Genomic DNA, 57,671 nt, shown 5'->3' with positions numbered 1-57,671 from the left:
ATTGATAAAAAGAGAGCGTCCATCGCATCTTGCTGTTGTTTTTGATGTAGGTAGGAGTAATATCCGTCATGAAGATTATAGCGAGTATAAAGCTAATCGCCAAGAAACTCCAGAAGCTATCATCATTGCAAAACCATATATCCATGAGATTCTAAAAGCTATGCATATCCCAATTCTTGGTGTAGAAGGCTATGAAGCTGATGATGTTATTGGGACTTTATCTTGCAAGGCAGAAAAACAAGGTTATGACGTCTTTATGGTAACGCCAGACAAGGATTTTGCTCAATTAGTAACGGACAAAGTCAAGATGTATAAGCCTGGATTAAAGGGTGGTGATATAGAAATATTAGGAGTACAAGAAGTTAAAGAAAAATATGAAGTAGATGATCCTAAACAAATCATAGATTATCTTGGGATGATGGGTGATGCTGTAGATAATATCCCTGGATTAGAAGGTGTTGGAGAAAAAACTGCCAAAAAATTCATCAAAGAATATGGCTCTATGGAAAATCTTTTAGCCCATACACATGAGTTAAAAGGTAAACTAAAAGAGAAAGTAGAAAATAGTGCAGAAAGAGGTTTGTTATCCAAAAAATTAGCTACTATTTTGTGCGATGCTCCGGTAGAATTTCACGAAAAAGAATACGACTTAGAAACACCTGATTTTGATAAAGTTAATGAGATTTTCGAAGAGTTAGAATTCCGAAGACTGTATGATAATTTATATAGAGTTTTTGCAACAGATAACAATAATAAAGTCGTTGTAGAAAAAGAGATCAGTCCAAAAGATGAACCTAAAAATGCACAAGTAACACAACTAGATTTATTTTCAAACTTTGATGAGTCAGCGCAGACTTTAACATCTAAGATTAATATCGAGCAAAACGATCATCTTTATCAATTAATTAGCGATACTAAAGCTCAAAAAATACTGGTACAGAATCTATTAAAGCAACCTTCAGTATGTTTTGATACAGAAACAACTTCCCTTAATGAGCTAGAAGCAGAGTTGATTGGGATGAGTTTTTCTTACCGAAAAGGGTTATCATATTATATCCCAATTCCTGAAAATAGAGAAGAAGCACAAGAGATTGTAGAGATATTTCGTCCCTTTTTTGAAGACGAAACCATATTAAAGATAGCGCATAATCTAAAATACGATTACAAGGTTTTAAAAAACTATAATATTGAGGTAAAAGGTAAGATATTAGACACCATGATTGCGCATTATCTTCTAAATCCTGATGGTCGTCATGGCATGGATTATTTAGCAGAAATGCACCTTAATTATATCCCAATTTCTATAGAAAGTCTTATTGGTAAAAAAGGTAAAAATCAATTAACATTAAGACAAATAGATCTTGCCACTCAGACACAATATGCTGCAGAAGACGCAGATATAACCTATCAATTATATGAATTATTTGCACCACAACTAAAAGCAGAAAACCTAGAAGAGTTATTCTACAACATAGAAATGCCATTGCTCAAAGTATTAGCTACTATGGAGTTAGAAGGTGTAAAACTAGATTCTGAATGGTTGGCAAAAGAAAGCAAAGATCTAGAAAATGACCTCAAACTTTTAGAAGAAAAAATCTTCGACTTATCGGGAGAAAATTTTAACATGAATTCTCCTAAGCAATTAGGTGAAGTCCTTTTTGAAAAATTAAAACTAGATCCCAAAGCTAAAAAAACCAAAACGGGCCAGTTTGCAACCTCAGAAGATGTATTACAAAAGCTAGCCGGCAAGCATGAGATCATTGCCTCTATATTAGAATACAGAACGCTCCAGAAGCTTAAGTCTACTTATGTTGACGCATTGCCCGAGCAGATAGATCCTATCGACAACCGTGTGCATACAACTTACGCACAGACCGTTGCAGCAACAGGACGTCTGGCAAGTGTTAATCCTAACCTGCAAAATATCCCAATCAGAACGTTGCGTGGACAACAGATTAGAGGTGCTTTTGTGGCTGATATTGGTAACAAAATTATTTCTGCCGATTATTCTCAAATAGAATTAAGATTAATTGCTGAGATTTCTGGCGAAGAAAATATGATTGAAGCCTTCCAGAATGGAGAAGATATTCACGCTGCGACAGCCGCAAAGTTGTTTAAAATTCCATTGGATGAAGTTACAAAAACTCAACGTAGTCAAGCGAAAAGTGTCAACTTCGGGATTATCTACGGACAAGGTGCTTTCGGGTTGGCAGACCAAACAGGAATGTCCAGAACTGAAGCAAAAGCCATGATTGATGCTTATTTTCAGACTTACCCAAGACTGAAAGAGTACATGAGCGAGCAAGTGGTAAAAGCCCGAGAGTTAGGTTATGTCTCTACATTATTAGGAAGAAAAAGACATCTTAATGATATCAATTCTACTAATTTTGTAGTAAAAGGTCATGCCGAACGTAATGCTGTTAACGCACCTATACAAGGAAGTGCCGCAGATATTATCAAGTTAGCTATGATTAATATCGAAGAAGAATTAAAATCTAAAAACCTTAAAACTAAAATGCTTTTGCAGGTGCATGATGAATTGGTTTTCGAAGCGCCTTTGGATGAAATAGAGATTGCAAAAGCTATGATTAAAGATAAAATGGAATCTGCTTTTGACACCAAAGTCCCATTGTTAGTAGAAGTTGGTGTTGGCGATAACTGGTTAGAAGCGCATTAATTATTAAAATATAAAACGTAATTCTAAATAAATATCGGATAAAAATAAATTATAAAACACCTTTTCGCGTAAGGGATTGACGTGGAAACCCCGCAGTGAGGCGCGAGCGTAGCGAGCGCCGATACGAGGAGTTGTAACAGAAAGCCCGACCCTCAGTTGATGCTGGATAAGCTCTGGGAACTGTGGGTTACGCCCCAAATATTAAAAACAAAGTATTTATGAAAAATATCAAATATCTAAGCTTGGTGGTAATCCTTGGGATGACACAAAGTTGTAAAACTTCTACAACTGGCGGAAAAGACTTTTCTATAAATGGAAAAGGTTTTAAGACGGCTTATAATAGTATAACAGAGGCTGATCTTAAGAAAAACCTTTACATCATTGCTTCTCCGGAGATGGAAGGTCGTGACACGGGAAGCCCAGGACAGAAAAAAGCTGGAGAATACATGATAAAACAATATGAATCTTATGGCATTTCTTACCCAAAAGCTTTAGGCTCATTTTATCAAAAAGTACCATCAGAATTTTTGAAAACCAGAAGAGGTGCTTTACCAGATTCTGAAAATATTTTAGCTTTTATAGAAGGCTCTGAAAAACCAGAAGAAATAGTTGTAATTTCTGCTCACTATGACCATATTGGGACTAAAAATGGAGTAGTATATCCTGGCGCTGATGATGATGGAAGTGGGACTGTAGGTGTTATGGAAATTGCAGAAGCTTTTCAGAAAGCTAAAAAAGCAGGTTACGGACCTAAGCGTTCTGTTTTATTTCTACATGTTACGGGCGAAGAGCACGGACTTTTAGGATCAGATTATTATAGTAAAAATCCAATCTTTCCTATGGCTAATACAGTCGTGAATCTTAATATTGATATGATTGGTAGAAGTGATAAAGAGAACCTAGGTAAGCAATATGTCTATGTTATTGGATCAGAAATGCTAAGCACCGATCTTAAAAAGATTAACGAACAAGCTAATAAAGATTCTCATAATTTAATTCTGAATTACAAATATGACGATCCTAAAGATCCAGACAGATTATATTACAGATCTGATCATTATAACTTTGCCAAAAATAATGTGCCAATAGCATTTTATTTTGATGGTATCCATGAGGATTATCATAAAGCTAGCGATACGCCGGAGAAAATAGATTATCCATTATTGCACAAAAGAACTCAGTTGGTATTTACCACCGCTTGGGAAATCGCCAATAGACCAGAGCGTATTATCGTAGATGGTAAAAATACAAGATAAATTATAGATTAAAAAAATGCTGTTCTTAACTGAACAGCATTTTTTTTGAGTAAATTCTATTTTGCAATATTAAACTCTTTTAATATTTTTATCAATTTTGGATTCTTGATATAAATATCGAAATTATGAGATTTCTGTCCTGTAAAATCCGTTTTCTCTAAGAAATTATAATGATTAACGAGATCATCATAAGTATCTACTTTATAACCTAGATCTGTAGGCTTTAACTTGTCAGAAAGAAAACCAAAATACTTTTTTAAGGTAGGATCAGAATTATTAATTGTAATATGAACCTTTTGTAATTGTGGCGTGAATTCTCTGTAAGTATCTTCTCCATCATTGAGATCTGAAGATTTAAAATCCTTTGCACCTATTGCTGGCGCGAGCATTATGCAATAAATTTTATTGTTATTCTCTTTTAATCTTTTAGAATCTTCATCAATATCTACATTGTGATTTTCCTTTCTATCTTTAATTTCGCTTTTGCTAAAAGGAGGATCGCTTAATGCACTCAGTACAACAGAAGCACCACGACTATGAGAAATAATATAAATATCTTTATTCTTTAAGCCGTTCAATAGTTTTCTTAACCCAAATTCTCCCGCCATCTGACTATTATTAGCGGCATTAAACCATATTTTTCCTGCACCAAACATTGATTTTGCAACCAAGCCATCCCAATAAAAATTAATTAATTGATCGTTATTAGTATTTGTATTTAGTAAATTCTTGATACTATTATAACTCTTAGAAGCTTGATTATAACTCGTATTAAAACCATGAACAAAAATAAAAATACGCTGTTTACTCTTAGCATTATCTGCAACTTGCTGTATTTTTTGCTTTTCCGTAGCCAATAGATTGCTTTCTTTGCCTTCATCAGTTGCTAATTTCATCAAAGAAAAAGCTTTATTATCTGCGGTTTTTGGCGGATTTCCATAATCAATTTTCCAATTATCTGGATAGAAATTACCGTTTTGATCGACAAAAGATATCGCTTTATTAGGTACAATAATTTGATTAGGATTACTATTTTGAGGCGTATTATGTATCGCTGCGCAAGACGTCATAATGAGCGAAAGACCAAATAAAAATAAAGATTTTTTCATAGAAATTACCTTTTCAAAATGTATGCCTAATTATATTTCTGGAGTCATTTTCCAATAAATTTTCTGGTTAAAATGAGCTTAAAATATCAAAAAATAATCTTAATTATAATAGAATTTAATTCTTAAAATAACGGAACAAATATATAAATAAAACCAAAAAATTCTAAATTTTAATCCCAAAATATCACTTTTTTCGCACGTTATTTTAGGCTAAATATTCTCTAATTTGACTAAAATAACACACCAATAACTGATAAAATATTAGGAGAAATTAGAATTTTTTGCTTGGGAAATAGTATAAATAATTTCAAATTTTAATCAAAAATAATGGTGTGAAAAGTTGGAAAATGATTTGGTTTGGGCAATTTTTATAACAGAAATTATCAATAGAAATTAAAGAAAAATGACTTGAAAAAAATATAAAAATCGAACTAAAAATTAGTCAAAATTTTATTTAAAAATGATGCTAATTTCAAAGAAAAAAAACAATTTTAAATGTGTCTTTTTATATAAATTTGATTTGTTTTTTTTAGTCGAAAACAAGATTTTTTCAATTGCTTTTATCAAAAAATAACCTTCATTTTTTTTGAATTAATTATGATCGATTAAATAAAAAAAAGACAAATTAAGAGTGAAAATAAAAGAAAATTTATAAAAAAATTCGTTTGATTTTTAGTAATATAATCAAACGAATTTTAATTATTTATATAAGCAAAATGATAAAAAATAAACGACAAATATTTTTGAAAACAAAAAGGAATATTTCAAAATGATCTAATTTTTGATTAAGAAATATCTTTTAATCAAGAATGAAATATAGATCTAAAATTTATAAAACTTCCTTCTTCATTATATAAAAATGCTATTAGCTTTTATCAATTTTCAAAGGTTTCGAAAGTTCCATCTTCATAGAAAAAAACGACTCTTTTAACTGATTTTTTAGGAGAAACTATAGGCGTTATAGGTGTATTTTCTAATCGCTGAGAATCGTCTGTATCAAAATTATTTGTACTTTGTTTAGGAGAAGGGAAATTTGACGTGTTATCAGAAACAGCATTATTTGCTAAATTTTCATCTACTTTTTCTTCACCAAATTTATCATTATCTATCAATGCGAATAAGTCGGGTAGTGCTCTTTTCTTAGGAAATTCTTCTGTTGCCAATTGTGTCAAATCTTCTTTTATGATTAACATTGGCTCTTCGCCAGTAATAATCCAATTCCATTCTAACTCAGGAAAAGCCTGTTTAACTTTTGTGACAAATTCTAAAGAAGGTTTATTACGTCCAGAAATTATATGAGAGATGCTAGATCGCTGTACATCAATTTCATCTGCAAATTCAGAAGGTGTCAGTTTTGAAAACTCGATTACTTTTGTAATTCTATCATTAATACTCATGTTACAAATGTAAAGATAATATTTTAATTAGGATTTACTTTTGTAAAACACTCTAAAACTTCGCTATTTACAAAAGTTAACTCTATAAAACACTGTAAAAGTGTTATTTAAACTATTATTTACATTTGTTGTGGATAACTGCAAATTATTTATCCACTAAAAATTAAAAGATATACTTGATGTTAATAACTATTTTATCTCATTTCTCAGTTTAAATCTACCTATAAAAAATGTAATTGGTTTTAATCTTAATTAATAGGCATCTATATTTAGATTTTAATTATAAAGATTAAAATAATATCACTGATAGAATAGGAGAGTATATGCAACTTATTGTATAATAACAATTATTTGTTTATTAATGGTGGTTTACGGCTATATTACAAGGTGTCTCAGTAAGTATATATCCTGGCTTAGAGTAACTAATGGTAGTTGCTTATATTGATTATAGCAAACTATTTTTCTGTGTTCAAATATGTTAATTTATCCACAAATACATTTGTAATACTATTTTCTAAAAAAGATATTAACAGTATTTTCCACAAACAATCCACGTTTAATAGATTTATCCTTAAATATTAATAATCAATACTTTACGTAATTAAAGTATATTGAAATAAACACTTCAAATAAACTTTTTCAAAACACTGATTTACAGCAATTTACATGTTGTAATTATCTATAACGTAATCCACAAAAATACTAACAGACATTGTGACATTTGTGCTTGTTTGATTATATTACAAATGTAAACCGTTTGTTTTATAAGAAAATTCTTATTTTTACAATATTAAAAAGATCAATATGCAAGGCACTTATCAATACATTAAAAATGTAAACTTCCCAGAGCGTTATATTTCACCAGAAAAATTATTTTTTTATCTACAAGAGAATTTCAGTGATCAGATTGTAGTGCTTGGTAAGTCAACTTTGGGTAGACCTATTTATAAATTTACTTTGGGTAATGGACCTATAAAAATTGCTGCTTGGTCTCAGATGCATGGCAATGAATCTACGGCAACTTTGGCTTTTATGGACTTGCTAGAATATTTTAAAAATAATAAAGAAGTCGAAGAAAAATTATTCTCAAGTATCAGCTTAGATTTTCTTATAATGCTTAATCCTGATGGCTCAGAAATCTGGACCAGAAGAAATGCTTTGGACATAGATATTAATCGAGATTTTTTGATGGAGTCTAGTGTTGAAATGAAAATTTTAAAAAAAATGCTCACTGATAAAAATTATGATTTTGCCTTAAATCTTCATGATCAGAGAACCATATTTTCTACCGATTTTGAGAATCCAGCAACGCTATCTTTTCTGGCGCCTTCTCAAGATTTAGAAAGAAGCTTAAGCGAAAACAGAAAAAAAAGTATGGCGGTTATTGCGAGTATTTTTTTGCAATTGCAACAAGTATTGCCTAATAAAATTGCTCGTTATAATGATGCATTTTATCCAACTTCCTCAGGCGACAATTTGATGAAAAATGGCATCCCAAATATTTTGTTTGAAGGCGGTTTTTTTCCTGATGATTATGACCGAGAAAAAACAAGAATTTATTATACTCATGCATTATTTTATGCCTTAAAATCTATTGCCGTTTTGAAGGGAGAAACTATTGGTTACGAAACCTATTTTCAGATTCCCGAAAACAAAGAAAGTCATTATGACATCATCTATAGAAATCTAAAACTTAATACAGATTTTGAATGTATTTTGGACGTTGCAATTCTTTACAAAGAAATTTATGATGAAGCCGAAAATAATATAAAATTAATTCCGTACGTTGTAGAAGTTGGAGATCTTGGAAAGAAAAAATCTTGGAAGGAAATTGACTGTACCGGAAAGAAATTTATTTCTAAAAATAAGTTCCCAAAACTAGATGCTGAAATTAACTTTACTGTAGAATAAATTTATATATATCAATCGCTTATTTTCCATTTAAAAAAAGTCAATCGTCAAGAAGTATCGATTGGCTTTTTTGTTTTTTTTAAAGTAGATAATCATCTTAAATTCCAGTTCTAAAATTAATCAAATTAAAATGTAAAAATATATCCAATTTAACATAATATAAATTATAGGACTTTTTATAATTTGCCCTTTTAAGCTTATAATTATACTTTCTGGTTAGTCTCAGATATAGATCCTAATAATTCTTATATCCTTTTTAATATGAAAGCTATAATAAATATAACTGCTAAGACTATTATTAAGATAAAATCAAATAATTTAGATTGTAATTCCTAAATTAATGCTAATTTGGCAGTATATAAAATTTAAAATTATCCAATACCAAAATCATGTCATATTATCCGTTAACCAACATTCCTGATTATTATTTTTTAGATGAATTATTATCTGATGAGCACAAACTTATTAGACAATCTGTTAGAGACTGGGTAGAAAGTTTTGTAATGCCTAAAATTGACGAAGCCGCTCAAAATCATCAAGACATACCTAATTTAATGAAAGAATTAGGCGCGATTGGCGCTTTGGGGCCGTACATTCCGGAAGAATATGGCGGTGCTGGATTAGACCAGATTTCTTATGGACTTATCATGCAAGAGCTAGAACGTGGTGATTCTGCCGTGAGATCTGCGGCTTCTGTACAGTCTTCTTTGGTCATGTTTCCAATTAATGAATTTGGGTCAGAAGAACAAAAGAAAAAGTATCTTCCTAAGTTAGCGACAGGAGAATATATCGGATCATTTGGTTTGACAGAGCCTAATCATGGTTCTGATCCTGGCTCTATGGAAACAACTATTAAAGATATGGGCGATCATTATCTTTTAAATGGTGCAAAAATGTGGATTACCAATGCTCCACTTTGTGATATTGCTGTAGTATGGGCAAAAAATGAACAAGGTAAAATAAGAGGTCTTATTGTTGAACGTGGCATGGAAGGCTTTACTACACCAGAAACTCATAATAAATGGTCATTAAGAGCTTCTAAAACCGGCGAATTAGTGTTTCATGATGTTAGGATTCCTAAAGAAAATATTTTCCCAACTATAGAAGGATTAAAAGGGCCTTTATCTTGTCTTAATTCTGCTAGATATGGTATTTCTTGGGGAGTTATTGGCGCAGCAATAGATTGTTATAATACAGCAGTACAATATACCAAAGAGCGCAAACAGTTTGGGAAACCGATTGCATCCTATCAGTTACAGCAAAAAAAATTAGCAGAATTCTTAACCGAAATCACAAAAGCTCAATTACTTTGCCTAAGATTAGGAGAATTGAAAAATCAGCATAAGGCCTCTCCTGCTCAAATTTCTATGGCTAAAAGAAATAATGTAAAAATGGCTATTGATATTGCACGAGAATCTCGCCAGATGTTGGGAGGCATGGGGATTATGGGAGAATTTCCTATGATGCGTCACGCAGCCAATTTAGAATCTGTGATTACTTATGAAGGTACACATGATATTCATTTATTGATTACCGGCATGGATATTACTGGCATCAACGCATTTTAAGGGATTTTTTTATAATTAAAAAACTGAAAATAAGTTAAAAGCTATGAGGATTTTAGGATTTTCATAGCTTTTTTCATGACGGAAATCCGTGATTTTTTACATTATTCGTAATTTATAAAAGCCTATAATTTTAATAAAAAAATGAATTGATTAACTCTGGTTCAAAATTACAAAACGCGCTTAAGTGCATTCTATCAAGCTTTAATGCTAGTTTTAATTGGTTAAGAAGAAAGTTTAGAAAAAGATTTTAGTATAAATTATTATTGAATTTTCATCATTATCACAATGTTAAAATATTAAATAATAATTGTTTTTTGTTATCTTTAAATCAAAACTAAAACTAACTAAAACCATGAAAAAAATCTCCACAGTTTTACTGATGGTTATCTTACCATTAGTAAATGCGCAGGTAACTTATACCTCCGCAGATTATGCTAACTCATTAGATGACATAACCTATATAATTGGCGATACATCTACATTAATTAATTTTAGTACAACAGGTTCTAATTATAATTGGGATTTTAATAGCCTTCAACAAGCTTCTACAAAACAGATTAATCTAATTGATCCTAATAATAGCGTCTATAAAAGTATCTGGTGCAATAACATGGGTTATGCATCAACTTGTAATGTAGAATTTAACAATAAAACAAACGTTGCCGAAAAATTAGCTGACTCTCCTATCCCAGCTGGCAACAATATTGTATTAGATGCAATCTACTCTCATTCTTTAAAAACAGATTCTAGCCTTGCAACTAAGATGGTTGGGATTAAGATTATGTCTAATAATTTAGTTATTCCTGCGATACTAGATTATCAACAGCCTGACATATTGTATAAATTCCCTATGAATTATAATGATACTTATACAGAGCCTTTTGCTGCAAATCTAGATCTAACACAACAAGGTATCAATTTTAAAGTCAATAGCACTGGTGATCGTTTTAATCACGTTGATGGTTGGGGAAAATTATCTATAGATAATAAAACCTATAACGATGTCTTAAGATTAAAAAGTATATCCGACCAAAGTATTACTAAAATACAAAATGGTATTACAGATCATCAATCTCTTAAAGAAATTAGCTATAAGTGGTTAAGCAAAGATTATAAATTTCCTATTATGGAAGTCAAAGGAATGGAGAAAAATGGTAAATTTACAATTACTGAAATTGCATATATTAAAAGTGATGCTGTATTAGCAACATCTAATAGCCAACTAAAAAATGTAAACATCTACCCTAACCCTTCTAACGGTAATTTTAAAACCAATATCCCGCAAAATGATATTAAATCCATTGAGGTTTATAACTCATTAGGCCAATTAGTTTCTAGATCTATGGATATTAGCAACCTACAAAAAGGAAATTATATCATAAAAATTAATACAAATACACAATCTTATCATCAAAAAGTAATTAAGAATTAAATAATTACACAATACAAAAAAAAAAGACTTTTCTGATTGAAAAGTCTTTTTTTTTGCTACCAACTAATATGTTCTTTCTCTACAAACGGAATTGAGGGATCTAGAATTTCTAAAATCAATGTTTTTATAGCCAACTCAATTTCTTTATCTTCTAAGTTAGTTACTTCTAAAAAATTAACGCCATTGTTGACTTCGGCAAAAGACCAAATGCCAGGTTGCAGAATTTTAGATTTAAAATCATGATCTTGTTGCAAGCAATATTTATAAATGCTAAGCTGTAAAGCTTGTTTATAATCCTCATTAAAAAACAAAGTTTCTATTTCTGAAGGATCTTTAACTTTAAGGTTTAATTTTTTTGGTTTAGCTGTTTTATAATCAATAATTCTTATAACATCATTCAGTCGATCAATTCTATCGATAAAACCATTAAAATTAACTGCATCTTTTTTTTCATCATCAAGATAGAAACTTGCTTTCACATTTTTTTCTAAATCTAAAATTTCGAGGACATTTCCTGCCTTTACCAAATTGAAATCGTACTCTATAATGCTTTCTATTACTCTTTTTGCGATCTGTTTGTGCACAAAATTCATCCCGCGATCATAAAACTCATTCTGATGTTTTAAAGTTTTTATAGCAAAATTTAAAGATTCATCAATCATTGATTTCAGATAATCAAAATCAGATAATTTTAAGGTTTTATTTTTGAATTTTTCATACAAAAACTGAATAGCGTAATGCACGAGATTCCCGTAATTTCTAATTGACAGCTCCTCCTCAATTTCATTAGATTCTCTAGTCTTCAAAATTTGATTAAAATAAAAGTCAATTGGATTATAAAGAAAACTCACAAGATGAGAAGCCGAAACTGATTTTTTCCAATCTTCTAATTTTTGTAAAACATCTGGCGTTTTGTCAATAGATATCAACTCTTGCGTAATTGGTTCTGATGTATTTTCTATAACAATATGCTCGATATTATGAGAACTTTCTATCTCTAACTGTGTGATAAATCTACTTTTCTCACCCGTATTAACTCCAGAACTCAGTGCATTATATAATAAATGAACATTTTGAGAATCCTGAATTAGTCGATAAAAATGATAAGCATAAATACTGTCATTTTCTAAAAATGTATTAAGCCCAAAGTTTTTTCTAACATCAAAGGGCAAATATGTATTTTGAGTATTTCCTAGAGGCAATTTACCTTCGTTAACAGATAGCATGATTAGATTCTCAAAATTGAGCAATCTGCTTTCTAGAAGCCCCATTACCTGCAATCCTGCTAAAGGTTCTCCTAAGAAATCAATGCTCTCAGAATTAACCAATTGATTAATTAACACCTCTAAAGTTTCTAATTTAACTTCAAATTGATAAGGTTGAAGCTGGTTTTTTAGAATCTTAAAGCTTTTTTCGAAGTGAGAGATATTTTCATATTGGATATCATCTTTAATATGAAATTTTAATTCATAACAGAATTTTATTAGTAATTCTAAATATGCAGTTCCTGACTGTGGCTTCTTAAATAATTGATAATAACTCAAGTCCCCCAAATGTTCTTCCATTAATTTTGAAGAAATATAAACGATGTTTCGCTCTTCAATACTTTGGATAAAATTCTGGATAATTACTACATCACTTTCTTGATTAGGAAGCTCTTCTAAAATTGGTAAAACATCTGCATAATAGTAAGTTGAAGATTTTTTTTCTAATTGTTTCTGGAGGTAAAACAACTTCTTCATGGCATTACTAAAAGCCAAATTCTTTAACGGAAATCCCATGGTAATATTGAGATTTTCTACGGATGATAAAGCATCCAAAGTTGCTGGCAATAGATTTTCGTCCAGGAGAATAACTGCCGTTTTAGAATAATCTTTAGGTTTTAAATCTTCAAAAATTTTTGGTAAAACTTTAGTTTGTACAATATTACCAGAAACTTCATAAGTTTTTATGTTTTTTGGTTGAGAAAACTGATTAACAACCCAGCTAAAATCCCTAGAATCATTGAAGTGTTTCCATTCCATATGACTTCGCAAAAACTTACCAGCCTCTTGGCGAGTATCATTAATATAGTAATCATCTGCCTGAAAATAGCACTCTGCCCTATTCCACTTTAGCAAAGATTTTACCAGAAGCTCTTCTGTAGGCGTAAAGGCATTAAAACCGCAAAATATAAATTGTTGAGAAGTCGTCTCTGCAAAATGTTCTATATGAGCTCTTGCAGCTTCGTGGATCATGCCAGATGTCGCCCAATTTTTCTCTTGGAGCTTCTGCTTAAGATCTGGTAAAAAAGAGTTCATTTTTTGCCAAAAATTGAGATTTCTCTTACGTGGATTATCATCGTCACCCAATTCTTCTCCCCAATTTTTTATGCGTTCTTCATCCAACATCCATTGCAAAATCTTGGTATCGCTGTCTGCAAATTTTAGCATATCATCCCAATCTTTTTGCAAAGTCGGAAACCATTTCAGAAATCCATTAAAATCTTCTGATCGATCTGTATGTTGATAAACCCTAAAAGAAAATAACCATAAGGCAATCCCTGAGATTGCTTGTTTTTCTGCAATAGAATTAATCATTTCTTCTATCGTAATAAAGTTAGGCAACATGCCATTATATTGCTTTTCTTTAAGTATTTTTTTGATAAAGACAACAGGTCTCTTACCTGGCAAAACGATATTTAAAGCTGATAAATCAGAATGTTTTGATAATAAATCATCTACAATATTTTGTAAAAACTGCATAAAAAAAGGCCTTATAATAAGACCTCAATATAGCTAAATTTTATGGAAAACCTACTTTACCACAATCTGTTTTTCTAACCAAACGTTTTGCCCAGCAGTATTTTTGCCTTGCCAAAATTTGAAATAATATTTACCCTTATGCTCTGGTAAAAAATTAATGATATTGAATGCTGTATAATCACCTGATCCACACGGAACATTAGTTTTATAAGCATAATTAATCACTGTTCTTGTAGAGTCTTTTGGGATATAATCCATACCATAAAAACCTTCGCAGTTTTTAGAATAACTGGAGAAGATCTTAAGGGTTTGTCTTGTAAAAACAGTCATTGTATCTTGTTGAAAATGCACACTATCTATTTTTTTATTTATGATGCTTTGGATTTCGTCATCATCATTATGAGATTTACAAGACCCAAGAATTGCTAAAAGTCCAACAACAGAAAATAAGTTAAGATAGTATTTCATTACAATATTTTTTAGTGATAAATATGACCTTTAGAAATATAAACTACTTTTTTGGTTTCAAAAAATTCACCTTCGAAATAATTTTTCAATTGGAAGATTTCACTTTTTATCCCGGCTAATTCTTCGCCTAGATCACCACCTTTAAGATACAGAACGCCGTTGTGCTTTGTATTGAATTGATCTTTCTCAAATTTTCCTTTTAACCATCTTAAGAATACAGGCATCTGCGTTACTGCGCGACTAACTATAAAATGAAATTTCTCTTTAACATCTTCTGCTCTTGCGTGGATTGCCTTGACATTAGATAAGCCTAAACCTTCTGAAACTGCCTTAACTACAGTAATTTTCTTACCTATACTATCAACTAAGGTGAATTGCGTATCTGGAAATAAAATAGCCAAAGGAATACCTGGGAAACCACCTCCTGTACCAATATCTAACACCTTAGTATCAGGCGCAAATTCCATAATCTTTGCAATTCCTAAAGAGTGCAAAATATGTTTCTCATAAAGACTTTCCATATCTTTTCTGGAGATAACATTTATCTGGGCATTCCATTCTCCATACAGTGCTTCTAGTTGAGAAAACTGTTTTTGTTGTGTTTCCGTGATGTTCGGAAAATATTTTAAAATGAGTTCTAAAGACATCTTGCGAAATTATGAAAAACATATCAAATAACATAAAATAAAAGCGCATCTAGATGACCTAAATGCGCTTTTGTTTGTAATAGATTTATTATTTTAAAATCTTCTTAGTTGTTATGCCTGATGTTGTTTGTACTTTAATAACATAAAGACCAGGATTATATGCTGCTGTACTGATCGTCAGCTCTTTGCTATTAGGTTTTTTGTTATAAACCGTTCTACCTAATGCATCATACAACTCTATATTGATTATCTTTTCATTAGATTTTATAAAAACATTATCTTTCTGTTGGTATATTTCTGTTTTATTTTTAGCAGAATCGTCGGTAGAAAGTGTTTTTTCATTTTGATAAACCATTGTAAACCTATCCTCTCCCGTCCCTTTTTCTGCGTAAAAAGTATAATCTTCTTTAGTGATTTCTATTATTTTAGAATTTAACTTATCTTTTAAATAAATTGGTTGATCATTATTGAATCTTCCTTCTTTATCACTAATCGAAATGGTATAATTTCCATTTTCTGAAAATTTTAAACCTAATTTTACAATATCCGATTCAAGCTGTGACAAGTCTCTCGCTTGGATCCCTAATTTACGATTACTTTCTTCTGTCCAAATTGCATCGTTACCAATTACTAAAAGTTCTGTATCATAATCACCATCAATTCCATTAGTAGCATCAGGTAAATAACTTACTAAAATCTCATTATTAATATCAGAAGGAGAATTAAGATTAATCCAGAATCTATCCTTAAGTGCTTTTCTGTTATTAAAAAACACACCTTGATCGGAAGTTCTCATTTCATTGGTAAAAGATAACGCTTTATTTTTACCTGTTGCTTTAGCTTGAACAATAAATCCTTGCGCAACTCTAGATGCCTCATTAGGTTTAGCTTTATTAATACCTTTAAAGGTTGCTGAGATACCACCTACTTTATTATATATTGCATAATTATTGCCTTTATAATTTGAACCTTGTTGATATAAGATACTCATATCATTATTAGTCCAGAAATACGCAAGAGGCTCTATATTATCTTTATTAACCTCAAAGAACATATCCATGTCTAGATTAGATGGATATGGATTACCTACCATATTAAATCCATGATCTGCATTGGTGTATTTTAAAGGCTGTGAAAATAAATCCCCATTATTAGGAACTCCAACAAAAGTAAACTCAGTAGAAGGAGAAGTCATAGTTAATGCAGAAGGAAAGCTATTTTTACCTCTAATAGCATAACCTCTACCAGTCTGAAATTCTGCAGTTGCATCTAACTTTATTTCATTTGGAATATTGGTTACAAAATAATTAGTGGCTTCGTTATAGACATAAAAATTAGACCAAGGTGTCCCTTGTGGATTAATTGGCTTGGTTGATGTATCATAACCATCTGAGAATTGATATAAATTCTGCCCCTTAACTGGAGAAGCCCAATAATTGTAGCCCATTTTAGGTAATCGTGTTGATCTTTTCACCGTTATTTTACCTTCGTTAGTAGTATTGCTAACTTGTATTAAATCAGCATCTGATTCAATTGTAAAATTACTACCATCTCCTTCATTAGTTATTTTATTATAAACTTTTACATTAGCGCTAGGGCTAATTGTTAAACTCCCTTCTTTTCTAACAATCAGATCAGCAGTTACAAATGCACCATTGGATTTAGTATTATAAACGCCCTTTATAATGGCAGTTTTATAAGCGTTAGGTACTCCATTATCCCAATACAGCTCAGGCATCCACGTCGTAATATAATTATCCTCTACAATCCCAGTCAATAAAGGTCCTTGTATAGTTCTTTCTATATTATTATTGTACTGAATTACAAATTGAGACCAAGTTTTATAAACATATAATCTAATGTATAGTTTCTCTGTTGACTTTAATACAAATCCATTAAAATTGAATGCTTTATTAACATAATTGATATCTGCAGAAATATCGCTTGCTAGAGTTCTTACATCTGTTTTAAAGTTGGGATCTTTGGAGTATTTAATAGTATAAACTGCAGGACTTGTCCCTCTGTAATCAAATGCAAATGAATTAAGCGTAATATTTTTTGTTTCACTTATGTTATCTACAACAAACTCTAAATATTTATTTTCATTAAGATTTTCATTTCCTCCAAGATTAGATAAATCATAAATTGGCGTTTCCCATGAGTCTTTTTTCAATACAAGCTCACTGGCTCTCAACCCTGTTTTTGCAATGGCAGAATTAAGAGGAGAACCTGTAAAATCATCATTATTCCATCTAATAAGTCCTATATTAACTTCATTAGTAACTTTTACGGTAACTTTTGTTAATCTTGACGTCCCTTGGTTATTCGTTACAGTGTAGTAAAATACATCCTCACCTACAAAATTAGCTTTGGGTATATAAATTACCTTATTATTAGAATCTACGGTTACTATACCATTTTGAGGCTGACTAGCTACTTTTAAAGTTACTTTCCCATCATAAGCATCATTTTCCAGCACATTAATAGCAACTTCATTGTTTTTTAATGTAGTAGTAACATCATCTATTGTAATAGGAGCAGTTGGCTTATCTTGACTAGTCTCTCCATTAATGTAAGGACCAATGTTTTTATCTTTAAAGTATCTAATGAAAAAGTTATTCTCTGTATTAGCTACATAAATTCTAATGTACATCTTCTTCCCATCAGGAATAATCTGCTCTGGTAACGTAGGAAAATTTATAATTTTGACATCACTCCATTCGTTATTAATATCAATAGGAGATAAAAGGATTTTTGCATCGCTAAAATTAGCATTATAGGAGTAATTAATCTTCATTCTACCCTTACCTCCTTGTAATCTGTAATTAAAACCAAATTCAGATAACTTTATTTTCTGTCCAGTTACTGGTTTTATTGCCAACTGAATATACTTGTTATTATCGAAAGTATCAAGAGATGTATTATTATAATTAGGAGTTGGCCAGCCAGCAGTAGAAAAAAATAATCCATCCCAATTAAGATTATCTATATTCATTGATGCTGTTATATTATCAGCATTAATTTTATTATTACTAATAGTAGGAGAAAAATCTGCATTGTTCCAGCTAACGAGCTTTTGAGCATTAAGATTAATTAATATAATTGTAAAAAATATAAATAATAAAATTCTTTTCATTGTGTCTAATAATGAGAGTATAAGGTAATTTTTTTTCGCGGTTGCAATATTACAACATAACAATGGATTTAATATATTAATAACAAGAATATAAATTTATTGTTAAATTAATAACAACGACAAGCATTCAGCAGTATTATAAATAAAAACTACCTAGCTAATTAACTAATAACCAACAAAACCAATAATTTATTCAGAAATAAGTAATGTTAACACAGGCTTAAATACATGATATTTATCATAATTGATATAAAACACCTTATTTATCGTCCTGTTTATCGAAATTTATTCGTAATATATGACAGCATCATCCTATTCTTAATAATCTTTATCTTTGCCAAAAAGGAAACATTAATATGGATAAATATTCGGATCGATTGAATAGATTAAGCTACTCTCAGACTTTCGTAATGAGCAATAAAGTTAGAGAAATGAAAGCCAACGGAATAGATGTTATCAGTCTTACTTTGGGAGAACCAGATTTTGACGTTCCACAGAAAATAAAACAAGCTGCTTTTGATGCAATTAATGAAAATTACAGCCACTACTCGCCCGTTCCGGGCTTCTTAGAACTAAGACAAGCCATCGCTAATAAACTGATGCGCGATAACAATTTGGGATATAAAGCAACTCAAATCTGTGTATCCAACGGTGCAAAACAATCAATAGTTAACGTTTTAGCAGCGATCATTAACGATGGAGACGAGGTAATATTGCCCGCTCCTTACTGGGTTAGCTATGACGAAATGGTAAAAATGATGGGCGGAAATTCCGTAATCGTTAAAACAAACCTAGAAAATGATTTTAAAATAACTGCCGAGCAATTAGAAAAAGCCATCACACCAAAAACTAAAGCAATTCTTTACAGTTCACCTTGTAATCCATCCGGAAGCTATTATACTTATGAAGAATTAAAAGCTATTGCTATTGTAGTCGCAAAATATCCTCAGATCACCATCATCTCTGACGAAATCTACGAGTATATTAATTATACTGGGAAGCACACATCTATTGCAGAGTTCCCTGAAGTCTATGAGCAGACCGCTGTTATCAATGGAATGAGTAAGGCTTTTGCAATGACAGGCTGGAGAATTGGTTACTCTGCTTGCCCAGAATGGCTTGCTAAAGCTTGTGACAAAGTACAAGGTCAGATGACAAGCGGTGCTAATACAGTTGCGCAACGAGCAGCTATAACCGCCTTAGAAATGCCAAAAGAAGAGCTTAATTACATGATAGAAGCCTTTCACAAAAGACGTGACCTTGTATATGATCTCATGAAGGATATTAATGGTTTCAAATGTAACTTGCCAAAAAGTGCATTTTATTTTTTCCCAGATATCTCTTATTTCATAGGGAAAACGATTAATAATACAGAAATTAAAGATGCAGACGACTTTGCAATGTGCTTACTAGAGAACGCTCACGTGGGATGTATTGGCGGTACATCTTTTGGGAATCCAGATTGCATTAGGTTTTCTTACGCAACTTCTGAAAAAGATCTTATCGAAGCCATGAGAAGGATTAAAGAATTTGTAAAAGATTTATAATCATCTTTAAGTATTGAAAAAACCTATCAAACCAAGCCTCAATTGCTTGGTTTTTTCTTGGTATAACTATCACAATCTTCATTAGTTAACCTACCTGCGTCCCAGATGGAGCGAGTTGTCTGAGCTCTTTTTATAAGAAAGGAAAAAGCAAGGCATAAAAAAGCGAGTCGCGAGAGCTGGTAAAGACGCCCAAATAAATTAGAATAAAAATAAATTCATCTTAATAGATTTTATAAATCGAAATTTGTTTTTCAATTCATAAAAACTTTTTAAATTTGTCTTATCAAAATAGATAATAAAGTATAACCTTAAAATAAAATTATTATGTCATTAGTAGGAAGACAGTTCCCAAATGTAACAATTGACGCGATGAGCGAAATGGGAGACGATCTAAGAATCAACGTTTTAGAAGAAGCAGTTAACAACAAACAAAAAGTTGTATTATTCTGGTATCCAAAAGATTTCACTTTTGTTTGCCCAACAGAATTGCACGCTTTTCAAGAATCTTTAGAAGAATTCAAAAAAAGAAACGCTATCGTAATTGGTGCTTCTTGTGATACTAACGAAGTACATTTTGCTTGGTTAAATACTCCAAAAGATAATGGTGGTATAGAAGGTGTTACATATCCAATCTTAGCTGACACACACAGACAATTGGCTAATATCTTAGGAATTGTAGATCAGGATTTCGTTTATGACGAAGAAGGAAATGAGTCTTTCACGGGTTCTAACGTAACTTACAGAGCAACTTACCTTATTGACGAAACAGGAAAAATCTTCCACGAGGCTGTTAACGATATGCCATTAGGAAGAAATGTTAATGAGTTTTTAAGATTAATTGATGCTTATTCTCACGTACAAAAACACGGTGAAGTATGTCCTGCTAACTGGGAAGAAGGAAAAGATGCTATGAAAGCTGACAGAAATTCTACTGCTGATTACTTAGCAAAACACTAATACAATCTAAATTTTGAGGTAATTAGTAATAATTAGATTTGACCTAATTACCTCATTATATAATCATCAAAATAAAACTATTATGTTTATAGAATTAACTGAAGATAACCTACAACAGATCCTTGCAGAAAACCCAAAAGTTATGGTACAATATGGTGCAACTTGGTGCGGGAATTGTAGAATAATGAAGCCTAAATTCAAGAAATTAGCTTCAGAAAACGAAGATATTCCTTTTTATTATGTAGATGCAGAAAAGTTACCAGAAAGCAGAAAACTAGCTACTGTAGATAATTTACCGACTTTTGCAGCCTTCGAAAATGGTACTTTGAAAAACCAAGTACAAACCAATCAAGCCGATAGCCTTAATACTCTTTTTGGCGAATTAAAAAATTAGAATTTAAAATTCTAGTTTCAATATTTTAAATAAATTTCTAAATATCAAATTATGAAATTACCAGTTATAAGACAGTTTTTCCAAAATCAGACACCAGAAAATCTTAATGCAACTCTAGAAGTATTAGAAAGTTTCTCAGAATTTCGTGGTGTAAAAGATGAAGAACTAGATGTTGTAGGTGAGTTAATAACCAATATCTGTGGCGCTCTAGAAGTCCACAACAACGTACAAAACGGTCAATCAGAAAAAGACGCCCTTAATGCTTTTGCACAAAAAGTATTAGGCTCAATTGATAAATAATACATCGATATTATCGTATGAAGACTGCCTTTACTTGCAGTCTTTTTTTATGTTAACATTTTATGAAACTGAAAAATATAATATTTGACTTTGGTGGTGTCATCATAGATTGGGATCCTCGCTATTTTTATCGTGATTATTTTAAAAACGAATCAGATATGAATTTTTTCTTAGGAAATATCGCCACTAACGCATGGAATGCCGAGCAAGACCGTGGTAGAAGCCTAGAAAAAGGCACTGAAAAATTAGTGAAAGAACATCCGTTTTTTGAGAAAGAAATACGAGCTTACTATGACAATTGGACAACAATGCTAAAAGGTGACATCCCACAAAATGTTGCCATATTAAGACAATTAGATGGTCTATATCCACTTTATGGACTTACTAATTGGTCATCCGAGACTTTTCCTTACGCATTAGAACACTATGATTTCTTTAAAATATTTGAAGGTAAAATTGTAGTTTCTGGTGATGAAAAACTCATTAAACCAGATCCTAAAATCTTTCAAGTTTTGCTTGATCGTTACGCTATCAAAGCTGAAGAGTCCGTTTTTATTGATGACAACTCAGACAACATAAAAACCGCTCTAGATCTAGGTTTCTCATGCATCCATATCAAAGCCAACACAGATCTCTCCAAAGAACTTAATGCGTTAGGAATTGAGTTTTAGATCTTATCTTAAATCAATATTTATCTAGAAAATTTAAAGTAAATTAGTGCTTTAATAGTTAAAGATTAAATTAAAGAAAATATGTCCAATAATACTATGAAAATCGAAATCTGGAGCGATATCATGTGTCCTTTCTGTTACATCGGAAAAAGACATTTTGAAGCCGCTTTGGCGCAGTTCGAACATAAAGATAAAGTAGAAATCGAATGGAAATCCTTCCAACTAGATCCAACAATCCCTGAAGAAGTAAAGGTAAGAACAGATATCGCCCAATATATTTCCACGAGAAAAGGTATGGCTATTGACGATGTTAAAGCAATGTTCCAAAACGTAACAGAAATGGCTAAAAATGCTGGTTTAGATTATGATTTTGATACTCAAATTGTTGCCAACTCTCTAAAAGCTCACAGAATCATCCAATTGGCAAAAGAAAAAAACCTTGGAGACCAATCTGAGGAAGTATTTTTCAAAGGATATTTCACCAACGGAAAAGACCTTGGCAATGACAGTGATTTGTTAGAACTTGGTCAAGAAATTGGATTATCAGAAGATGAAGTTAACAAGGCATTAACCCAAGATGAGTATCTTAAATATGCTAAAAAAGACATTACAGAAGCCGCAGAACTAGGTGTAGATTCTGTACCATTTTTTGTTTTTAATAGAAAATTTGCAGTAAAAGGTGCGCAACCTGCTCATCATTTTCTAGATGCCCTGAAACAATCTTATCAAGATTTTGCTAAAACATCAACTTTGACAACTTTAGAATCTAATGATGCTGCAAGTTGCGATATAGATGGTAATTGCAATTAACCAGAACGTTAACTCGATAATTTATAATAAAACTGCTTCAAAAGCTAATTTTGCCATATTGAGCTTATCGAAATGTAATTCCAAAAAAAAGTAAAAAGCTCAGGAAGTCCTGAGCTTTTTTAAGTTTAATATTTACTTTTTCTCTTGATGCGAAGTCTCTTTTTTCTTTCTTCCAGATGCGTTAAGACTTTGATGAATCAAAAATTCTATTTGTCCATTAACACTCCTGAATTCGTCAGAAGCCCATTTTTCAATAAGTTTATAAGTTTCTTCATCTATTCTTAATACAAAACTTTTCTTGCTCATTTTATTGATTTTAAAAGCATAAAAGCTTTAATTAAACTGTTTTGATTAATTGTAAAGCGTACCAGCATTCAGGATTGGCTGCGCTGCTTTCTCGCCACATAAGACAACCATGAGATTAGAAACCATCGCTGCTTTGCGCTCATCATCCAACTCTACGATATTCTCCGCTGATAGTTTTTTAAGCGCAAGATCTACCATGCCAACAGCGCCTTCTACAATCTTAGTTCTTGCCGCAACAATTGCCGTCGCCTGCTGTCTTTGTAACATCGCGCCCGCAATCTCAGAAGCATAAGCTAAATGTGAAATTCTTGCTTCCTGAATATGAATCCCAGCCGGAGAAAGACGATCTGTCAGCTCTTGTTCTAAGATTTTAGTCATTTTTTCGCCGCCTTCTCTTAGAGTGATATCTGCATGTTCGTCTTCCAGATTATCGTAAGGAAAACTCATCGCAAGATGTCTTACCGCAGCTTCACTTTGCATTTTAACATATTCATAATAGCGTTCTACATCAAAAGCCGCTTTGTAAGTATCTGCAACCTTCCAGACGATAACAGCTCCGATTTCGATGGGATTTCCCATTTTGTCATTCACCTTCAAAGTCTGACCTTGTAAATTTTCTGATCTCAAACTCATTCTCTGAGAAGAATATAAAGGATTAATGAAAAACAAACCATTATCCTTCACAGATCCCACATATTTACCAAAGAAATTAAGCACACGCGAATGATTAGGCTGAATAATCATTAATCCTTTCATAAAAAAGAATGATAAAAGTATCATTAGAACGCCTATAACAGAAAGAAATGGATTATAATCTACTGAATAGACGAATAATCCAATCCCGCCAAAGAACAGAATAATACTAATTAATAAGGCTAAATAGCCTGACATCGGTTTAAGAGTTTTTTCCATAATGTTATTTATTTTAATATTGATTTGATATCATAAAGATATAAAAAATTTAAAACAAAACATAAAAAAAAGCTATCTCAATAGATAGCTTTGAAAATTATAGTTTGATAAATCTATGTTTCGATGTTATTTTGTCTGATATTAAGATTAAGAAATAAGTACCTTGAGATAGGTTATTAAGATTGATTTGCCCTTTGTCTACTACTCCATTTTTTACTCTTTTTCCGGACATGTCAATAATTTCATATTCTATTGATTGATAAACCGACGAAATATTAATAACATCAGAAACTACTGTTGGATAAATCTTGATAATATCTTTAGTCTCTGCTATTGATAAAGATGAACAATTATCTTCTACAATTGTATTCGCAACTTCTACAATCTGATCTTTACAGTCTTTTTTTATCAACTTAAAATCTGGATTGCCTTCAAGATTAAGTATCGTAATATTATTGGTAATACCATCCATAAAATCAAGCGATGTCAACAGATTATTTTTAGCAATAACAGTCTTAAGCAATGGATTATTTTCAAATGAAATATTAGTTAACTGATTAGATTCTACAGAGAACCAATTAAGTTTAGCAAGACCTTTTATAGATACTTCTGATAGTTTGTTGGTGTTGATATTCACATTAACAAGCTCTGGATTATTACCGAAAATCAGTTCTGTTAACCCATTATTAACCAATGTCAATCGTTGTAAACTAGCAAAAGAAGACAAATCCACCTTAGTCAACAGGTTATTATTAACGTAAAGGAATCTAATCTTAGGATTCTGAGGGAAAAGAATATTTTCAAACTTGTTGTCTGTCAGCTCTAGATTAGTCAAATTAACCAAGTTAGAAGCATCAAAAGTACCTGTTAACTTGTTGTTTTTAAGATTAACAGTTGCTAGTTTTACATTACTACTAACATCTATTTTATTAAGATTAATAAGCCCAGAAAGATTAAGCTCTGTGATATTAGTAAAATACTCTACTCCTGTTGCATCGTAGATATTAGGTAAATTAGCCAATCCTCTAATATTAGTTAGTGTTTTAGCTTCATCTTGAGAGATTTCTCCGTCCTTATTGGCATCAACAGATGGATAAGCTTTAATGATTGCTTTTTTAAAATTAACATCAGGAAAATTGATGATTTGCGCTTTTACAGCAATGCTACCGATAGCAATAACGGCAAGAAATGTAGATAATTTCTTCATAAATATAAAATATTAATTAGTTTAACTCCCGAAACTATTAAGGACTAAATTGAAATTATTTAATCCTAAAAAGTATACTTTAACAGGCAGGTATCCTGGCTCACATCGTTGTGTCGTCCTTCCCAAATTATCTTCAGTGGACATTTTTAGACATTACGTTTTGTAGTTTACAGTTGCGGGTACAGCTTAGGCATATAACCTAATTCCCTTTTATTGAAACAAAATTTATTTCAAAACCTATTAGCCGTAAAGATACTGTTAAAAATCAATCTCAAAAACTTGCACAAAAAAAAGGCATATCCAATGAATATGCCTTTTTATATTAACGCTTTAACCTAATTAAGGTTGATCTTGCGTACGTTCTTCTTTCTTATTTTCTAGACTTTTATGAAGTTGTTTGTACCTCACATATGATACAATACTTAACAATAACATAAAACCTAATCCTATATAAACCCAAGCTGGAAGAGGGATTGGATCACCTTTAGCATAAGAATGTAATCCTGTCAAATAGTAATTAACTCCAAAATAAGTCATCACCATAGAACAAAATGCAAACATCGTCACCACATGGAACATATGTCTTCCTCTAAGTCCTGGCACCAATCTCATGTGCAATGCAAAAGCGTAAATCATTATTGAAATAAATGCCCAAGTTTCCTTAGGATCCCAGCTCCAATAACGTCCCCAGCTTTCATTAGCCCATACACCGCCTAAAAAGTTTCCAACTGTCAAAGCTAAAAGTCCAATGCTTAAGGACATTTCACTCACGATTGCTAATTCCTTCAACGTCGTGTCATTATGTTTTTTGAAAATTGTACGTCCAGATATGATATAAAAGAACAATGATATCACCGCAATTAACATTGACAACGAAAAGAAGCCATAACTTGACGTAATAATTGCTACGTGAACAATTAACCAATACGACTTAAGTACTGGCACTAACGGCGTAATTTGCGGATCTAAAGCCGAGCCACCATGTGCAAATCCCATCATAATTACAGCCACTAAGAAACCTGCAGCAGGAATTAATGCGTTTGAGTTTCTGTACAATGCAAAACCTGCAGAAATACCAACCCATGAGATGAAGATAATTGCCTCGTAACCGTTACTCCATGGTGCGTGACCAGAAATATACCATCTCGCTATCAATCCCAAGAAATGGAATACATAACCAACTGCTCCAATATAGATTAAAGCTTTAACGATATGATTAAGAATTTTGCTTGGTTTAAACAATTCTACAAAGGCTAAAATCAACAGTAAAGAGCCTATAATGGTATAGAAGATCAACAACTTGAAGTTGATATCAATCTTATTCATTACGACTTCTAACTCTACTTTTGCATCTGGCGGAATTACTTGTTTACCCCATTTGTGCTGATAATCTTGTATTTTTAATAGTTCTTCATCTGCTTTTTTCCAGTTACCGCTTTGTGTAGCTAGCAAAACAGTTGATAAATATGGACCTAAAACATCTTGAGCATTTTTATCCATTTCAAAATTAGCCGTCATCACAGAGTTCCATGTGTGGTTGGCATCGTTTTGTACAGGAATAGCACGAAAATATTGATAAGACATCAGCGCATTAAGAACTTGTACTTTATCGTTCAGCTTAATTATAGCTTCGTCATATTTACTTTTTTCAACAGGTTTTTTACGGAATGCCGTATTATATTCGTCTTCCAAAACAAAACGTAAATTACCATTAGCATCAGCAGGAAACAACTTTACCAAACTTGTAAAACCTTCTGGTGTTGCTTTAGTAATTTTAGCAAGATCACGTCCTACTTTACCGCTGGTTTCGATTTTTATAATATTAACCTGAGCCCAAAACATTGGGTCTATTGTTGCTGCCAAAAACCATTGGTTAGCATCTAAATGTTGAAAGCTACTTTTGCTTGTTAATTTATGCAGAATATCCAAAGCCTGCGTATTAACTGGCTGAATACGACCTTCATAACTCTGAACTAAAAGGTGCCCAAATTTCTCTGCGTGATCTTTATCAATCTGAATATTCTTTACCAAGTCATCAGCAGAGATAACACTCATTTTAGACTTTGGAGCAGCCGTTTTTTCAGTTTTAGGAATTGATGCATTATCTTTACTTCCATCGTTAACAGAATGAGTTTCGATAGTTTGAGCATTTAATCCTAAACTTAAAAATAGTAATAATATACCTGCTATTTTCGCTTTTTTCTTGCTTACATCAGTTAACATTTTATTAAGCGTCCAGAATCTTGATCCTTTCCAGAACATTGTTACAAACATCCCTAGAAATAAGAAAACGTATCCAATATAAGTGATTAAAGTCCCCCAATAATCATGGTTAACAGACAATACAGTTCCTTTTCTATCTGGATCAAAACTAGCTTGGAAAATTCTATAACCTTTATAATTAAGAACATGATTCATAAAAATCTTGTAAGGCGTCTGTTTTCCTTCGTCTACAATCTGAACATGAGATTCATAAGCGGATGGCGCAGAACTTCCTGGATAAGTTTCCATAACGAATTTATCTAATTTTAAAGCAAATGGTGTATTATAAACTTTGGGACCAAATCCTACCATAACATTCATCCCATCAATTGCAACTTGCTTGTATGCATTAGGATTTCCTTTTTCTACAGACAGATCTACCACAGCTTTGGATTTCGGACCTTGGATCTCAACGGTTAATTGATCCGGAACATTTTTATCTTTCTGCTTATCACCTTCATAAGCTTTAAGCGTTCCTTTTTTAAGACCTTCTGGGATTACTAATCGTAAATCATTAATGGTATAAAGACTTCTTAAAACTAATGGTTGAAATTTATCCTTTATAGTTGTACCAGTTGCTTGTGTTGCCATGGTCATAAACTGAGCATCAACTGGAGTTTTAATAAATAATGAGTCATTAGTCTTAACAAATTCTACCGCACCATCTATGGCTTTTCGGTTAAAACTCACCAAGGTACCATTGATATTTTGTACATCGCCTTCGCCTAGATAGATATTCTGTCTACCTCCTTGTTCACTTGTAGATACTAAATGCAGATATTCTTTACCTTTATTATCAACAACTAAGCTGTCCTTCTTACGCTGAAGATAATTGATAGCTTTTACTTCTAATTGTTTCTCATGATAATTGTACTTCGCATTCATTTTATAATGCAAAGGTGACATTAGATAAGGGATATCTGGATAGTGAAGCTCTTCTCCTTGTTGTTCAATTTTAACTTTTAGAAAAGTCTTGTCGGTAACAATTTCGTTGCTAGTAGCTCCTTCACGGATATGCATAACTCCCTCGAAACTAATGTAACGCGTAATTGCGCCACCTACGAAAATTAAAATAAAAGCCAAGTGAAACACTAAAATTGGCCACTTTTCTCGTCTAAAAAGTCTGTAACGACTAATATTCCCGATAAAATTGAGAATTAATATAACCATGACTACTTCAAACCATTTAGCTTCATAGATTAAAGCCTTAGCTGTGGCTGTGCCATAGTCATTTTCTACAAAAGTCGCTACAGCCATCGCTATAGCATATACCAAAAGCAAAGTCGCCATTGTCCTTGTAGAAATAATAATATCCGTTATTTTTTTCATAAAAAAACTTTAATATTTTAAATCCAAGTCATCTCTAATTACGCATAAGATTTAGCCTAATTTAGATGAATGCAAAAGTAATGATGTTATTTTGATTAAGTATATAAAACCAAGCTTTTATGACAATTCTCATAATCGAAAAAAGCTATTATTTAAAGGCATTTTAACCTGACAATTCATCTTACAAATCCTACAATTATCGTTTTCGGAAAATACTCGTTATAAATAATATTTTCCTTATTATTAAAACCAAAACATAATATAATTCTACAAGCTTAAAAGTTTTATTTTAAATCATTCTAAATAATATTTAAGCTAAAATATCATTTTTTTTATGATTAAATTTCTGACTTTATAATTTTGAAAATATATCAAAAACAAATACCTTTAAGCTAGAAATTTTTCTCAAAAAAAGCCTAAATTTGCATATTACTGACCTTTCTAATCGATGAAAAAAGAAAAAGAACCTACAACAATTTCTTCCAAAATTATTTCTAAGCCAAGAATTATTGCCGGAACATCTCTAATCGTATTATCTGCCGTTTTGATAATATCTTTTATATCCTATCTAAGCAATTGGAAAGCAGACCAATCCCAAGCTGGTACGATGGCGGACAAAAGTATAAAATCTTCTAACTTTGTTGGTAAGGTTGGCGATTGGTTGGGTAATCTTTTTATTTTCGAGAGCATAGGCGTTACAGCTTTTATAATCGCTTTTTTATTTTTTGTTTTTGGTACTTTGGTTTTTAAGAAAAATTATTTCAAACCATGGAAAACTATTTCCCATAGTTTATTTTTTATCTGTTGGTTACCAATTTTTTTTGGTGCTGTAACCAAAGGAAATGGCGTATTGAGCGGTGTATACGGATATCAAATTATGGATTACCTACAATCTTACATTGGTAGTTTTGGACTGTGGCTTATTTTATTTGTAAGCATTGCATTATATTTCATTTTAGAGTTTAACCTAAGACCTAGCAGCATTAAAAATCGTTTTAATAAAATAAACGATAGTACTTTTGGTAAACTGAAAGAAATGATGCCTAGTTCTGACGAGTCTGAAGACGAGGATATTTATGAAAATAATGAAGATGAAGAAGAACAATATCAAAATGAAACCCCAGAGAAAAGTAATGATAATAAAGTTAATCTAGAAGCTAAGCTTCCTAACATAAAAGTTACAGAAGAGATAAAACCTATTGTTACGCCTAATAATACAAGTTTTGAGACGGTAGAGCATGTCGTTGCTAAAGAGCCAGAAACAATTTCTTTAAAGTTGGATGAGAAGGTACCATCTCCTACTCCATCTCAGCCAATTGTTGAAACAAAAAAGGAAGATGACTTTGCTTTTAACATTGAAATTAAAACAGAAGATTCTGCCTTAGATACAGATGATAAGAAAGCTCAAAATCTTGTAAAAGAACATGGTTTATACGATCATAGGTTGGACTTAGCAAAATTCCAGATGCCAACAATTAACCTTCTTAAAGATTATGGCAATGAAGAAATTACGATTAATAAAGAAGAATTAGAAGAAAACAAAAATAAGATTGTTGGCTTACTAAAAAACTTTAATGTAGGCATTGCTGAGATTAAAGCTACAATAGGTCCAACAGTAACCTTGTACGAGATTGTACCAGAAGCTGGGATTAGAGTAGCACAAATTAAGAAGTTGCAAGATGATATTGCTCTTAACTTATCTGCTTTAGGAATTAGAATTATCGCACCTATGCCAGGAAAAGGAACTATCGGTATTGAGGTCCCAAGAAAAAATGCAACAATGGTATCTATGCGATCTGTTATTGCATCTGCTAAATTCCAGAATTCTGACATGGACTTACCAGTTGTTTTTGGTAAGACTATTTCTAATGAAATCTTTATGGCGGATCTAGCAAAAATGCCTCACTTGTTGATGGCTGGTGCTACTGGACAAGGTAAGTCGGTTGGGATTAATGCAATCCTTACGTCACTCTTATATAAGAAGCATCCAAGTGAATTAAAATTCGTGATGGTAGATCCTAAGAAAGTAGAACTGTCATTATATTCAAAAATAGAAAGACATTATTTAGCAAAACTTCCAGACGCAGAAGATGCTATCATTACAGACAACAATAAGGTTATTAATACCCTTAATTCTCTCTGTATAGAGATGGATAATCGTTATGAATTATTAAAAAACGCATTCTGCAAGAACATTAAAGAATATAATGCAAAATTCACTCAACGAAAATTAAATCCAGAAAACGGACATCGCTTTCTGCCTTATATCGTTCTGGTTGTGGATGAGTTTGCTGATCTTATTATGACAGCTGGCAAAGAAGTAGAAATCCCAATTGCAAGGTTAGCACAGCTGGCAAGAGCTATTGGTATTCACCTTATTGTTGCAACTCAGCGTCCATCAGTTAACGTAATTACGGGTATGATTAAGGCTAACTTCCCAGCGAGAGTTGCCTTCCGAGTGATCCAAAACACAGATTCTAGAACAATTTTAGATTCTACAGGAGCAGAACAATTGATTGGTCGTGGTGATATGCTTTACTTTAATGGAAACGAAATTACTCGTCTACAATGTGCTTTTGTAGATACACCAGAAGTAGAAAAACTAGCCGACTTTATTGGAGAACAAAAAGGTTATGGTGATGCTTATCTTTTACCAGAATATTCTGGGGAAGAAAGTACATCTACAGTTGGGGCATTTGATCCTAACGAAAAAGATCAATTGTTCGAAGAAGCTGCCAGAATCATAGTTTCTACGCAACAAGGTTCTACATCTATGTTGCAAAGACAATTAAAATTAGGCTACAATCGTGCTGGTAGAATTATGGATCAATTAGAAGCTTCTGGCGTAGTAGGAGGCTTTAATGGAGCTAAAGCTAGAGAAGTTCTCATTGGAGATCTGCATTATTTAGAACAATTTCTAGATAATCTAAAAAAATAAATAAAATGCTTATCAATCGATAAGCATTTTTTTAGTTTTATAAATCAATAAATGATTAATAAATTTTCCTATTATAAAGAATAATAATTATCCATAATAATTACTAAAATTCTTATTTTTGTCTTTAACAATCTTGAAAATTAAAATGTTTCCTAATAGAAAATATGTTATTTATCTAAATTGAATAAACTTTATCAAGTCAATTTGATTTTAAAATATCATATCAGTAGTAGCTAAAATCAAGATTATGAAAAAAACAAAATCTATGAAAAAAATTATTTTATTAACCAGTATTGGATTTTCTGTAACTGCGATAGCACAAATTAAAAAGCTAGACACAACACGTTCTAAAGAAAATCAAATGTTTTTAGATTTGACAAAAGAAAAAAAACAAAAATCTCTTGCAACACCATATCTTAATGAAAGTAATATTCGTTTTTATAAAAATCTAGATTCGGCTAAAGCATCTTTATATAAAATGAATGTCAAGAAAATAGCTAATCTTCCCTATTCTTCTATTAAAAATAGAAAATAATCAAATGTATTAATCGCTCCAATACAGTCTTTTCCTTTACAAAAACCTAAAGATACTTTAAAATAAATGTCTAGAATTCACCTACTCAACAAAGCAATAAAAATAGCGACCAAAGCACATAAAAAACAAACTGATAAGTATGATGTGCCTTATCTTGCTCATGTCTTCCGGGTGATGGATGCTGGTAAAACTATAGATGAAAAAATTGTTGGTGTCTTACATGATGTTGTAGAGGATCATCCAGAATATTCATTAGAATTTCTTAGAGAACAAGGCTTTCCTTCGCATATTATTTTTGCTGTAGATTGTTTATCAAAAAGGCCTGTAGAATTAGAAGATTACGATATGTTTATCAAAAGAATAGAGCAAAGCCCACTCGCTATCGCAGTGAAAATAAACGACTTACAAGACAATATGGATCTGAAACGTTTTACCAAAACCATAGAAGAACATGATCTAAAACGTCTTAACAAATATCTTAAAGCCTATCAATATTTGATTTCAAAATATTAACTCATTATCATGCATATTAAAATTAAAGCTTTAGTCATATTTTGTTTATTTTTTTATTGTCAGAAAGAACAAGTAATCAATACCTCTCAAAGACAGCAAGAATTACAAAGTAGCTTTAATCAAAAATTAGGGAATTACTTTTTTGACTTTGATGAAATCCAATATTATACAACAGATATTTCTGAAGATAATGCGATGGCATTAATGGATAATCCTCAAAAAACAAAACTAGAGCGACTAAAATCTGATATAATCATTGGAGATAAACCAACAGAAATTTACACTATTGATTTTTTAAATATAATGGAACGAATGGGCTTCGCCAATAAAAATGTTCCTTCTGCAAACTTTAAAGACATAAAAGAAATTTTCAGAGAAAAAACGGTGTCAGAAAGTTATTCAGCTGCCTGTATCCCTGTATATAGAGATATTTTGGTATTTAAGAAAAATAATAAGGTTATCGGTTTTACAAAAATTTGCTTTGACTGTAAATTATTCAAAATCATTGGCACTCAAGCTCATTATGATAATTTCGGACAAGCTAATGATTTTGAAAAACTTCAAGGAATTTTGAAAAATATTCAATAAAAACTTTAATACTATTAATCCGCCATTGGGACGTGGATGTCACGCTCATCATCAGAAGGATCTATGGTGAAGTTTAGCCCAAAGTAGATAAAATGCACATTGGTATTTCCTTTTACAGCAAACTCTCTTTGGAACATATATCCTACAGTAGCATTCATTTTATCATTAAATTGATATCCTAATCCGCCGAAAGTTCTATTTCGCTTAAAATTACGATCATCTTTACCTAAAAAAATCTCCTCGAAAACATTCGCGAAAACTGTACCGGGCTGCACCTTGGTATTATTAAGAGGTAGTGTTGCACTCAATCTGTAGCGATATCGTTGTGTATTGCTATTTTCGTTAGTTATAGAATTATGAAAAAAACGTTGTTCTGCTCTAAGGCGATGATCTATTTTTAAATTTTTAATTTTATTAGTGAAAGTGTATTGCAGCCAAAGGCGGTGTTCTTCTTGGGATATTTTATGATTTTTATAAGTCCCATAACGTCCTAAACCAATAAAAGCCTGATTATTTTTGTTGATATTATATCCCACTCCACCTTTAGTTTCGTAGTAGTCAATATATGAATAATCCTCTATCGATCGACCTTGTAATTCTACATAAGCCATCCAATTAGGTGCAAATTTATATGTTAAAGATGTCATATTAAAACCAGAAATATGCTCTTTTTGCTGGGCTTTAAATCCTAAAAAACAAATTAAAAAAACAAGCGATACTATTCTTTTCATTCTAAAAAAAAACATTGATTTTAATCTAAAAAAAAGCCCTTCCGAAAAAACGAAAGGACTTCTATAGCATTATTTAATTCTATCCTAACAATAATGTTAATGGATTTTCTAAATATGTTCTTAATGTTTGTAAAAACTGAGCACCAGTTGCGCCATCAATCACACGGTGATCGCATGCTAGTGATAATTTCATTGTATTACCTACTACAATCTGACCATCTTTTACGATTGGTTTTTCTATAATAGCACCTACTGATAAAATTGCAGAGTTAGGTTGGTTAATAATAGACGTGAAAGTCTCGATACCAAACATTCCTAAGTTAGAAATAGAGAACGTAGAACCTTCCATTTCGTTAGCCTTAAGACCTTTAGATTTTGCTCTTCCAGCCATATCTTTTACACCTGCAGAAATCTGCGTGTAATTCATAAAATCTGTATTTTTCAAAACAGGTACAACTAATCCATCAGGAACTGCCACAGCAACACCTACATTAATATTCCCATGATGAATAATCTTATCACCAGCCCAAGAAGAATTAACTTGAGGGTGTTTTCTTAGAGCCATTGCTGTTGCCTTAATTACCATATCATTGAAAGAAACTTTGGTATCTGGCATACTGTTAATCTCCTTACGAGCAACAATTGCTTTATCCATGTTAATTTCTACCATTAGGTAATAGTGAGGCGCAGAGAATTTACTTTCTGCAAGACGTTTAGCAATGATATTTCTAACCTGAGAATTAGGAGTTTCTGTATCTTCACCTGGTGTAAAATTAACAGCAGGTTGTACAGCAACTGCTTTTGGAGCAGGAGAACTTACAGCAGCAGGAGCTTGATAGCTTTCTACATCTTTTCTAACGATACGCCCACCTTCTCCAGAACCTTGGATTGTATGGATATCAATTCCTTTATCTTCAGCCATTTTTTTAGCTAAAGGAGAAATATGAACTCTTTCATTAGAGGTATTAGCGACAACATTTGCAACAGGCTGAGCGATTGCTTCTATTTTAGTTTCTGCAACAGCTTTTACTTCTGTTTTAGGAGCAGCAATTACGCCACCACCAGAAACGATTGCAGATACATCTGTCCCTGCAGGTCCTATAATTGCAAGAATTTTGTCTACTTCGGCAGCTTCAGATTCTGCAACACCTTGATATAACAAAGTTCCATTAAATTCTGATTCGAAATCTTGTACAGCTTTATCAGTTTCAATTTCAGCTAAAATGTCGCCTTCCTTTACAGTATCGCCAACATTTTTTTGCCACTTTGCCACTTTACCTTCTGTCATCGTATCAGACAATCTTGGCATTGTGATAACTTCTACACCAGCAGGAATCTCAGCAGATGCTTGGCTAGTAGCAGCTTCAGCAACTTGTGGAGCTTCGGTAGTTGCGCTAGCACCACCACCAATCAAAGCAGAAATATCTTCTCCTTGATTACCAATAATTGCTAGGACATTATCTACGGGTGCTTGCGCACCTTCTTCTACACCAATATATAATAAAGTTCCGTTAAATTCGGATTCGAAATCCTGTACGGCTTTATCAGTTTCTATTTCAGCTAATATATCGCCTTCTTTTACAGCGTCTCCAACTTTCTTGTGCCATTTGGAAACTTTACCTTCTGTCATCGTATCAGATAGACGCGGCATTGTGATTACTTCAGCCATAATTTTAATATGATAATTTTATTAATGTGATAGGAGGTTGATATGAAGATTAGCTAATCAACACATCTTCTTTATCACCAAATTATTTTAGTTTTCTAATTTATCTAAAAAAGGATAATCCGGCGTAGAATATACAAAGTCATAAACTTGTGATAAATCTGGGTACGGAGAGTTTTCCATAAAGTCGATACACTCTTCTACAAAAGCTCTCGCTTTTTCTTCCATAGCTTCTAGCTCAGTTTCTGATGCCCATTTGTTTTCTAAAATTCTGTGTTTTACGATTTCAATTGGATCATCTTTTTTGTGCTCTGCAACTTCTTCTTTAGATCTATAAGGCTCAGCATCTGACATAGAGTGACCTCTATAACGGTAGGTTCTTGCCTCGATAAAAGTTGGTCCATCACCACGTCTTGCTCTTTCTATCGCTTCGTAAGCTGCTTCTGCAACTTTCTCAGGATCCATAGCATCAACAGGTAAACATGGCATCTCATAACCAAGTCCTAACTTGTAAATGTCTTCGTGGTTAGCGGTTCTTCCTACGGATGTACCCATAGCATAACCGTTGTTTTCACAAACGAATACAACTGGAAGTTTCCAGTTCATTGCCATGTTGAAGGTCTCATGTAAAGCACCTTGACGTACAGCTCCATCTCCCATAAAACAGATGTTAACAGCTTTTCTGTCATAATACTTGTCTGCAAAAGCAATACCTGCTCCCAACGGAATCTGACCGCCTACAATACCATGACCTCCATAAAAACGGTGTTCTTTACTGAAAATGTGCATAGATCCACCCATACCTTTGGATGTACCTGTGGCTTTACCACACAATTCTGCCATAATTCTTTTAGGATCTACACCCATTGCCATTGGATGTACGTGACATCTGTAAGCAGTGATCATACTGTCCTTAGACAGATCCATCGCGTGTGTAAATCCAGCAGGAATAGCTTCCTGTCCATTATATAAATGTAAAAAACCTCTGATTTTTTGTTTTAAATAAAGAGAACGGCATTTGTCTTCAAACCTTCTCCACATCGTCATATCCTCGTACCACTTAAGGTAAACCTCTTTGGAAAATTCTTTCATATGATTTCGAAATATTTAGCAAAAATAAGAAAAAACTTTAGTTATATGTATAGCCTTATTTATAAATAATTATTAATGTACAATTGAAAGGCAAATTTAGCCTAAAATCAGTGGTAATAATTTAACGAAAATCGTATCTTCGCTGTTATAGTATTACATTTTCGTATGCATCCAACTACCGAAAAATCTTCTTGGCTCATTACACTATCAAAAGTTATTTCTAATTTCTTCAATCCTCTTGTGTCTTTATTAATTTATTTTTGGTATTACAGTTCAGAACACTACAGTATATCAGAAGCTTGGAGCAGACTTTTACCTATTCTTTTAATTTTAGTTTTACCCGTTATTGCATGGATTACATGGAATGTTAAGACAGGAAAATATACTAATATGGATGTTTCTAATAGGAAACAGCGCAATAGTTTATACGTTATCATCATCATCCTATCTGCTGCATATCTTTTATATGAATATTATTTTCTGGAGATTTTTGACCTTAGCATTTTTCTGTTAGCGATGTTACTAATTCTTATGCAGATCAGTAATTTTTTTATTAAAAGCTCTATGCATACAGCACTTAATATTTATGTTGCTGCATTATTTTTCAAGTTAAACCCTTACATAGGAATTTTTTGGCTTTTACTATCTATTATTATAGGAATTACTAGAATTATATTAAAAAGACATACCAAGGCAGAAGTCATTGCTGGCGCATCAATAGCCCTTGTTATATCAATTATTTATATCTTTATTTAAAATTATCAAATTATGAAAATAAACAGCCTTACCACTTCCGAAGAACAGTTAATGCGCGTCATATGGGAGTTAGAGCAAGCTTTTATGAGAAATATAATGAAGGCTTATCCAGAGCCAAAACCACATCAAAATACAGTATCTACTTTTCTTAAAATTCTGGTCGAAAAAGATTTTTTAAGTATAGAAAAGCAAGGGAGGATATTCAGATATATCCCAAAAATTAATTTTGAAGAATATAGAAAACATTGTTTATTAGATTTAGTTTCTAATTTTTATGGTGATGATAAAGACACTTTAATTAAAGACCTATCACTAGAAAGCGCATTAATTATTGAAGAAAAGAATAATGAAGTGCCTAAGCTTTCTCCACCCAAAAAACCTTCTACCAAACGTGCTGATTCCGTTATAGAAGATTGGAAAAAAGAACTTGCAAAAAAAGATAAAAAGAAAGACAAAGAAAAGAGTAAAAAGAAAAAGAAAGCTAAATAAGCTAGTTTCTTACTAGGATAAATGAGCCTGCATTGAACTCATCAAATAAATATTATTAATATTTAATTATAAGACATAAAAAAAGCGGCTAATGCCGCTCTTTTTCTTACCATCTATTATTTTGTCTTGGTCTGTCAAAATTTCTCTTTGGTTTTTCTTCTCTTGGTCTAGCTTCTGTAACGTTAAGCGTTTTACCATTAAAATCATACTGATTTAATGCTTCAACAGCTTGTTGACCTTCAGCGTCACCCATTTCGATAAAACCGAATCCCTTAGATCTTCCAGTTTCTCTATCGGTAATAATCTTTGCAGAGGTAACCTCTCCATAGTTTTCGAATAACTCTTGCAACTGCTCTTCTCTTGTTGCGTAATTGATGTTTGAAACAAAAATGTTCATAAAAAAAAATTAAATTAAAATTGAATTTCTGCAATTATAAAAGAAAAACAACATAATAAATGAACCATATTGATTTCGCATATAAAAACATTGCAATATACATTTTATTTCAAAACAAAACTATTAAATAATAATTTATTTTTTCAATATTTAAAATCATTAACAATAATTTATTATTAATAATAAATTATTAATTTTGATATAAATATTATGCATTATAAATAAAACCTTTACGCTTTTTACAGCATTAGCATGCGCAAGCTTCTATGCTCAATTTACAAGTCCAGGTAAAGGAGTTACTTACAATCTTTCTTCTTTAACAATTGCCACTCCTGGTACAGTTATTAATAGATGTGACTTTATTTATTAATGAGGAAAAACAAAAGCAACATGGGCAATTTACATTAGAAACAGAAAAATCTGGTAATATTATTATAACTGATCTATCTGGTAAATTTGTACACTCTAATATTGTTGAAAAAGGAAGAAATCAATTAAAATTAAACCTACAATCAGGAACTTACATATTACTATATCAATCTGAAGGTCAGAAATCTACTTCTAAAATTATTATCAAGTAATTCATGAAGTTTTATAAACAAAAAACCCGCTCTTAAAAAAGCGGGATTTTTATATGTTAAAAAATTCTTTAATTTAGAATTTAATAATTTCTTCCATTTTAGCATTTTCTTCGTTAACCAACTCATCGTCAACAAGAATTTTACCACTATGCTCATCAATAATAATTTTCTTTCTTTGAGCAATTTCCATTTGTTTTTGTGGAGGTACAGTAAAGAAAGATCCTTTAGGAGCACCTCTTTCTAGACCAACAACCGCAAGACCATTAATAGATCCTTGACGTATTCTTTGGTAAGAAGCTAATAGACGGTCATCTATTTTTTCAGAGAACTCTTTAGACTTTTCTAATAGATAATCTTCTTCTTTTTGAGTTTCAGACACTAAGGCGTCTAATTCGTTTTTCTTGTGAGCTAAGTGACTTTTAAGCTCATCAATTTTAGAATTAAGCTCAGATAAAGTTTCGTTTTTGTGCTCTATTTTCGCACCGAATTCTTTTATTTTCTTCTCAGCTAATTGGATTTCTAGTTCTTGATACTCAATTTCTTTATCTAGAGACTCATATTCTTTGTTATTTCTAACATTGTCTTGTTGACCTTTATACTTTGTAATCAACGCTTGTGCTTGAGAAATTAATTCTTTTTTAGTATTAATTTCAGCATTTTGTTCTTTGATTTCATTATCAAATTTGGTGGCTCTTTTTTCAAGACCTTCAATTTCAATATCAAGATCTTCAACCTCAATTGGCAACTCGCCTCTTGTGTTACGAATTTCGTCTAATCTAGAGTCGATGATTTGTAAATCGTAAAGTGCTCTTAACTTTTCTTCAACAGAAATATCGTTTATTTTTTTAGCCATATCTATATAAAATAATTTACAGGGTTGGTTTTTTGTGTAGATTTTGCGATTGCAAAGATATTAAATTTTTCGGATAATATTTCATATAATTGTTGTATCACAAATTGTTCTGACTCAAAATGTCCAATATCACCAATTAACATTTTATTTTCGCCAGAGAAAAAATCATGATATTTTACATCTCCAGTCAGATAAGCATCGCAACCAACAGATAGCGCGGTCTTTATACCACTCGCTCCACTTCCTCCGAGGACGCCTACTCTTTTAATTTTTTTGCCATTGAAAGGATTATGTCTGATAATTTCTAAGTCAAATTTTTCTTTAACCATTTTTAGAAAATCTTTTTCGTCCATCGCTTCTGGCAAATCGCCGTAACGTCCTAAGCCAGAATATTGATTTTCGTTTTCTAAATTAATAATTTGATAAGCGACTTCTTCATAAGGATGTGCTTTTTTCATCGCATTAATAATTTGAAATTGTTTATAATTTTCAAAAATGAAAGATAGTAAAATTTCTGGAGTTTGCTCTCTAACATTCTGAGAACCAGAAAACGGATTAGATCCTTCTATCGGGCGAAATGTCCCCTCACCTGTTATCGCAAAACTGCATTCATCATAAAAACCAATATGTCCTGCTCCAGCGGAAAATAGTGCTTCTTTTACGGTTTCTGCAAAATCATTAGGAACATATACCTCTAATTTCTTGAGGTTATTTTGCTTAGGCATTAATATTTTTTGGTTTTGAAGTCCTAATACTTCACAAATTTTAAAATTAACCCCAAAATAATCATTATCAAAAGCAGTGTGCATGGCGTAGATGACAACCTTGTTCTCAATGGCTTTGAGGACAGCTCTCTCAACATAGTTTTTCCCGGTAATGGATTTTAATCCAGAAAAAATAATCGGATGAAACGTCACAATAAGATTAAAACCCTTCTCGATAGCCTCGTCCACAACACTTTCTAGAGCATCATGCGCAATTAAAACACCTGTAATATCACGATCTGCATTACCACATAATATCCCTACATTATCGAAATCTTCGGCTTGTCTAATTCTAAAAACTTGATCTAAAACACGACAAACGTCCTTAATACTTTTGATATTTTCTCCAATCATTAGGCTTAATATTTTTTCATTTGAAAACTAAATGTAAATTTACAATTTATTACTTTATAAGAAAGTATTATGCAAACGAAAATAAAGCCAGAGTTTAATCTAAGACCCGTAGAAGGATGGCTCAGAAAAGTCTATAATGTTATCTATCTAAGCGACACTCGTCAAGGAAAAATCTTTGATATTTCTCTTCTTATTTTAATTACGATAAGTGTCGGTCTATTAATGATCGAAACGATCCCGCTCGTTAATCTAAAATATCATAATATTTTTTATACTGCAGAATTTTTTATAACTATCATTTTTACGATAGAATATATCCTGAGAATAGCTTGTATAAAAGAAAAACGTAAATATGTTTTTAGCCTAGTTGGTATTATTGACTTTTTATCCATAATTCCTTTTTATTTGAGTTTATTTTTCCCTGTCATTCATTATATAGGAATGTTAAGAATGTTCCGAATGTTAAGGATTTTCAGGATTTTTAACCTTGCAGATTATATGCATGATGGCCAATTCATTGTAACAGCCTTAAAAGAGAGTTCTAGAAAAATATATATTTTTCTACTGTTCATTATTATTTTCATTGTTATTATTGGATCTCTAATGTTTCTTATAGAAGGTGGTAAAAATGGATTTAGCAGCATACCTCAAAGTATTTATTGGGCAGTCGTAACTATTACCACGGTGGGCTACGGAGATATTTCGCCGGCTACAGCTGTCGGAAAATTACTTTCGATTATTGTAATGCTTTGTGGTTATAGTATTATTGCGGTGCCTACTGGTATTGTAACTTCGGAATTTCGAAAAAGAAAAAGATACCATTACCAATGCACCCGTTGTGGTAACGACGATAATGATCAAAATGCAAGATATTGCAAAATTTGTGGTGATAAAATCATTTAAAAAAATAATCAATGAAAAAAATACTCTTTATAATTTCTGTAATTACTGCGGGACAATTGTTCTCACAAACTAAAAAAGATTCAATTATATTCAGTAATATTTCTAAGGAAATTATGAATAACGGCAAAGCTTACAATAACTTACGTGATCTCACCCAGAATATAGGACATCGCTTAAGCGGTTCTTTAGCTTATGAAAAGTCTGTACAATGGGCTGTTAAGCAACTTAAAGATGCTGGCGCCAATAAAGTATGGACAGAGGAAGTTATGGTACCTGTCTGGGAACGCGGTAAAGAATCATTACAAATAAAAACTCAAAACGGATCCTGGAAAACAATTAAGATGCTCTCTCTAGGTAATTCTGAAGGAACTAAAGGCAAAGATCTTATCGGAGAGATTATTGTCGTAAAATCTTTTGAAGAATTCAATAAATTATCCAAAAATGATGTACAAGGAAAGATTGTATTGTTCAATTATCCTTTTAGTCAAGATTACGCCAAAACAATGCAAGGTTATAGTGATGCTTCTAAATACAGAACAACAACAGCATCTCTAGTTGCAGAAAAAGGAGGCAAAGCAGTACTAGTACGTTCTATAAGCACAGCCTTTGATGACATCCCTCACACAGGAAGTATGCGCTACAAAGACAATATTGATAAAATACCAGCAGTTGCATTGGGACCAAAATCCGCTGATGAACTAGAAGCTTTAATCAAATCTCAAAAAGTCACTGTAAAGCTAAATTCTAATTGTGGTATGAAAGCCGACAAACTGTCTTATAATGTTATCGGGGAAATCACGGGTAAGTCCAGCAAAGATATTATTGTAGTAGGAGGACATCTTGACTCTTGGGACGTTGGAGAGGGCGCACATGATGACGGTGCTGGCATTGTACAATCTATCGAAGTATTGCGTGCTTATAAGCAATTAGGTCTTAGCAATAAGAATACTATCCGAGTAGTCTGTTTTGCTAATGAAGAAAATGGAGTAAGAGGAGGAACAGCCTACGCTAAAAGTATTAAAAATAAAGGAGAAAAAAATATTTTTGCTTTAGAAAGCGACAGCGGAGGTTATTCTCCAAGAGGTATTGCTCTAGATATGTCACAAGAACAGATTGATAAAATCCTTAATTGGAAATCTTTATTTCTACCTTACGGCATCTATGATTTTGATGAACGTTATGCGGGTACAGATATACATCCAATGAAAGAAAGCGGGACAGCATTAGCAGGATTAGTACCAGATTCTCAACGTTATTTTGACATTCATCACTCCGAAAATGATACATTTGATAAAGTTAACCGAAGAGAACTTCTTCTCGGCGCTACTGTTATCACGCAATTAATCTATATGATCGATAACAATTGGTAATCATATTCTATTATAAATATCAAATCCTAAATGAAATTTTGTTTAGGATTTTTTAATATTCAAATATGGAAATCTACCTATATTTGTAAGACGAAAAATCAAAAATGAAAAAGCTATTTCTTTTTATCTCATGCTGTTTTATATTAGCTTCATGCACCAGCATAAGTAGCGGGATTGATAGCAATAATGTGATTAAACAAAGTCGTTATAATTTTTCTACTTTCAGTTTTCCTGCTAAAGATAAAGTTCGTGTCTATGCTGATTATTATGATTATAACGGTAAGTCCGCACCTTTGATCTTACTGTATCACAAAGCAAGTTTTAGCAGAGGTATTTATAGAGATATTGCACCACGATTAGTTGATCTTGGTTATAATGTTTTAGCCGTAGATTTGAGATCAGGAGATACCGTCAATAACATAGAAAACCTTACACATAACGATGCTTTAGAGAGAGGTAAAACAACTAACTTTATAGATGCCATAGCAGACTTAGACGCTTCATTAGAATTTGCAAAACATAACCTTAAAGCTAAAAAAATCATCTACTGGGGAAGCTCTTACTCAGCAAGTCTAGGTTATTATATGGTTTCTAAACATCCTTCTGATTACAAAGCGCTCATCACGTTTTCTCCTGGAGAATATTTTAAAATTGGAGATAAAAACATTTCTGATTATGCAAAAAATATACAAATCCCTACTTATATAGCTTCTGCGAAAAAAGAAGAAAAAGATTGGCAATCAATCTATGATGCAATTCCTGCAAAAAAACAATTTTTCTTACCAACTCAATCAGAAGGCTTACATGGCACAATGGTTCTTAACCCTTCCTATAATGGATCAGAAGAATATTGGCAAGATATTATTCCTTTCTTAAAAAAAATGAAATAATCTCTTTTTCGTTGTCTCTGAATGTAGCTTTTGCTTGATTGTATCCGATATTAAAAATTTCTTCTAATCGTTCTGGCTTCCTTTCAAAAATACTGAATTGCGCTAGGCTTTTGGATGTGATAAACCAATCACAATAAGAAAACTTATAGATCTCTGTACGATGTGACAACAACTCGTAAGCTCTTGTGGTAACGGATCTTATACTTTTTAAATCAGATGCTTTTACATCCTGCGTGGGCGTTACATAGACGCCAATAATTTTGTCACAATCTTTTTTCAGGATATCGGCAGGGAAATTATTGAGGACGCCACCATCGCTATACATTTCATCACCAATAAAATAAGGCGTTGTTATGCCAGGTATAGAAGATGATGCAATGATGGCATCTACAATTTTATAATGTTTATCAAAAACTTTTTGCTCTCCTGTAATTAATTCTGTCGCTACAATTCTAATATCTTTATCCAGATCTCCTATGGTCATATCACCAAAAATAGGATCTAAATAATTAGCAAAAATATCTGACGAAACTAATCCAGGCTTATTAAAAGCAAAATGTTTCCAATTGAAAAAGTAAATAGACTTAAAAAAATCTAAAATGTCTTCTGGTGATTTTCCTACTGCATAAAGTCCTCCCACAATAGATCCAGCACTGCAACATGCAAGAATACTTGGCTGCACACCTATCTCGTTAAGAAACTTGATAACTCCTGCATGTGCCAATCCTCTTGTCCCTCCGCCAGAAAGAACAAGACCTACTGTATTATCCAACATGATTCACCTTCATTTTTTTTAAAATTATTTCAATATTTTAATTAATCCGCTTCAACCGCAGCATCAACTGGTTCGTCTTGATAATAAGATCTGAATTTCTGGTTATTTTTATCGTAAGTAATAACTAGTTTTGCATTTTCACTATTCAATAAAACACCATCAACAGGAGAAGGAACAAGGCTTCCCGTATCCATATATATCAAAGATTTTTTCTTGAAAGAACTCAATCTCATCTTATCAGAATAATTTTCGGCAAAAGCTAAATATGGTTCTTTGGAACTTTGATTGGTACAAATAACTAATAGTCTAGAGTTTTGTTTTTCGTTGTTATCTAAAATAACGGCAACATCTAATTGTCCATCCCCATCAAAATCACCATAAGCAATTGTATTTTTTGCACGTTCTGCATTCTGAGTAACAAGATAGGTTGTCCCATCACTGTACTTACTATCTAAAATTAGTCTTTTGACTTTTGCATCCAAATCAGCAAATTTACCTAAAGAAAAAGATTGCTTAAACTCATCAAAATTATAATATTCTACCACATTAGACTTCAACATATAATAAGGTTGTGCAGTAACATCTTTAGTATTGGTAGGTTTGGTTAGATATACTTTGGCAAAGGTTGGATTATCAAAACTATTATCAACAAATAATTTTTGACCAAATTTTAGATTACCAGATACATTAGAACCATCCGCATTAGGCGCATCACGAAGATTAGCATCTTTTGCAATGATAAAGTTTTCTGTATACGGTTCATATTCTCCTTCTCCTTCATAATCCTCACCTTTATCTATTTTGGTAGAATCAATTTTTAGGCTATCTTTTTTCACTTCATTATTAGCTACTTCTGGTTTTTTATCATCTTTCTTAAACGCTAAAAAGTAAACTAAACCAGCGATTAATAAAACAGCTACACCTCCTATAATATAGTAAAGTTGCTTTTTATTTTTTGGATCATTGGGTTGTTGAGGAGGATTAGGAACTAAGTTGTCTTCCATAATTAATTTATTTATGTTTTATTATTTTAAAAGTTTTTGCTAATATTTTACTTCTTTTTATTTTTTTTCATCTGCTAATTTAATAAAAAGCCTGATTATTTCTATCACTCTAGAATAAAAAAATGCTGTCTTCTATAAAAGAAAACAGCATTTGAATGTTATATATAAATATCTATTAAATATGAATAACCTCTCCGTAAGCTGCAGCTACAGCCTCCATCATAGCCTCAGACAAAGTTGGATGCGGGTGAATAGATTTCAATACTTCGTGACCTGTAGTTTCTAGATTTCTAGCAACAACAGCCTCTGCAATCATTTCTGTAACGCCACTTCCGATCATATGACAACCTAACCACTCACCATATTTCGCATCAAAAATAACTTTTACAAAACCATCAACATCGCCATTAGCTGTTGCTTTTCCACTTGCTGAGAAAGGGAATTTACCAACCTTAAGTTCGTATCCTTTTTCTTTAGCTTGCTTTTCTGTTAATCCAACAGATGCAATCTCTGGCGCACAGTATGTACATCCTGGGATATTGCCATAATTAATTTTCTCAACGTGAAGTCCTTTGATCTTCTCAACACAAGTAATACCTTCTGCTGATGCAACGTGAGCTAGAGCTTGAGTTGGGATAATATCACCAATTGCATAATATCCTGGTACAGAAGTTTCATACCATTCGTTAACCAATACTCTACCCTTGTCTGTCTGCACACCTACTTCTTCTAATCCGATATTCTCGATATTAGCAGCAATACCTACAGCTGACAATACGATGTCTGCCTCTAATGTTACATTACCGTTTGCTGTTTTCACATTAGCTTTAACACCTTCCCCTGTTGTATCTAGAGATTCTACAGAAGCATTAGTCATTACTTCTATTCCGGCTTTCTTAAGTGATTTTTCTAAGTGCTTAGAAACTTCTTCATCTTCTACAGGAACAACGTTAGGCATAAACTCTACTACAGTTACCTTAGTCCCCATAGTTGCATAGAAATAAGCAAACTCTACCCCGATTGCTCCAGAACCTACAACAATCATAGATTTTGGTTGAGATGGTAAGCTTAATGCTTGTCTATATCCAATAACTTTAACACCATCTTGTGGTAAGTTAGGTAATTCTCTAGATCTTGCACCAGTTGCTAAAATGATATGATCTGCGCTGTATTCTGTTACTTTGCCTTCTGCATCTGTAACATCTACTTTACGATCTTTTTTGATTTTACCAGCTCCAGAAATAACGTCAATTTTATTTTTACGCATAAGGAACTGGATTCCTTTACTCATGTTATCTGCCACACCGCGGCTTCTTTTGATAACATTAGGAAACTCAAAACTTGCTTCTACTTTGTTAAGTCCAAAGTCTTCGGCATGATTGATATATTTAAAAACTTGTGCAGATTTTAGTAATGCTTTAGTTGGAATACATCCCCAGTTAAGACAAATACCACCTAGATTTTCTTTTTCTACAATGGCTGTTTTGAAACCTAACTGTGCTGCTCTAATAGCGGTAACATATCCTCCAGGACCACTACCGATGACAATAATATCGTATTTCATTAGTCTAAATAATTTTCATCAAAAATAAGGAAAATTTATTGGTTTACTTTCCTTATAATAGATTTTTATGTTAAAGCTTTTTAATAGTGATTGTTGCGCGAGCGTAGCGAGCGCCAAATCAGTAGTATTGTGACCGCGAATTGCACGCGTGAGCGATGGTAGCGGATATCCTTTTTTGCAAAGAATGGAGCGAAGCAGATCTTGGCAAGCAAAAAAGATTGAAGCGGACGTAGCGACGCATTTTTTGAAATAAAAAAGAGCCTATAAGAATTATCCTTATAAGCTCTTTTTTTATGATAAAAATGGGACACGCCCAAAGTATTAAAACCCTAACACTTTAAGCTTAAGCTGTATAGCGAAGTTATCGCTGACCTTACCTGTTGCATAATGTCCAACTCTATAAAACAACCCAAGATTGAAGCCTGTACTCAAAAAGTTATTGTACTCTAAGCCTACTTCTTGATAAAGGTGATCTAATTTTTTAAAATCAAATTGGTGTTGCGCTGTATTTTTCATGTCACCAATTGTCCCCTTATATACAAAATCAAAGCTGGATGTGTTTTTTCCAAAACTTTTGAAATACCAAGGTATACGGTGCGTAAAGTAATAGCCAACAAATTTATCATTGAAATATTGCCCCGCTTCCATGGTTGCAAAACCTAGATATGTTGTTAAGTTAAATCTTGAGAAAAGACTATTTTCTTTGGAAGAATCCAAACCGCCCATCGTAAACTGATGCCAAACGGGAGCATTACCCGTCATTAATCCGCCATATAATCTTGCGCCTGTTACACCTAACTTACTTCTGAATTGATGTAAAAATAAAACATCAAATCTACTGTAATTGAATTCTCCGCCAAGACTTTTTACACCTTGCTCATAGTTAAAATAAACTTCTGGAAATTGTTGATCAAAAGTATACTTACCTGTTGGCGTCATAATATTTTTAGAATTGGGTGAGTACTTTAGGCTTATGGTAGAGGCAAAGTTTGTAAATTCTTTATTAACTCCTAAGAATGAATAGTCGAATCTTGCTTCTTCATTTTGTCTTTTCCCAGATACTAATAATGTTAATGCGTTATTAAGATCAACTTGATAGGAAAGTCTAAAACCCTTGTATCGATAAAATTTATCATTTTGTAAATCAACTCCAGAATTCATAATTCCCATCTTGATGCTCCATAGATTTTGAGAAAAACTACCAGACGACATTACATCATCAAAATATTCAGCTCGGAAAAATGATGTATAATCTAAAGTCGTATTGACATCCAACCCAAGTCCATATTTAATATGTCTATCCTTAAAGCCGTAAGCCAGATACATATCGGGTGATATATACTTATTGAATCTCTCATTAAGCTTAGCGCCCATCCCTAATCTGAGACCTTCATAACGACTGTAACGGATCTGAGTAGGATCCAAATCAACCAATCCAACTCTTATCCTACCTCTGAGTAAATTACTGAACACATTAACTTTCTGATCTAGCCCATATTTTTTTCCTACACTATCAATCTTTTCGTAAGTCATTTTTTCTCGTGCAGTAAGGCTATCTGTACGGAAATTATCCATTAAAGATCCATCGCTATTTTTCACAGCCATACTATAACCTTTAAATTCTGAAGCTTTGACCTCTATGGGTGTTTTGAAATCAAAGTAATCGACTTTCATGTAGACATAATTACCAAAGCGTGTTCTTTTTTTCTTTTCTGCATCTTCTTCTTTTTCATCACTTTTGCTTTTATCATTTTTCTTATTGTTGGTGCTATTATTTTGATCATTATTAAAGCTAGTGCTGCCCATTTTTAGCTTTAGATTCTCTTTTTGTAGAAACCATTTGTTATCTCTCGGCGTCCATATAGAGGTTATACTACCTTCATTTTTTTTATTACTATTGCTTTCAATCTTTTTTACGGCAAAAGTTTCTTGATCGATGTAGAGATAGCCATTAAATCTTCTTTTTCCTATTGCGGACTTTTTATCAACTTGACGAAATCTAATAACATAATTCTGACGACCTTCTATCTCAATAGAATCGGTTAAGAAAAAGCGATACAAAGTTCTATTTTCTGGTAAAATCTCACGCGGTATCTGGTTTCTATTAGAGCGCAAAGCTAGAAGTTGATAGATTGGCTCTTTTAGTCCAGAGATACGATTGTCTAAAACATTGATTTTCTCACCATATTTCTGAGAGTACAAATATTCGTTAGCGCGCTCCCAGAGAAAAAGCTTGCTATCTTTCATAAGACTCATCACATTAAAATCTTCTAGAGAATCTTTCTTTTTTTTCTTATCTAAAACCACATCCTTACTAGGTAGTTGCTTGAGAGAATCAGCACGTCTATCAATAAATTTATTATAAATTCTCACACTATCTTCATCAAAATCATATGATATTTTCTCATAAGATTTAAAGCTGTAAGACTCTAAACTTTTAGGTGAATTTCTTTTAAAAAAAGCATTTACTTTCTCTAAAATTGCTAATGCTCTCGGATCAGTTTTGTTCTCAATAACAACACCTTCAATTTTACTGGTTTTAAACTCTTCAATTTCCAAAGAAGTCTCCATTAACTTGTCCACAACGACATCTGTATCTTCATAACCTTCATGCTTCACAGTTATTTTAGGACATTTTGTTTTGAAATCTAACTCGCCTTGCGTATTGGTAACCCCTAATAATTTTTTATCACAGTATACGCCAGCTTGTGGCAATACCTTATCTGTCCCAGCAATTTTTACTATGATTTTGGATTGAGAAAACAATACTACAAAACTTAGCGTTAAGAGAAATTGTAAAATTCTTTTTTTCATGGTTTAAAGTTTCAATATAAAAACAATTAACAAGAGGTTTTTGATGATATTTAAATTCAATTTTTCAAATAAATTACCACGTTAGCTCCTCAGTATTAATGAGTCTGTCATTACAGTACTCTGTTACAAACCTTTCTAGAACTTCATTTTCTGAATTCTAACAGCATTTAAAATTGCTAATAAGGCGACGCCTACATCTGCGAAAACAGCTTCCCACATATTAGCTAATCCGCCAGCTCCAAGGATTAGTACTATTATTTTTACACCAAAAGCTAGACCAATATTTTGTAAAACGATTTTTTTAGTTTCTTTTCCGATTTTTATAGCTGTCGCAATCTTAGAAGGTTGATCGGTCTGGATAACAACATCTGCCGTTTCTATCGCCGCATCAGAACCTAGACCACCCATCGCAATACCAACGTCACTTAATGCCAAAACTGGTGCGTCATTAATACCATCCCCTACAAAAGCAATTATATTCTCTGGATTTTTCTTAAGATCTTCTACCTTTTGGACTTTATTTTCTGGCAGCAATCCACCAAACGCTTTATCAATACCAAGACTCATAGCTACTTTTTGTGTAATAGAATCTTTATCTCCACTTAGCATCATCGTTTGAGATACACCAACTTTCTTCATTTCGTGGATAGCAGATTTAGCATCTTCTTTAATTTCATCTGCAATGATGATATAACCTGAAAATTGATTATTAATCGCCACAATAACAATACTTTCCACAACATTTTTAATATCTTCTGGGTAAGTAATATTATAACTTTCTAATAGTTTTGCGTTACCTACCAGAACTTCTTGCTGATTAACTATTGCTTTCAGTCCTTTTCCTGAAATTTCTTCTACATTTTCTGCATTAAGATTAGAGGGATGATAATTAGCAATAGCCTTTGCAATAGGATGCGTAGACTTAGCTTCTACCGCAGAAACGATATTAAGAAATAGAGTGTTGTCTGCAAAATTAGTTTCTACTTTTTGAACCTTGAAAACACCTTCGGTCAAAGTTCCTGTTTTGTCCATTACAACGGTATTTACTTTTGCCATAATATCTAAAAAGTTAGACCCTTTGAAAAGAATTCCGCTATGCGAAGCTGCACCAATACCTCCAAAATATCCCAAAGGAATAGAAATAACCAAAGCACAAGGGCAAGAAACAACTAAGAAGACTAAGCCTCTGTATAACCAATCTTTAAATTCATAATTATCTACAAAAAAGTAAGGAACTAGCGTTAATGCTAAAGCCAAGAAAAATATTACAGGAGTATATATTTTTGCAAATCTTCTAATAAAAAGTTCTGTTTTTGCTTTTCTAGAGCTGGCATCTTGCACCATTTTTAAGATTTTGGCTATCGAGCTATCTTCAAATTTTTTAGTTGTTATTATTTCAACAACATTTTCCAGATTAAGCATTCCTGCAAGAACAGTTTCATCTTTTTTAATGCTTGACGGCTTGCTTTCACCTGTCAAAGCCGAGGTATTAAAACTTCCTTTATCACTGTTCATAACCCCATCCAAAGGCACCTTCTCTCCTACTTTGACCTGAATAATTTCGCCAATTGTAATAGTTTCTGGATTGACAGTTTGCCATTTTTCATTTCGTAGAACATGTGCTTCTTTGGGTCTGACATCCAGCAAAGCTTTAATATTATTTTTAGCTTTGGAAACTGCTGCTTCTTGAAACATTTCTCCGATGGTATAAAACAGCATCACTGCAACACCTTCTGGAAATTCCCCAATTAAAAAAGCACCGAGAGTAGCAATTCCCATCAAAGAAAATTCATTGAAAAAATCTAATTTCAGAGCTTGTTCTAAAGCTTCTCGCCATACGGAAAACCCTACCAACAAGTAAGAAATACCATACCATAACAATCTTACCCAAGTATTATCGATAAACCAATGAGCCTTTATAAGATAATCCAGAATCAATCCTATTACGAAAATAACCAAGCTGATGGTTAAAGTATATTTGGTATTAATATCGCCGTGACTGTGCTCATGATCGTCATGGTTATGACCATCGTGAGATATTTTTTTTGACGTTACTTCGTCTTCGGTACCGCAACATCCTGTACTACATTTTGCCATAATAATTTAATTTATAAGACAAAAGTAAATAAGATCGGTTGCAACTTGGTTGCAAAGTTATAATTCTGGAAGTATAAAATTAATGACAATGATCACAAATACCCTTTACAACAAAAGAAGTTTGTTCTGCTAAGAAGTTTTTAGGAAGTGATAATTCTGGAAGATGATAATTTCTAAGGCAAAATGTCTGACTACATTGATTACAATGAAAATGTGCGTGAGAAAACTCTGGTGTACATTGGCAATTACTCTCGCATAAAGCATATTTTAAAGAACCTGTACCATCCTCGATACTATGAATAAGCTTATGTTCTTCAAATTTTTTTAAAGTTCTGTAGATTGTCACCTTATCGGCATGATCCAACTCAACTTCTAGATCTGCTAAGCTCAAGGCAACTTTACTTTTTCCGAGTACTTCTAAAACTAAAATTCGCATTGCTGTTGGAGCAATATTTCTATTGATGAGTTGATTTTCTAAGACTTTCATGCGCTAAATTCTAGAGTAAAATTACAATTTTATTTGGTAATTATAAGAGCTAATAAGGTTTTCATTTCTAATGATTTCAAAACCTTATTTAACTTTGAAAATAAATTAACAAATATTAATAATTTTTGAAAAAAATTCATTGAAAATAACATACAATACTATAAATTTGCGCATCCAAAATAAGCGTAATTCTTAATCCTTTGAAAAATGCAAATACAAGAGTGTTTCTACTAACGCTCATTTGTTTTATAATATATTTATCGGCATCTGTTTTCGTTTCTGTTTTTCAAAAAAAATGGGAAGGCTTCGATCGTATTAATTTACTTTCGGATATTTTTACAGATCCCAAAAATCATCAGCCCATACGTACTTTCGCAGATATTGGTAAAGAAAAACCTAAGGTTACAAAGCCCTCCGATTCTTTGAAAATTGAAACTGTAGAAGATTATACTAAAGGCAATGAAATTATCAACTTCAAGGTTAATGATTCTACGAAGATCATGTCTGGTTTTTATGCTAAACTGAAGGATCTAAAAGAAGGGAAAAATGTTAAAATAAGAATTGCTTATTTTGGAGATAGTATGATAGAAGGCGACTTATTAACGAGTACGCTTCGTCAACTGTTGCAGAGTAATTATGGTGGTTCTGGCGTTGGCTATGTGCCGATCACTTCGCCAAGTGCTGGTTTTAGACAAACAGTAACTTCTAAATCCGACGGTTGGGAAAACGCTAATTTTTCGGATAAAAAAACGAGAAATCTTTATTTTTCGGGTTATAAATTTTGGGGTTCTGGTAATGCTTATTTTCGAGATAACACGATAAAAGATACGGCGACCATAGAAAAATCGCTTTTATATGGAAAAACTGAAGGCAATATCACTGCCAATGGTAAAAAGATAATTCTTAATCCAAAATCTTTGGTTAACCGCCAAATTATTGATAACAATAAGTCTTCTCAGATCAAATTATCTTCTACTAATGCCAATCTACTTTTGTACGGCGTAAGTTTTGAAAGCCAGAAGGGCATCATTGTAGATAATTTTTCTTTCCGAGGAATTACCGGGATTGAACTTAATAAATTGGACGAAGATTTCTTAAAAAGCATCAATGAAGTTAGTCCTTACGATTTGATTGTATTTCAATATGGCGTTAACTTATTGTTTCAGCCTAATAACAAGGATTTTTCTTATTTCGAAAATAGCATAAAACCGGTTTTCAAAAAAATGAAAAACGCATTTCCTCATTCTAATTTTCTTTTGGTAGGAAGTGCTGACAGAGCCTTTAAATACAAAGACGAATACAAAACAGCCGTTGGTCTTCCGATTCTTTTAGAATTACAAGCCAAATTGGCAAAAGAATATCAGTTTGCTTTTTACAATCAATTTGCATCCATGGGCGGCGAAAATTCTATTGTAAAATGGGCGCAAATGACACCTGCTCTTGCCAACAAAGATTATGTGCATCCTAACGGAAAAGGCGCAGACTTGCTTGCCAGAAAGCTTTTCACTGCGTTGCAACATGATTTCCAAAAATACGAAAACCAAAATTTAACGATTCAGCATGCAAGAATCCTTCGCTAGATTATTGTCAGAATTTGACCTTAATCAGTTTTTGCAACAGTTTTTATACGATAGCAAAAATCCGTTGTTGTTTAACAATGGTTTTTTTGTCTATTTTTTCAGTGTATTTATTGTCCTCTTTTATTTGTTAAGAAATAAACATAATGCGAGACGTTACCTGTTTTGTTTCTTCTCTTTATACTTTTTTTATAAAGCCAGTGGCGCTTTTGTCCTTTTGGTTATTTTGTCGGCGATTGTAGATTTTATACTATCCAACGCCATATACAACACTTCAAAAAAAGGAACAAAAAAGTTACTTTTAATCTTGAGTATTATCTTTAATCTCGGTTTATTATTCTATTTTAAATACACTAATTTCTTTTTAGATCTGTCTAATCAATTGCTGGACACAGGATTTCACCCGTTAAATATCTTGTTACCAGTCGGGATTTCATTCTATACTTTCGAGAATCTAAGTTATACGATTGATGTCTATCGAGGCGAATTCAAACCTGCTAAAAAGTTTTCAGAATATCTTTTATTTTTATCATTTTTCCCAAAATTAGTGATGGGACCTATTGTAAGAGCGCACGATTTTGTCCCTCAGATTAATCAACCTTACGTTATTACAGAACGAGATTTTGCAAAAGGATTTTATCTCATTATCGCTGGATTAATTAAGAAACTCGTCATTTCTGATTATATCACACTTAATTTGGTTAACTATATTTTTGATAATCCAGCCTTACACACAGGATTAGAAAATCTGATTGCTGTCTACGGTTATGCGATGGTCATCTATTGTGATTTTAGTGGTTATAGTGATGTGGCTATTGGTATGGCGTTGTGGATGGGTTTTAAAATTCCGCCTAACTTTTTATCGCCTTATCAAAGTAAAAACATCACCGAATTCTGGAGAAAATGGCATATTTCTTTATCATCTTGGTTAAAAGATTATCTCTACATTCCGTTAGGTGGTAATAGAAAAGGAAGCGTAGGCTCTTATCTCTTCACACTTTTATTTCTGGGTGGCGCTTACTTGATGTGTCAAAATCTCTTTCATCTCTCGTGGGAATGGTCATTGGGCGTTGTCGGTATCTTACTAGCCATATTTGTGTTACCGCCGTTGTTGACTAAAAATGCCAAAGGAATTCCGGCTAACTTCAATCTATTAACAACGATGTTATTGGGTGGTTTTTGGCATGGCGCGAGCTGGAATTTCATTATCTGGGGCGCACTTCATGGCATTGCTTTGGGAATTCATAAAATATGGATGCTACTGACTGGCAAAACCTTTAAAAGCTTTAACGATAGTAAAATCTATAACTTTATAATGGTCATTATTACATTCCATTTTGTTTGTTTTTGTTGGATTTTCTTTAAAGCCGAAGATTTCGAAATCGCCATGACCATGATTAAGCAGATTGCCTTTAACTTTGAACCTCAAGTTTGGGAAGCTTTTTATGGTAATTACAAAGAAGTTATCTGGATGATTGCTGTGGCGATGGTTATTCATTTCATCCCGAATAATACTGCTGATCGTTGGATTGACAAAATCGGAAAAACTTATCTAATCTATTATATCATTGTCTTTTTTGCATTTTTGTTATTATATGGTTTCTTTAAATCCTCAGAACAAGTGATGCCAATTTATCTTCAGTTTTAAACTTAAAAGCTTAAATTTGCACAAATATTTACAATGGGCGTAGCAGATTTTTTAGCTAAAAAGAAAAAAGCATTAGCAGATAAAAACCTTAAAGAAGGTCAAGAATTTCAGAAAGAATTTGGGGCAAAAGAAGGCGTAGTAACTTTAGAAAGTGGCTTACAATACGAGATTATAGAAGCTTCTGAAGGTAGAAGTCCAGAAGCAAGAGACACGGTGATCTGTCATTATCATGGGACAACAATTGCAGGTAAAGTGTTTGACAGTTCTGTAGAAAGAAAAAAGTCAGCATCATTTCCGCTTAATCGCGTAATTTCTGGTTGGACAGAAGGTTTACAATTAATGTCAACGGGAAGCAAGTGGAGATTTGTTATTCCTCCACATTTGGCTTATGGAAACGAACAAATTTCTAAAGAAATCGGTCCTAATTCGACTTTAATTTTCGAAGTTGAATTAATCGGAATTAAATAAATTACAACAAGTTTTAAATTGTCACATTGAGCTTGTCGAAATGTTTTTCCAAATAAGGAAAGTGCTTCGACAGGTTCAGCGTGACAGTTTTTTTTTAATTTTGAGATCTACTTATTCTATTTAAAATTTTGAGATAAAATTGTCCAAATTGTATTGGCTTGGTTGTCATAACCAGACTTCATAAAATGAACGCCATCCGCATTAGCTTCTTTCTTAGCTAAAGCTTTAGTAAAATATCCAGCACCGCCAACTTCATTATAAAGATTTATAAATGCTGTATTATTCAACTTAGATGCTTCTTCTATCCACGTTACAATTTCTTTAATTTTAACAGGTTTGAGCTTATTATCAACGGGTGATATCAGCAGAATTGGCAATTGAGAATCCGTCTTTCTCAAGGCATCAATCAAGTTTTTAACCTGATCCTGAAATTCAGTTTTCGTAAGAGAACTCAGACTTTCGTTAGTGCCGAGTGCAATCATTACCACGTCTGGATGAGTCGTCAACAACTGATTAACCTGCAACGGAAACTTCATGTAATCGCCAAAAGTAGCGCCATTAACCCCAACCGAATTAAAAACAACGCCAGACTTCGCATTCTTTTTCAACAATTGAAATCCATACAGCTGATTGCCTTGGCTTGCATTGGTCTGTAATAACAATTTCTGCATTGGTTTAGGATAATCGAAAGTAGTGACTAAACTTTGATATTTGGCTTCAGCAATTTTAGTTATATTTTGTTCAAATTCTGGATTAAAATCAATGTTAACTTGTTCT

Annotated in this window: 47 protein-coding genes and 1 riboswitch (2 of these 48 cut by a window edge); of the genes, 24 read left to right on the top strand and 23 right to left on the bottom strand. The window is 32.4% G+C overall.

Going from position 1 to position 57,671, the window contains the following annotated elements; all coding sequences use genetic code 11:
• Both polA and ACQQ6V_RS04130 read left to right on the top strand, forming a co-directional pair.
• A protein-coding gene (gene polA / locus ACQQ6V_RS04135; protein WP_448844293.1) for a DNA polymerase I crosses the window boundary here: on the top strand, positions 1 to 2,677 show its 3' portion. 143 nt of this gene lie to the left of the window's left edge; the window shows 2,677 of its 2,820 coding nt (coding positions 144–2,820); its start codon lies off the left edge, out of view; it ends in the stop codon at positions 2,675 to 2,677.
• A 227-nt stretch (positions 2,678 to 2,904) separates the two neighbouring features.
• Complete coding sequence (locus tag ACQQ6V_RS04130; protein ID WP_448846172.1) at positions 2,905 to 3,933, top strand: M28 family metallopeptidase; 1,029 nt, start codon at positions 2,905 to 2,907, stop codon at positions 3,931 to 3,933.
• Between the two features lie 56 nt (positions 3,934 to 3,989).
• On the opposite strand, the gene ACQQ6V_RS04125 is transcribed toward ACQQ6V_RS04130, so the two are convergent.
• Both ACQQ6V_RS04125 and ACQQ6V_RS04120 read right to left on the bottom strand, forming a co-directional pair.
• A complete protein-coding gene (locus ACQQ6V_RS04125; protein ID WP_448844292.1) occupies positions 3,990 to 5,042 on the bottom strand; it encodes an alpha/beta hydrolase in 1,053 nt (350 codons plus the stop codon).
• A gap of 875 nt (positions 5,043 to 5,917) precedes the next feature.
• Positions 5,918 to 6,439 carry a helix-turn-helix transcriptional regulator gene (locus ACQQ6V_RS04120; protein WP_448844291.1) on the bottom strand — a complete coding sequence of 174 codons (522 nt, stop codon included), beginning with the start codon at positions 6,437 to 6,439 and terminating at the stop codon, positions 5,918 to 5,920.
• 804 nt (positions 6,440 to 7,243) lie between these two features.
• Between ACQQ6V_RS04120 and ACQQ6V_RS04115 the strand changes: the two genes are divergently transcribed.
• From ACQQ6V_RS04115 to ACQQ6V_RS04105, 3 genes are all read left to right on the top strand, one after another.
• The gene (locus ACQQ6V_RS04115) at positions 7,244 to 8,350 is read left to right on the top strand and encodes a M14 family zinc carboxypeptidase (RefSeq protein ID WP_448844290.1); all 1,107 of its coding nucleotides are present in this window, start codon (positions 7,244 to 7,246) and stop codon (positions 8,348 to 8,350) included.
• Between the two features lie 389 nt (positions 8,351 to 8,739).
• Entirely contained in the window at positions 8,740 to 9,918 is a 1,179-nt protein-coding gene (locus tag ACQQ6V_RS04110; RefSeq protein ID WP_448844289.1) for an acyl-CoA dehydrogenase family protein, read from the top strand.
• A 352-nt stretch (positions 9,919 to 10,270) separates the two neighbouring features.
• The gene (locus ACQQ6V_RS04105) at positions 10,271 to 11,350 is read left to right on the top strand and encodes a T9SS type A sorting domain-containing protein (RefSeq protein ID WP_448844288.1); all 1,080 of its coding nucleotides are present in this window, start codon (positions 10,271 to 10,273) and stop codon (positions 11,348 to 11,350) included.
• Positions 11,351 to 11,406: 56 nt separating this feature from the next.
• Here ACQQ6V_RS04105 and ACQQ6V_RS04100 read toward each other — a convergent pair whose 3' ends face one another.
• From ACQQ6V_RS04100 to ACQQ6V_RS04085, 4 genes are all read right to left on the bottom strand, one after another.
• Entirely contained in the window at positions 11,407 to 14,094 is a 2,688-nt protein-coding gene (locus tag ACQQ6V_RS04100; RefSeq protein ID WP_448844287.1) for a PD-(D/E)XK nuclease family protein, read from the bottom strand.
• 51 nt (positions 14,095 to 14,145) lie between these two features.
• On the bottom strand, positions 14,146 to 14,562 hold the full coding sequence (locus tag ACQQ6V_RS04095) for a hypothetical protein (protein WP_448844286.1): 417 nt from the start codon (positions 14,560 to 14,562) through the stop codon (positions 14,146 to 14,148).
• A gap of 11 nt (positions 14,563 to 14,573) precedes the next feature.
• On the bottom strand, positions 14,574 to 15,209 hold the full coding sequence (gene rsmG / locus ACQQ6V_RS04090) for a 16S rRNA (guanine(527)-N(7))-methyltransferase RsmG (protein WP_448844285.1): 636 nt from the start codon (positions 15,207 to 15,209) through the stop codon (positions 14,574 to 14,576).
• An 88-nt stretch (positions 15,210 to 15,297) separates the two neighbouring features.
• Positions 15,298 to 18,345, bottom strand: a complete 3,048-nt coding sequence (locus ACQQ6V_RS04085) for a RemA C-terminal-like gliding motility protein (RefSeq protein ID WP_448844284.1) — start codon at positions 18,343 to 18,345, stop codon at positions 15,298 to 15,300.
• Positions 18,346 to 18,701: 356 nt separating this feature from the next.
• On the opposite strand from ACQQ6V_RS04085, the gene ACQQ6V_RS04080 reads away from it, so the two are divergent.
• The 6 genes from ACQQ6V_RS04080 (at position 18,702) to ACQQ6V_RS04055 (ending at position 23,024) form a co-directional block, all read left to right on the top strand.
• Positions 18,702 to 19,892 carry a pyridoxal phosphate-dependent aminotransferase gene (locus ACQQ6V_RS04080; protein WP_448844283.1) on the top strand — a complete coding sequence of 397 codons (1,191 nt, stop codon included), beginning with the start codon at positions 18,702 to 18,704 and terminating at the stop codon, positions 19,890 to 19,892.
• Positions 19,893 to 20,216: 324 nt separating this feature from the next.
• Positions 20,217 to 20,849, top strand: coding sequence for a peroxiredoxin (locus ACQQ6V_RS04075; RefSeq protein ID WP_448844282.1), 633 nt, complete (start codon positions 20,217 to 20,219; stop codon positions 20,847 to 20,849).
• A 79-nt stretch (positions 20,850 to 20,928) separates the two neighbouring features.
• On the top strand, positions 20,929 to 21,243 hold the full coding sequence (locus ACQQ6V_RS04070; RefSeq protein WP_528072282.1) for a thioredoxin family protein: 315 nt from the start codon (positions 20,929 to 20,931) through the stop codon (positions 21,241 to 21,243).
• Between the two features lie 51 nt (positions 21,244 to 21,294).
• A complete protein-coding gene (locus ACQQ6V_RS04065) occupies positions 21,295 to 21,543 on the top strand; it encodes a DUF6952 family protein (RefSeq protein WP_448844280.1) in 249 nt (82 codons plus the stop codon).
• Positions 21,544 to 21,605: 62 nt separating this feature from the next.
• On the top strand, positions 21,606 to 22,214 hold the full coding sequence (locus ACQQ6V_RS04060; protein WP_448844279.1) for an HAD family hydrolase: 609 nt from the start codon (positions 21,606 to 21,608) through the stop codon (positions 22,212 to 22,214).
• 96 nt (positions 22,215 to 22,310) lie between these two features.
• Positions 22,311 to 23,024: a DsbA family oxidoreductase gene (locus tag ACQQ6V_RS04055; RefSeq protein ID WP_448844278.1), complete on the top strand. Its 714-nt coding sequence runs from the start codon at positions 22,311 to 22,313 to the stop codon at positions 23,022 to 23,024.
• A 132-nt stretch (positions 23,025 to 23,156) separates the two neighbouring features.
• Here ACQQ6V_RS04055 and ACQQ6V_RS04050 read toward each other — a convergent pair whose 3' ends face one another.
• The 4 genes from ACQQ6V_RS04050 to ACQQ6V_RS04035 all read right to left on the bottom strand — a co-directional run bounded on the left by ACQQ6V_RS04050 (position 23,157) and on the right by ACQQ6V_RS04035 (position 29,040).
• Positions 23,157 to 23,330, bottom strand: coding sequence for a type II toxin-antitoxin system antitoxin (locus ACQQ6V_RS04050; RefSeq protein ID WP_448844277.1), 174 nt, complete (start codon positions 23,328 to 23,330; stop codon positions 23,157 to 23,159).
• 45 nt (positions 23,331 to 23,375) lie between these two features.
• Positions 23,376 to 24,242, bottom strand: coding sequence for an SPFH domain-containing protein (locus tag ACQQ6V_RS04045; RefSeq protein ID WP_448844276.1), 867 nt, complete (start codon positions 24,240 to 24,242; stop codon positions 23,376 to 23,378).
• A gap of 97 nt (positions 24,243 to 24,339) precedes the next feature.
• The gene (locus ACQQ6V_RS04040; RefSeq protein WP_448844275.1) at positions 24,340 to 25,449 is read right to left on the bottom strand and encodes a T9SS type A sorting domain-containing protein; all 1,110 of its coding nucleotides are present in this window, start codon (positions 25,447 to 25,449) and stop codon (positions 24,340 to 24,342) included.
• 68 nt (positions 25,450 to 25,517) lie between these two features.
• Positions 25,518 to 25,705: riboswitch (cobalamin riboswitch) on the bottom strand.
• A gap of 83 nt (positions 25,706 to 25,788) precedes the next feature.
• Positions 25,789 to 29,040 (bottom strand): cytochrome c biogenesis protein, encoded by a 3,252-nt coding sequence (locus ACQQ6V_RS04035; RefSeq protein WP_448844274.1) that lies wholly within the window; start codon positions 29,038 to 29,040, stop codon positions 25,789 to 25,791.
• A gap of 448 nt (positions 29,041 to 29,488) precedes the next feature.
• On the opposite strand from ACQQ6V_RS04035, the gene ACQQ6V_RS04030 reads away from it, so the two are divergent.
• From ACQQ6V_RS04030 to ACQQ6V_RS04015, 4 genes are all read left to right on the top strand, one after another.
• Positions 29,489 to 31,978 carry an FtsK/SpoIIIE family DNA translocase gene (locus ACQQ6V_RS04030; protein WP_448844273.1) on the top strand — a complete coding sequence of 830 codons (2,490 nt, stop codon included), beginning with the start codon at positions 29,489 to 29,491 and terminating at the stop codon, positions 31,976 to 31,978.
• A 247-nt stretch (positions 31,979 to 32,225) separates the two neighbouring features.
• Positions 32,226 to 32,513: a hypothetical protein gene (locus ACQQ6V_RS04025; protein WP_448844272.1), complete on the top strand. Its 288-nt coding sequence runs from the start codon at positions 32,226 to 32,228 to the stop codon at positions 32,511 to 32,513.
• 66 nt (positions 32,514 to 32,579) lie between these two features.
• A complete protein-coding gene (locus ACQQ6V_RS04020; protein ID WP_448844271.1) occupies positions 32,580 to 33,026 on the top strand; it encodes a phosphohydrolase in 447 nt (148 codons plus the stop codon).
• Positions 33,027 to 33,035: 9 nt separating this feature from the next.
• Complete coding sequence (locus ACQQ6V_RS04015) at positions 33,036 to 33,614, top strand: hypothetical protein (protein ID WP_448844270.1); 579 nt, start codon at positions 33,036 to 33,038, stop codon at positions 33,612 to 33,614.
• A 14-nt stretch (positions 33,615 to 33,628) separates the two neighbouring features.
• Here the strand turns inward: ACQQ6V_RS04015 and ACQQ6V_RS04010 are convergent, their stop codons facing one another.
• From ACQQ6V_RS04010 to pdhA, 3 genes are all read right to left on the bottom strand, one after another.
• Complete coding sequence (locus tag ACQQ6V_RS04010; protein ID WP_448844269.1) at positions 33,629 to 34,345, bottom strand: DUF2490 domain-containing protein; 717 nt, start codon at positions 34,343 to 34,345, stop codon at positions 33,629 to 33,631.
• 79 nt (positions 34,346 to 34,424) lie between these two features.
• Positions 34,425 to 36,014: a dihydrolipoyl dehydrogenase family protein gene (locus ACQQ6V_RS04005; RefSeq protein ID WP_448844268.1), complete on the bottom strand. Its 1,590-nt coding sequence runs from the start codon at positions 36,012 to 36,014 to the stop codon at positions 34,425 to 34,427.
• A gap of 87 nt (positions 36,015 to 36,101) precedes the next feature.
• On the bottom strand, positions 36,102 to 37,103 hold the full coding sequence (gene pdhA, locus ACQQ6V_RS04000; protein ID WP_448844267.1) for a pyruvate dehydrogenase (acetyl-transferring) E1 component subunit alpha: 1,002 nt from the start codon (positions 37,101 to 37,103) through the stop codon (positions 36,102 to 36,104).
• A gap of 165 nt (positions 37,104 to 37,268) precedes the next feature.
• On the opposite strand from pdhA, the gene ACQQ6V_RS03995 reads away from it, so the two are divergent.
• Both ACQQ6V_RS03995 and ACQQ6V_RS03990 read left to right on the top strand, forming a co-directional pair.
• Positions 37,269 to 37,859 carry a phosphatase PAP2 family protein gene (locus ACQQ6V_RS03995; protein WP_448844266.1) on the top strand — a complete coding sequence of 197 codons (591 nt, stop codon included), beginning with the start codon at positions 37,269 to 37,271 and terminating at the stop codon, positions 37,857 to 37,859.
• A gap of 12 nt (positions 37,860 to 37,871) precedes the next feature.
• Positions 37,872 to 38,348: a BlaI/MecI/CopY family transcriptional regulator gene (locus tag ACQQ6V_RS03990; RefSeq protein WP_448844265.1), complete on the top strand. Its 477-nt coding sequence runs from the start codon at positions 37,872 to 37,874 to the stop codon at positions 38,346 to 38,348.
• A 106-nt stretch (positions 38,349 to 38,454) separates the two neighbouring features.
• Here ACQQ6V_RS03990 and rbp read toward each other — a convergent pair whose 3' ends face one another.
• Positions 38,455 to 38,745: an RNA-binding regulator gene (rbp, locus tag ACQQ6V_RS03985; protein WP_448844264.1), complete on the bottom strand. Its 291-nt coding sequence runs from the start codon at positions 38,743 to 38,745 to the stop codon at positions 38,455 to 38,457.
• 323 nt (positions 38,746 to 39,068) lie between these two features.
• On the opposite strand from rbp, the gene ACQQ6V_RS03980 reads away from it, so the two are divergent.
• Entirely contained in the window at positions 39,069 to 39,326 is a 258-nt protein-coding gene (locus ACQQ6V_RS03980) for a T9SS type A sorting domain-containing protein (RefSeq protein ID WP_448844263.1), read from the top strand.
• 73 nt (positions 39,327 to 39,399) lie between these two features.
• On the opposite strand, the gene ACQQ6V_RS03975 is transcribed toward ACQQ6V_RS03980, so the two are convergent.
• Together ACQQ6V_RS03975 and ACQQ6V_RS03970 are read right to left on the bottom strand one after the other, a co-directional pair.
• Complete coding sequence (locus ACQQ6V_RS03975; protein ID WP_448844262.1) at positions 39,400 to 40,179, bottom strand: zinc ribbon domain-containing protein; 780 nt, start codon at positions 40,177 to 40,179, stop codon at positions 39,400 to 39,402.
• Positions 40,180 to 40,181: 2 nt separating this feature from the next.
• Positions 40,182 to 41,297 (bottom strand): Nif3-like dinuclear metal center hexameric protein, encoded by a 1,116-nt coding sequence (locus ACQQ6V_RS03970; RefSeq protein ID WP_448844261.1) that lies wholly within the window; start codon positions 41,295 to 41,297, stop codon positions 40,182 to 40,184.
• A 69-nt stretch (positions 41,298 to 41,366) separates the two neighbouring features.
• On the opposite strand from ACQQ6V_RS03970, the gene ACQQ6V_RS03965 reads away from it, so the two are divergent.
• The 3 genes from ACQQ6V_RS03965 (at position 41,367) to ACQQ6V_RS03955 (ending at position 44,460) form a co-directional block, all read left to right on the top strand.
• The gene (locus ACQQ6V_RS03965) at positions 41,367 to 42,200 is read left to right on the top strand and encodes an ion transporter (protein WP_448844260.1); all 834 of its coding nucleotides are present in this window, start codon (positions 41,367 to 41,369) and stop codon (positions 42,198 to 42,200) included.
• Positions 42,201 to 42,211: 11 nt separating this feature from the next.
• The gene (locus ACQQ6V_RS03960) at positions 42,212 to 43,570 is read left to right on the top strand and encodes a M20/M25/M40 family metallo-hydrolase (protein WP_448844259.1); all 1,359 of its coding nucleotides are present in this window, start codon (positions 42,212 to 42,214) and stop codon (positions 43,568 to 43,570) included.
• Between the two features lie 104 nt (positions 43,571 to 43,674).
• Entirely contained in the window at positions 43,675 to 44,460 is a 786-nt protein-coding gene (locus ACQQ6V_RS03955; RefSeq protein WP_448844258.1) for an alpha/beta hydrolase, read from the top strand.
• Here the strand turns inward: ACQQ6V_RS03955 and ACQQ6V_RS03950 are convergent.
• From ACQQ6V_RS03950 to ACQQ6V_RS03925, 6 genes are all read right to left on the bottom strand, one after another.
• A complete protein-coding gene (locus ACQQ6V_RS03950; RefSeq protein WP_448844257.1) occupies positions 44,432 to 45,235 on the bottom strand; it encodes a patatin-like phospholipase family protein in 804 nt (267 codons plus the stop codon). The genes ACQQ6V_RS03955 and ACQQ6V_RS03950 overlap by 29 nt on opposite strands.
• Before the next feature lie 41 nt (positions 45,236 to 45,276).
• Positions 45,277 to 46,239: a hypothetical protein gene (locus tag ACQQ6V_RS03945; protein ID WP_448844256.1), complete on the bottom strand. Its 963-nt coding sequence runs from the start codon at positions 46,237 to 46,239 to the stop codon at positions 45,277 to 45,279.
• Between the two features lie 175 nt (positions 46,240 to 46,414).
• A complete protein-coding gene (lpdA, locus tag ACQQ6V_RS03940) occupies positions 46,415 to 47,803 on the bottom strand; it encodes a dihydrolipoyl dehydrogenase (RefSeq protein ID WP_448844255.1) in 1,389 nt (462 codons plus the stop codon).
• Positions 47,804 to 48,124: 321 nt separating this feature from the next.
• Positions 48,125 to 50,617, bottom strand: coding sequence for a DUF5686 family protein (locus tag ACQQ6V_RS03935; RefSeq protein ID WP_448844254.1), 2,493 nt, complete (start codon positions 50,615 to 50,617; stop codon positions 48,125 to 48,127).
• 135 nt (positions 50,618 to 50,752) lie between these two features.
• The gene (locus ACQQ6V_RS03930; protein ID WP_448844253.1) at positions 50,753 to 52,714 is read right to left on the bottom strand and encodes a heavy metal translocating P-type ATPase; all 1,962 of its coding nucleotides are present in this window, start codon (positions 52,712 to 52,714) and stop codon (positions 50,753 to 50,755) included.
• A gap of 79 nt (positions 52,715 to 52,793) precedes the next feature.
• Positions 52,794 to 53,201, bottom strand: a complete 408-nt coding sequence (locus ACQQ6V_RS03925) for a Fur family transcriptional regulator (protein ID WP_448844252.1) — start codon at positions 53,199 to 53,201, stop codon at positions 52,794 to 52,796.
• 200 nt (positions 53,202 to 53,401) lie between these two features.
• Between ACQQ6V_RS03925 and ACQQ6V_RS03920 the strand changes: the two genes are divergently transcribed.
• Genes ACQQ6V_RS03920 through ACQQ6V_RS03910 form a run of 3 tightly spaced genes read left to right on the top strand, consistent with a single transcriptional unit; the run spans position 53,402 to position 56,894 of the window.
• The gene (locus tag ACQQ6V_RS03920; protein ID WP_448844251.1) at positions 53,402 to 54,781 is read left to right on the top strand and encodes an SGNH/GDSL hydrolase family protein; all 1,380 of its coding nucleotides are present in this window, start codon (positions 53,402 to 53,404) and stop codon (positions 54,779 to 54,781) included.
• The gene (locus ACQQ6V_RS03915; protein ID WP_448844250.1) at positions 54,762 to 56,426 is read left to right on the top strand and encodes an MBOAT family O-acyltransferase; all 1,665 of its coding nucleotides are present in this window, start codon (positions 54,762 to 54,764) and stop codon (positions 56,424 to 56,426) included. The genes ACQQ6V_RS03920 and ACQQ6V_RS03915 overlap by 20 nt, the downstream gene beginning before the upstream one ends.
• Before the next feature lie 33 nt (positions 56,427 to 56,459).
• Positions 56,460 to 56,894: an FKBP-type peptidyl-prolyl cis-trans isomerase gene (locus ACQQ6V_RS03910; RefSeq protein ID WP_448844249.1), complete on the top strand. Its 435-nt coding sequence runs from the start codon at positions 56,460 to 56,462 to the stop codon at positions 56,892 to 56,894.
• 116 nt (positions 56,895 to 57,010) lie between these two features.
• On the opposite strand, the gene ACQQ6V_RS03905 is transcribed toward ACQQ6V_RS03910, so the two are convergent.
• Positions 57,011 to 57,671, bottom strand: partial view of a GDSL-type esterase/lipase family protein gene (locus ACQQ6V_RS03905; protein WP_448844248.1) — the 3' portion only. Its footprint extends 650 nt past the window's final position; only the last 661 of its 1,311 coding nucleotides appear in the window; its start codon lies beyond the right edge, outside the window; the stop codon is at positions 57,011 to 57,013.

The organism is Chryseobacterium electrogenes (assembly GCF_053553015.1).
This window is presented reverse-complemented; position numbering and strand designations above follow the sequence as displayed.

What these genes read in the sequence shown, in the direction of transcription:
- ACQQ6V_RS04125 (WP_448844292.1), bottom strand. Translation starts at nt 5,042, where the DNA reads ATGAAAAAATCTTTATTTTTATTTGGTCTTTCGCTCATTATGACGTCT.
- ACQQ6V_RS04120 (WP_448844291.1), bottom strand. Translation starts at nt 6,439, where the DNA reads ATGAGTATTAATGATAGAATTACAAAAGTAATCGAGTTTTCAAAACTG.
- ACQQ6V_RS04115 (WP_448844290.1), top strand. Translation starts at nt 7,244, where the DNA reads ATGCAAGGCACTTATCAATACATTAAAAATGTAAACTTCCCAGAGCGT.
- ACQQ6V_RS04110 (WP_448844289.1), top strand. Translation starts at nt 8,740, where the DNA reads ATGTCATATTATCCGTTAACCAACATTCCTGATTATTATTTTTTAGAT.
- ACQQ6V_RS04105 (WP_448844288.1), top strand. Translation starts at nt 10,271, where the DNA reads ATGAAAAAAATCTCCACAGTTTTACTGATGGTTATCTTACCATTAGTA.
- ACQQ6V_RS04100 (WP_448844287.1), bottom strand. Translation starts at nt 14,094, where the DNA reads ATGCAGTTTTTACAAAATATTGTAGATGATTTATTATCAAAACATTCT.
- ACQQ6V_RS04095 (WP_448844286.1), bottom strand. Translation starts at nt 14,562, where the DNA reads ATGAAATACTATCTTAACTTATTTTCTGTTGTTGGACTTTTAGCAATT.
- rsmG (WP_448844285.1), bottom strand. Translation starts at nt 15,209, where the DNA reads ATGTCTTTAGAACTCATTTTAAAATATTTTCCGAACATCACGGAAACA.
- ACQQ6V_RS04085 (WP_448844284.1), bottom strand. Translation starts at nt 18,345, where the DNA reads ATGAAAAGAATTTTATTATTTATATTTTTTACAATTATATTAATTAAT.
- ACQQ6V_RS04080 (WP_448844283.1), top strand. Translation starts at nt 18,702, where the DNA reads ATGGATAAATATTCGGATCGATTGAATAGATTAAGCTACTCTCAGACT.
- ACQQ6V_RS04075 (WP_448844282.1), top strand. Translation starts at nt 20,217, where the DNA reads ATGTCATTAGTAGGAAGACAGTTCCCAAATGTAACAATTGACGCGATG.
- ACQQ6V_RS04065 (WP_448844280.1), top strand. Translation starts at nt 21,295, where the DNA reads ATGAAATTACCAGTTATAAGACAGTTTTTCCAAAATCAGACACCAGAA.
- ACQQ6V_RS04060 (WP_448844279.1), top strand. Translation starts at nt 21,606, where the DNA reads ATGAAACTGAAAAATATAATATTTGACTTTGGTGGTGTCATCATAGAT.
- ACQQ6V_RS04055 (WP_448844278.1), top strand. Translation starts at nt 22,311, where the DNA reads ATGAAAATCGAAATCTGGAGCGATATCATGTGTCCTTTCTGTTACATC.
- ACQQ6V_RS04050 (WP_448844277.1), bottom strand. Translation starts at nt 23,330, where the DNA reads ATGAGCAAGAAAAGTTTTGTATTAAGAATAGATGAAGAAACTTATAAA.
- ACQQ6V_RS04045 (WP_448844276.1), bottom strand. Translation starts at nt 24,242, where the DNA reads ATGGAAAAAACTCTTAAACCGATGTCAGGCTATTTAGCCTTATTAATT.
- ACQQ6V_RS04040 (WP_448844275.1), bottom strand. Translation starts at nt 25,449, where the DNA reads ATGAAGAAATTATCTACATTTCTTGCCGTTATTGCTATCGGTAGCATT.
- ACQQ6V_RS04035 (WP_448844274.1), bottom strand. Translation starts at nt 29,040, where the DNA reads ATGAAAAAAATAACGGATATTATTATTTCTACAAGGACAATGGCGACT.
- ACQQ6V_RS04030 (WP_448844273.1), top strand. Translation starts at nt 29,489, where the DNA reads ATGAAAAAAGAAAAAGAACCTACAACAATTTCTTCCAAAATTATTTCT.
- ACQQ6V_RS04025 (WP_448844272.1), top strand. Translation starts at nt 32,226, where the DNA reads ATGAAAAAAACAAAATCTATGAAAAAAATTATTTTATTAACCAGTATT.
- ACQQ6V_RS04020 (WP_448844271.1), top strand. Translation starts at nt 32,580, where the DNA reads ATGTCTAGAATTCACCTACTCAACAAAGCAATAAAAATAGCGACCAAA.
- ACQQ6V_RS04015 (WP_448844270.1), top strand. Translation starts at nt 33,036, where the DNA reads ATGCATATTAAAATTAAAGCTTTAGTCATATTTTGTTTATTTTTTTAT.
- ACQQ6V_RS04010 (WP_448844269.1), bottom strand. Translation starts at nt 34,345, where the DNA reads ATGAAAAGAATAGTATCGCTTGTTTTTTTAATTTGTTTTTTAGGATTT.
- ACQQ6V_RS04005 (WP_448844268.1), bottom strand. Translation starts at nt 36,014, where the DNA reads ATGGCTGAAGTAATCACAATGCCGCGTCTATCTGATACGATGACAGAA.
- pdhA (WP_448844267.1), bottom strand. Translation starts at nt 37,103, where the DNA reads ATGAAAGAATTTTCCAAAGAGGTTTACCTTAAGTGGTACGAGGATATG.
- ACQQ6V_RS03995 (WP_448844266.1), top strand. Translation starts at nt 37,269, where the DNA reads ATGCATCCAACTACCGAAAAATCTTCTTGGCTCATTACACTATCAAAA.
- ACQQ6V_RS03990 (WP_448844265.1), top strand. Translation starts at nt 37,872, where the DNA reads ATGAAAATAAACAGCCTTACCACTTCCGAAGAACAGTTAATGCGCGTC.
- rbp (WP_448844264.1), bottom strand. Translation starts at nt 38,745, where the DNA reads ATGAACATTTTTGTTTCAAACATCAATTACGCAACAAGAGAAGAGCAG.
- ACQQ6V_RS03975 (WP_448844262.1), bottom strand. Translation starts at nt 40,179, where the DNA reads ATGGCTAAAAAAATAAACGATATTTCTGTTGAAGAAAAGTTAAGAGCA.
- ACQQ6V_RS03970 (WP_448844261.1), bottom strand. Translation starts at nt 41,297, where the DNA reads ATGATTGGAGAAAATATCAAAAGTATTAAGGACGTTTGTCGTGTTTTA.
- ACQQ6V_RS03965 (WP_448844260.1), top strand. Translation starts at nt 41,367, where the DNA reads ATGCAAACGAAAATAAAGCCAGAGTTTAATCTAAGACCCGTAGAAGGA.
- ACQQ6V_RS03960 (WP_448844259.1), top strand. Translation starts at nt 42,212, where the DNA reads ATGAAAAAAATACTCTTTATAATTTCTGTAATTACTGCGGGACAATTG.
- ACQQ6V_RS03955 (WP_448844258.1), top strand. Translation starts at nt 43,675, where the DNA reads ATGAAAAAGCTATTTCTTTTTATCTCATGCTGTTTTATATTAGCTTCA.
- ACQQ6V_RS03950 (WP_448844257.1), bottom strand. Translation starts at nt 45,235, where the DNA reads ATGTTGGATAATACAGTAGGTCTTGTTCTTTCTGGCGGAGGGACAAGA.
- ACQQ6V_RS03945 (WP_448844256.1), bottom strand. Translation starts at nt 46,239, where the DNA reads ATGGAAGACAACTTAGTTCCTAATCCTCCTCAACAACCCAATGATCCA.
- lpdA (WP_448844255.1), bottom strand. Translation starts at nt 47,803, where the DNA reads ATGAAATACGATATTATTGTCATCGGTAGTGGTCCTGGAGGATATGTT.
- ACQQ6V_RS03935 (WP_448844254.1), bottom strand. Translation starts at nt 50,617, where the DNA reads ATGAAAAAAAGAATTTTACAATTTCTCTTAACGCTAAGTTTTGTAGTA.
- ACQQ6V_RS03930 (WP_448844253.1), bottom strand. Translation starts at nt 52,714, where the DNA reads ATGGCAAAATGTAGTACAGGATGTTGCGGTACCGAAGACGAAGTAACG.
- ACQQ6V_RS03925 (WP_448844252.1), bottom strand. Translation starts at nt 53,201, where the DNA reads ATGAAAGTCTTAGAAAATCAACTCATCAATAGAAATATTGCTCCAACA.
- ACQQ6V_RS03915 (WP_448844250.1), top strand. Translation starts at nt 54,762, where the DNA reads ATGCAAGAATCCTTCGCTAGATTATTGTCAGAATTTGACCTTAATCAG.
- ACQQ6V_RS03910 (WP_448844249.1), top strand. Translation starts at nt 56,460, where the DNA reads ATGGGCGTAGCAGATTTTTTAGCTAAAAAGAAAAAAGCATTAGCAGAT.